Below are 57,671 nucleotides of genomic sequence, written 5' to 3' on the forward strand. Positions count from 1 at the left end.
TTTAGTAGCACCCATTTTTTATGGCTTATTTTATATCGCAATATTACGATAATAAATAAAACCGACAAATATTTTTTCAAATTTTAACAAAAAAAAATCCTTGCTGAAAGTACAACAAGGATTAAAAAAATATAATATAATTAAAACTGTTCATCTACTAATTCTTTATTCACCATAGCTCCAGCGAAGTTTCCTTGAGCAATGGCAGTGGCAACAGAGCGCATCATTGTTACATTATCTCCACAAGCATAAATACCATAAATATTTGTTTTTTGAAAAGGATCAACTTTAATAAATCCTTGTTCAGTCATTTCACAACCGAGATCCTCCAATACATTGATATTTTGCTTAAATGGGATCTTTGCATATAATGCTTTTAGTGAAAACTCTTGTCCGTTCTTGAAAAGTAGTTTTTGAATTTGACCGTTTTCATGGATTATTTCTTCAATTTCATTTTCATTAACGTTGATGCTTTTCTTTTTTAGCTTTTGAGTCTGCTCTTCACTTAAACTTGATTCCCCATTGGTAAATAAGGTTAAGTTTTTTGTCCAGTTCAGAATCATTTTTGAAAATTCAAAAGCTATATCTCCATTGGCAAGAATTCCTGTGATTTCATTTTTAACTTCATATCCATGACAATATGGACAATGCAGAACAGAAATTCCCCAAGATTCAGCAAAGCCGGGAATATTGGGTTGAATGTCTTTTATGCCTGTAGCAATAATTAATTTTTTAGCCTTAAACTTTTCACCCTTTTCTGTTTCGACCTCAAAACCGAGATCTAGCTTAGCAGTTTTCACCACTACTCCATCATGAAATTTTACCGTATTATATTTTTCCACCTGCTCCCTTGCAATGATGCTTATTTCCTTTGGAGTTTTTCCATCCTGAGTTAGAAAATTATGGGAATGCGGAGTTTGTCTGTTGCAAGGTTTTCCGCTATCAATGATCAAAACATTTCTCAAAGATCTGCCTAAAGCCATTCCCGCTGAAAGTCCGGAATAACTGCCTCCAATAATTATTACGTCAAAGTTTTTCATATTGCTTGTTGCTTGTTGCTTGTTGCTTGTTGCTTGTTGCTTGTTGCTTGTTGCTTGTTGCTTGTTGCTTGTTGCTTGTTGCTTGTTGCTTGTTGCTTGTTGCTTGTTGCTTGTTGCTTGTTGCTTGTTGCAAATGTAAAACAAATTTTTATTAATGCGACTAAATCGCAATAATATTTTATATATTTGTATATGCTTAAGAGAAATACAAAAACAAAACAGCTGATCCTGGATTCTTTAAAGAATTCAAAATCAGCGGTTAGTCAGGATATTTTATTAAAAAAACTGGGAGATGAAGTAGACAGAGCTACGATTTACAGAGTTTTAAACAGCTTTTGTGATGATGGAATTGTGCATAAAATCTTAAGCGATGATGGAAAATATTATTTTGCATTCTGCGTCAACTGTTCGGAAAAAGCACACCAACATAATCATTTCCATTTCAGATGTTTAAGCTGTGGGAAAATAGAATGTATTCCCAATGAAATTGAGGTGAAATTACCGACTGGTTATCAATCTGTCAACTTTAATGGCTTTATTTCAGGATATTGTGCAGATTGCTCATGATTTGAAGCTTTCGTAATACATCATTAATTAAACATTAATAAGCTCCTTTCACTTCAATAATTTCATCTTGAATTCTTTTGCGGATATCAATTTTTGAATTTTCGAAACTGAAAATTGTAGTCCCTTTTTCTCTTGCAAACTGATTCGTGACAGATCCTGATATGGCAGAGTTTTCAAACAAGACTCCTGTTTCCTGAAGTTCACCTTCCGGACGGTCTTTTACTCTAATGAGGTTTTTATATTTTTTGCTTAAATCAAACCAATTGATATAGTCTGCATTGAATGAAACTGCCTTTATCCCCTTTGTTGAATAATAATTAATTGCTCCGGCCTGTCCATAGTTATCACATAGTACCAGAGTATTTCCTGTTTTTGACAATCTGGAATATTCTTTATCTACTTTTTGCGCCAATTCTTTCCAGCCTAACATATCAGCAAAATCCTGAGGTAAAGGATGATCTTTTCCATCTTCCCAACGCAGAAGTCCGAATTTCTTATAGGATTCCGGATGGTTCACAATAAATTCAGGATTTTTATTCGGAAAAGATATATTATATATGGGTAAAAATAAAACTATAGGATGCAGGATACAAACTGGCCTAAGAAACTTCTTCCATCCGTTTTTCAAAATATTTCCTAAATAAACAGAGCCAAAACCTATATAAATAGGATAAAGTCCGATCGCATAATAATTCTTCGCTTTAAGAAATATAAATAATCCCATTGTTATAACATATCCCCAAAAGAAAAAACGAAATTTTTCAAAAGGCTTATAAAATAGTAAAGAATAAAAGGCAAACAAGATTACAAAAGTCACTCCGATAAAAAACAGAAGCTGAGCTTTAAAAAAATCAAATCTGTCTACATTCACCAATTGAGTATCTGAAAGTTCTTTCATATGGTGAATCACCGGAAAACCATTATTGTACTGCCAAAAAAGATTAGGAGAAACAATAATCAAAACTAAAAATACAGCCCCATATAGATGCGGATTTGTAAAAATCTTCCTTTGTTTTGTAATTAAAAGCGCAGGAATGAAACCCAATGCAAGAAACGCAATATTGTACTTATTTAAAATTCCGATTCCAAAAGCAATGCCTGCCAGATAAAGCCATTTTATTTTTTCTGTATTGATATATTTTATCAGAATATAAAAGAAGAGAGTCCATAAAAGTACATCCAATGAATTCGGTTGATACAGCATATTCAAACGAAGCAACGTTGAAAATAACAATCCAAAAGATGCAAGCAGACAAGCAAAAAGATCTCCTTTTAATTCGTCTATAGCTTTCCAGACAACAACCATTGTTAATGCTCCGAATAAAGCAGGAAAAAACTTAACCCAAAATATAGAATTTCCTAATATCTTTATCAGCCACGCGAACCACGAACTCACAGGAGGAACAGATAAATATCCCCAAGCAAGATGATTTGCCTGATCAAGATGTAAGTATTCATCTCTCTGCAATTCATACTCCGGGCTTATTAATATGTATTGAAGAACAAATTTTGCAATGATAAAAAGAAGAAGGATCAGATAGCTTTTTTTCATGGGTAAAGTTTAGATTTAAAAGTAAGACAATTTAGACTTCATTTTCATAACATCTGATATTTTTTTAGATCTCTCTATTCTTTGGATTGTCTTTTTTTAAACAAAAAAAGTCCCGAAAAAAATTCGGGACCTCAGATAAAATGTATCTAGTTAGTTTATTATTTTTTGCCTTTCTTTTCTTTAAGCTCTTCTTTGTCTTTGTCTGATGGGTTCCAAACCTTCACTTCAGAATTTTTATCAATTCCTGAAAGAATTTGAACATTGATACCATCACTAGCTCCTAAGTTTACATATGCTTTTTTGAATGTTCCGTTAGCTTGTTTAACCTCAACAAAAGGAACATCTTTACCATTTTTCTTTTCATATTGAACCAATGATTCATCCAATAACAAAGCATTTTTCTGAGAACTTAGTACAATCTCTCCATTCGCAGAGAATCCTGCTCTGATGTAATCGTTATTAGGGTTCTGAACATCCCCTTCAACAGGGAATTTTATCGTTCCGTTGTTGTCTTTTCCTTTTGGAGCAATCATTGTCAGCTTCCCAGGAAACGTTTTATTCTGTAAAGCTCCGATTACGATTTTCATATCCATTCCTTGCTTTAATTTTCCAGCCTGAGCTTCATCTATTTCTCCTTGGAAAATCAAAGCGCTAAGGTCAGCAATAGAACATATTGTTGTTCCTGCATTGAATGAGTTGGCTTCAATTACCTGGCTTCCTACTTTCACAGGAACTTCAAGAACTGTTCCTGCAGCTTTAGAACGAATTTGGGTCGTTGCAAAACCTTGTAGTTCCGGAGTAGCCCCCGTTTTTACAATCTGTAATCTTTTCTGAGCCGTTGCCAATTGTTGATTAGCGTTTTTAAGATTCTGTTGCTGTGTATATAACTGCTGCTGAGAATTTAGGTAATCTTGCTTAGAAATAACTCCTTGTGAAAACAGTTTTTCTTGCATTGCAAACTGCTTCTGCATGTTCTCAACATTCATTTTAGAGTTGTTGATTTGTAGCATCGAATTTTGAACCTCCTGTTGCGCATTATTCACATCACTAACACTCGGAATAATTCTTACGGTGGCAATTAATTGCCCTGCAGTTACTTTATCTCCTTCATCTACCAAAATCTTATCAATAATACCCGCAATATTCGGTTTGATCTCAATTTCTTCTTTTGGAACAATTTTTCCTGTGGCCATTACTTTATCATCCATATTCTGGATGGTAGGTTTACGGGTAAGGAAAGTCTCACTTTCTTTAGAATTGGATTTTACGAGGTAACCAATGCCTGAGAATAATGCCACTGCAAATAAAAGCCCCAAGAATATATAAATGGCTTTTTTCCAAGTGAATTTCTTTTTCATATATCTAGTTTATTTTTTAATATTGAATTAATTTATTTTTATCTAACTGTTTATGCTTTTCAAGCTTTTCAAACGCCTGATCTAAATCCTGTGGTTTATTAATAAAAAGGATAACAATCATCCTATTTTTAGCATCAAAAAAACTTATATTATTGATTGTGCTATCGTATTTAATTTTCTGAATTTCCGGAAATGCTTTCTTCAATTCCTCCAGATTCTCTTTTTGGTCTTTATCCAATAATATGATAAAAGAAGAATCATCTTCCAATAATCTGTGACTTTGTGAAACATCCTTCAGCGGACTTGAAACATGCACACTATTGGCACTAAAATATTTAAAAAAACTGTCAAAAATAACATTCCCATCTATCTGATCCGCATATAAATTTAATGTATTAAAATTAGGACCATATTCGTAAATCGAGTTAGGAAACGTCTTCTCGAAACTTTTAATTATTTCATCAACAAAATTCTTATCAATTGGTTTATTCTGTTCCAAATATTTTTCTGTTAAAGGATAAATTGCTTTTGCAAAAAGATTAATGGTCGGTTTATTATACCATTCGCCTTTATCTACATTACCTTTATTTAAAATTTTATATCCATATCCGTTTCCTAATGCTGTTGCCATTGCTTCATTAAAATAAGAATAAGCCAATTTTGAATATCGTGATTTATTTTCTGTAAAATATTTCTCTAATTCTGCCTGAACTTCTTTGCTCTGCTCATTGTATAAAATATGACACATCTCGTGTAAAGTGACTCCCAATGTCCCGATTGTATCATTTGAATCTGTCATACTTCCTACACACAACGCATTCCCATGAGGCGTGGCCGTAGTATTTCCCTGCTTTCCTGGAATTGGATATAAGGTAACATAAAACGGAACCTGCACATCCCAAGATGACTTATAAAAATGATTAAACTTTAAAAATAATTCTGAGCTAATATCATTATATTTCTTAAGTTCACTAATCTGTCTTTTAATTTTGGCTTCACTTTCATTCCATACAAACTGTCTGAAATACGGTTGTGCATTTTTCAATGAATTATAAATTTTCATTTGCTCATTAATAGGCAAAATTCCTGTTATTCTTTCATTAAAATCTTCAAGGTCTTTAGACTTTAAAGTAGTTACCACAAGCAATGTTAAATAACTTTTTCTATAATTTCGTCCTGCAGGATAATCTTGTCTTGAGATGCTTTCATTATAATCAATAGACTTGAAATCCTGAACCAACTTTTGAAAATCTTTATTATCTGCTAACTTCTCTGTAATAAATTTTCTGTAAGTGGATGAAGTTCCCGGCATTTTTGCTGCAGTCTCCATAAAATTAAAAAGACTATATACTTCGCTTTCTTTAAAGATAAAAAACTCTTTGCGCTGTCCTGAAACAGAGCCAAAAAAGAAAATTATTATAATTAAAAAAAGTCTTTTCATCTTTAAATTACTCTGATCTTAATGCTTCAATTGGCCTAATTTTAACTGCTCTTTGCGCAGGAATCATTCCAATAATTAATCCTAAAATAACCATTACCGCCATCGCTCCAAATACATTTCCGTAATTTACTGTTGGGTTATAGAATGGAAATTCATCCTGTCCCTGAGTTGCCATATTCAAAATAATTAAAACAAAAATCCCGAATATAAAACCAAGTATACCTGAAGACAGCGTAATTACTACACTCTCTAGCAAGATCTGATTTCTTACTTCAGAAGGTTTTGCTCCCAAAGCTCTTCTGATTCCAATTTCTTTTGTTCTTTCTTTTACCGTAATCAATAGAATATTTGAAATCGCAATTACCCCCGCAAGAATGGTTAAAGCACCTACAATTATGGTTAGCAACTGCATTCCGGTTAAGAAACCTGTTAGTTTTTTAAATTCTTTTCCAAGGTTAAAACTTCCAAAAGCATTTGTATCTTCCGGCGATACTTTGTTTTTAGCTTTTAATGCCAGCTTTACTTTCTCTTCTACTTCATTTACATTGGCGTTAGGCTTGCTAACAATCGCAAACATATCAATCTTATCTCCCGCATTGTACATTTTAGTATATGTGGAAAGAGGAATAAAAACCGTTTGATCATTTTCAAACCCGCCTCCTTTTTTCACTCTGAACACTCCTATCACGTTAAAGAAAATCCCTTTAACATTGATAGATTTTCCAATAGGGTTTTCATTCTTTTTAGAATCGAAAAAGTTTTTGTAAACTTCTTCTCCAATTACTACTACATTTTTATTTCCCGATACATCGGCATCATTGATATATCTTCCGAAAATTAGTTTCTTTTCAGAGATTTTATTTCCTATCGGATAATCTCCCGTAAGAGAATAGGTTGCATTTTTCCCATTTCTGGACATTGCTTCTCCCGGCGTTCCTGTAAAACTTCCTCTGGCATTTTGTGGAGATATATAATCAATTTCTGATATTTTATTTTTAAGCAACTGGATATCCGGAAGATTAAGATGTACTTCTCTTCCTTTTGGGAAACCTTCATAAGGAATGTTTGTTTTCTGTGCCCAAAGGAAAATAGAATTTGTTGCAAATCCTGAGAATACTTTATCAAAACCATTCTCCATTCCTTTTGCTGCTCCCAGCAAGCTCACATATAAAAACATCCCCCATCCCACACCAATCATGGTAAGGAATGTTCGAAGCTTATTATTCTTCAATGAATAATAAATTTCCTGCCAAGTATCCTTTTTAAATAAGATGTTCACTTTTATTAATTATGAGTTATAAATTATAAATGATGAATGATTTTAATTCAATTACAAATCATCACTTTTTCAAATTATTCTGTTCTTAATGCTTCAATAGGTCTGATCCTGGAAGCTCTGTATGCTGGAACAAATCCTGCAATTAATCCTGAAAAAACAAGTGCAATAAATGCCATCAAGATTGTCCCCCAGCCTACGCTTGGGCTTTTTATAAAATATTCTTCAAGACTGTCTCCTATTAAATGTAATGTCAATACACCGACACCTACTCCAACAAATCCTGAAACTACGGTTATCACAACACTTTCCTGAACAATCAAAGCAACAATACTTCTGGGTTTTGCCCCAATAGCTTTTCTTACTCCAATTTCTTTGGTTCTTTCTTTTACGATGTACACCATAATGTTACTGATTCCAATAATTCCTGCCAACAAAGTTCCCAACCCGATAAATGTTACAATTGCCGTTAATACTGCCATGAAAGTAAATGTATCATTCATATTCTTCGCATTATTACGTACACGAACTCCATTTTCATCATCAGGAGAAACATTTTTTCTTGCTTTCAGTCTATTTTGTAGCTCATCACCATATTTTATAGCTTCCTGAGGAGATAATTTGTCATTATATGCAATAAATACTGTACTCACCGTATCAGAGCCTTTTTTCATTTGTTGCAACGTAGTAATAGGAACCGAAATATGTCTTTCATCCCAGTCACCTCCATCATCAGAGAATACACCGACAACTTTAAACATGGTTCCATTAATATTCAGGTCTTTTCCTACCGGACTTCCATTCTTAATTAAATCCCTTTGAACCATTCTACCAATCACCGCTACATTTTGCTTTCTGGCTAAATCTGCAGAATTAAGATAACGCCCTTCAAGCATTTTACGGTTTTCGATATATTTTTCTTCAGCGTCTGTTCCGTTCACTTGGTAAGTTCCACTCTCTTTACCGTATTTCACCAATAAACTTGCTTGATATCTTGGCGTAGCCTCTCCGACTTTTTCTTTATCAGAATTAACAAGAAAATCATAGTCATCATTATTCATTGTAACCACTCTATCCGACTGCAGCCCTTTATAAGCAAGAGTCGTTTTTCCTGTAAAAATAGTAATCAGGTTCTGAGCATCTCTGGCAAAACCTTCTGTAAAAGCATTTTGCAATCCAGTACCAATTCCGAAAAGAACAATGAAGATAAATAAACCCAAAGCCACCGTAAATCCTGAAAGTACCGTCCGCAATATATTACTGCGAATAGAACTGAATATTTCCTGCCAACGATCTAGGTCAAACATATATTTTTTGGTTTGAAGCGGGAAAGTTTAATTTTCAAACTTACCGCATATTTATTTTTATTTAATTTTTAGACTTCCAGCCTCCATCTTCTAATTACAGCACGATTTGCTTTATAAATTCATCGCTTTCAATAATTCCGTCTTTTAAAATGACGTTTCTTTTTGTCTGTGCTGCAACATCTGGTTCGTGGGTTACCACAATAATGGTTTTTCCTTCATTATTAATATCCTGAAGAAGTTTCATAATATCATGTGTCGTCTTAGAATCCAACGCTCCCGTAGGCTCATCGGCCAAAACAATTTTAGGATTGGTAATCAAAGCTCTTGCAATTGCAACTCTTTGTTTCTGACCTCCGGAAAGTTCATTAGGAAGGTGGTTTGCCCATTGTGCAAGACCTACTTTTTCTAAATATTCCATCGCTTTCTTATCACGCTCTCTTCTTGGTACATTTTGATAATATAAAGGAAGAGCAACATTATCCAAAGCAGTCTTATAGCCTATCAAATTAAAAGACTGGAAAATAAAACCCAAAAACTGACTTCTATATTCTGCCGCTTTTATTTCAGATAAATGTTCAATCGGAACACCATCCAATTCATAAGTCCCCGAATCTTTTTCATCCAGAATACCAATAATATTAAGGAGTGTAGATTTCCCGGAACCGGAACTTCCCATAATAGAAACAAACTCGCCCTCGGAAATATTAAGATTAATACCCTTGAGAACGTGCAACTTGCTTTTTCCTGTATCGTATGATTTATGTAAATCCTGAATTACTAACATTAAGTGATGTATGTTTTATATCCTAATAAGTAGAAGTAATTTTCAATTTGTTACAAGAATACAAATTTATTCAAATTAATTAGTGTTTAATCTTTTTCTACTTTATTCATAGATATTTACAATTAAGTGTTTAACTACAACTGCCCAATTTTATTTATTTTTGCCTCATAAGTGTGTGTAAGTCAATATCAGAGCAAGTTTCATGTAAATGTGGAAAACTTTTAAGGTTAAAAGTCAACCAATTAGTATTTAGCTCTTTTAAAATCAGTTCTTTTTTTCGACCTTTGTGCTTCGCACGTAACAAGAGATAACCGTTTCATTTATGTGAATAACTTTTAAATATAAGTTTCAAATAATCAGAACGTTAATTATTTCTTGCATCTTATCCGCACTGATCTAATTATTTTAATTTTAAAGACATTTTAATATGGGAATTTTTGATAAAAGAGTAAGCTATAAACCATTTGAATACCCTGAGGTTCTTCAATTTGTAGAGGCTATCAACAAATCGTTTTGGGTACATTCGGAAGTGGATTTTACCGCAGATGTTCAGGATTTTCATTCACAATTGGAACCACACGAAAAGCATGCTGTGAAAAATGCGCTTTTAGCCATTGCACAGATCGAGGTGTCTGTAAAGACATTCTGGGGAAACCTATACAACCATATGCCAAAACCTGAATTAAATGGTCTTGGAGCTACTTTTGCAGAATGCGAATTCCGTCATTCTGAAGCCTATTCCCGTTTGGTAGAAGTATTAGGATATAGCGAAGAATTCTCTAATGTAATAGAAATTCCTGCTGTAAAAAAGAGAATTGATTTCTTATCAAATGTTCTGAAGCACGCGAATTCTACAACACCAAAAGAATATGTTTCTTCTCTTTTATTATTCAGTATCCTGATTGAAAACGTATCACTTTTCTCACAATTTGCGATCATTCTTTCTTTCACAAGGTTTAAAGGATATATGAAAAATGTTTCTAACATCATCGCTTGGACTTCTATTGATGAGCAAATTCACGCGAATGCAGGAATTTATTTAATCAACAAAATCCGTGAAGAGCAACCTGATTTATTAACTGATTCCGATATTGAAGATATCTATACATTAGTTGATCAGTCTGTAGAACTAGAAGGTGAAATTATCGACTGGATCTTTGAATTAGGAGAATTAAGCTTCTTCTCAAAAGAAGATTTATTAAACTTCATGAAATACCGTGTTGATGACAGTTTAAAGAAAATCAATATGGATACACGTTATAATATTACTCCAGAACAATACCGTCCAATGAAATGGTTTGAAGAAGAAGTTTTCGCAAACTCTATGGATGATTTCTTTGCAAAAAGACCTGTGGATTATACGAAGCATGATAAGAGTATTACAGCGAACGATCTTTTCTAAATTTTAAATTCTGAATTTTGGATAAAGAGCGCGAGCGAAGCGAGCGTCAAAACAGATAGTATTAGCAATGTCATGCTGAGCCTGTCGAAACATTTTAAACCATTAAGAATTTAAGATTATCAAAAGATTGCTTCATTCCTCGCAATGACCAAAAATAAACATCAAACACAAAAGAATAATGATTAACGTAATTGTATCTTATACCGTAAATCCCGATTTTGTTCAGGAAAACAAAGTCAATATTCAAAAGTTTTTAAATGATTTTAAGAATTTAGATCAATCAACATTTGAATATAAAGTTTTTGTAAAAGAAGATAACGTTACCTTTGTTCATTATTCAAATTATATCAATGAAGAGGTTCAACATGTAGTTTTGAATGTACCATCTTTTAAAGAATTTCAAAGAGTAAGAGATGAAAGTGGGCTGAACGGTTCTCATAAAGTAGAAATTTTACAATCAATATAAACAACACAAAATTTCTGGGTAATAAAACCCACTCAGAAGTTTGAAAACATACACAACATCTATGGAAGAGCAAAATTCAAATATATGGTGGCTCAATGAAGAGTCTGAGCAAATGCTTAACAGAGGATATCTGTTGAAAGGAGAAACTGTAGACGGAGCTATCGACAGAATCACCATGGCTGCTGCAAAAAAATTATACAAGCCGGAATTACAGGCCGCTTTCAAGGAAATGATCGTAAAAGGATGGATCAGTTTTTCTTCTCCAGTTTGGGCAAACATGGGAACGCAGAGAGGTCTTCCCATCTCTTGTTTCAACGTTCACATTCCGGACAGCATTGAAGGAATTACCCACAAAATGGGTGAAGTAATCATGCAGACGAAAATTGGCGGGGGAACTTCAGGATATTTCGGAGAACTTCGTAACAGAGGTACTGCAGTAACCGATAACGGAAAATCTTCAGGAGCTGTTTCTTTCATGAAATTGTTTGACACAGCAATGGATGTAGTTTCTCAAGGTGGTGTAAGAAGAGGTGCTTTTGCAGCTTATTTGGATATTGACCACGGAGATATTGAAGAATTTTTATCCATTAAAGACATCGGAAGTCCGATCCAGAATCTATTTACAGGAATTTGTGTTCCTGATTACTGGATGCAGGATATGATTGACGGAGATATGGACAAACGTAAAATCTGGGCAAGAGTATTAGAAAGCCGTCAACAAAAAGGATTACCATATATTTTCTTTACTGATAACGTAAATAGAAATAAACCTCAGGTTTACAAAGACTTAGGAATGCCTGTAAATGCAAGTAACCTTTGTTCTGAAATCATGCTTCCTTCAACAAGAGAAGAATCTTTCATCTGTTGTTTATCTTCTATGAACTTAGAGTTATACGACGAATGGAAAGATACAGACGCTGTAAAATTAGCGGTTTATTTCCTAGATGCAGTTCTAACTGAATTTATCGAAAAAACTGAAGGAAACTATTACCTACAAGGAGCAAGAAACTTCGCTATGCGTCACAGAGCGCTTGGTTTAGGAGTTTTAGGATACCATTCTTATTTACAGAAAAACATGATTCCGTTTGAAAGTTTTGAGGCAACTCAATTCAATGCAAGAGCTTTCAGACATATCAAAGAACAAGCAGAAACAGCTTCAAGAGAATTGGCTAATATCTACGGTGAACCAGAATTATTGAAAGGTTACGGATTGAGAAATACCACAACAATGGCTATTGCTCCTACCACTTCAAGTTCAGCCATTTTAGGACAAACTTCTCCTGGAATTGAGCCTTTCGCTTCTAACTATTATAAAGCAGGTTTGGCTAAAGGAAACTTTATGCGTAAGAACAAATACTTGGCTAAATTATTAGAAGAAAAAGGATTAGACAACGAGGAGACTTGGAGAACGATCATGCTAAATCATGGTTCTGTTCAGCATTTAGCTGAATTAACTGACGAAGAAAAAGCAGTATTCAAAACATTTAAGGAAATTTCTCCAATGGAGATCATTTCTCAGGCTGCACAAAGACAACAGTATATTGACCAAGCACAATCATTAAACCTACAAATTCCTTCTACAATGCCTGTAAAAGATGTAAACTATCTTTACATTGAAGCATGGAAAAAAGGAGTGAAAACATTATATTACCAAAGAAGTTCATCTGTTTCTAAAGAAATGATGGTGAATTTTGTTTCATGTTCTGCTTGCGAAGCATAACATTTCAAATAATAAATATCAATATATTTATTCATCAAAGCCGTCTCGTTTTTAAAGCGAGACGGCTTTCTTTGTATTTTTCTTCAAAACTTTTAATTCCTTAACACCATTTTCAGAATCACAATTACAGCAAATTCCAAGGGACGGAAAGTTATAGAGTAATTATTGCAATCCAAAAATCCTGATTTTATGGAAACACCTTCTATCCTAAAGTTTAAACAGATTTTAAATATAAATTATAAACTTTTACAAAATCAACTGAAAAAACAATCAAATTATTGGCTATAAAATTATTATTAAACAAATTTCAACAACAATTAACACAAATTTAATATAATTATTTTTTTTACATAAAATGTAATTTTTGCAATAAAAATAAAACAACACATTTATTCTTTAATCAGCAATTTCATCACTACTACTTTCTTTTAATACCAAGCATAAAATAAATATTACATCTATAAAATTAAAGAATTTAAAATAAAATATTTTTAACCATTACATCTCTAAACATTTAAATAATAAACAGATACTCTTAGATATTCAAAAATGAAAGCTTGGAGAGCATATAAATATATTATAATTTAGTGCCTAACAAATTAAATAAAATATGAAAAAAAAATTCTGGTTTACACTATTATTATTTAATATTAGTAGATGTATATATGCACAGGTAGGTATTAATAACCAAACTCCTAATAGTACATTAGCAGTCAATGGTTCTTTTAGCGCTAAGTTTTCTGAAATTACAACAGCCAATTATACCTTAACAGATCAAGACTTTCATGTTTCCTATACAGGAACAAGCAACGCGACATTTACATTACCTACAATCGGAACAGACGTAAGTAGTTATTCCGGAAGATTTTATAAGATTAAAAACCTCTCTAATTACACAATTACAATAACAGCTTCAGACGGAAACAGTATGAGAATTAATGGAGACTCCCCAGTAGCTACTTATACAATTCCATCAGGAGGTTATATTGAAGCTACAAACAATAATAATGCAACAGGAGGAACGTGGGATCTCTCTTATTTAGGCTCAACAAGCTTAAAAAGCAACACAGAAATATATGCAACACAATTACGCATACCCCCGCATGGAAATAATAGTTCAACCCCAGACTGGAATAACCATTCCAACTCGAACTTTGATACAGGCACCCCTAATGATAGATGGTGGATTATTAGTAAAAGTTCTTTCCCATACGAATATCAGGTTACAGGAAATATATATCATAGAAGCAGTAAAATGACCCTCGTTTATGAATTTCAAGGAACTCCGTTTGATACAAATAATCTTTATTCAAACCTCACACCAGGAAATAATTCAGGCTTTCCTGATGTATTCTCCGCTAACTTAATAAAGCTCGCTAATGATGGTACAAATGGTAGAACCAGATTAACAGTTACAGTTGCCAGAATTGATCAGGTAGGAAATTCTGGAGGCAATAGCAGTAATTGGGGAGGCTCATTTCTTTTAAATGTGCTACTAGCAAGAACAACTACTCAGTAAAATAAATGATTTAATAAAGAAAAATGCTGCCTTATAAATATAAAGGCAGCATTTCTCAAGGGTAATTCTTATTGTTCATTTTTTTGAATAGTTGAAAATTTGGAATAATTTTTATAAAATCAAACTAATTCAATGCATCCTAGTAATATTCTATAATTCTTTTAGGGTTCCAAATATTAAGCTGCGTTAAAAAAAGAATATTTGTTAATTAAGAACTTATTTAAACTTTATATTTTAACCACAAATCGAAGATTCGACGGAGTCAAAAGAGACGAAAGATTAAACTTGAGCTATTTAAGTTCATCATAAAGTGCAAACAAGAATTGATAAGTTAAAAAATATTTGCATATCAAGCTGAATCGAGATATTATCCTTTTATAAACTTTGTTACATTTTAAATGATTCAATATTTAGTTTAATTTTTTAATTAGCTTAAGCAGAGTTTATATATCTGGAAAAAAAACAATTTTAAACATAAAACAAACACTAAAAATTATTTCGGATGAACAAAATTATAATACTTTTTATAATGGTAATATCTTGTTGTATCTCAGCACAAGTAGGTATAAATACTACCTCACCAGACCAAAGCTCTTTATTAGATATTAATAGTACTTCTAAAGGAGTTTTACTTCCAAGGATCAGTAATATATCCTCTATCTCAACCCCAGCGACCGGATTGATAATCTTTGATACTACAAAAAAATGCATTAGCCAAAATATTGGTACTTCTTTAATACCAGACTGGGTCTGCCTTTCTCCTTATGTAAACAAATTTTTTTATATGCCCAGCGTAGTTTTTGATACAACTGCTCCAACAACAGGACAAACAAAGGATTTATACACTTTGTACAAAAATCAGTTTTCGAATATTCAGAGTAATGCAAGAAGTACTTCTGCACCTGCAACAATTCCATTTTTCCCCGATACAACAGATTTACATTATTATGTAACAGGCTATGATGCTAATGTTTTTCAAATAAACAGTATAAGCGATACAGGAGTATTAAATTATGATGTTCTTTCCAATGCAACATCGGCTTCTTTTATCAACATTGTTTTTGTAGTAAAATAAAGTAAAAATCATGAAATATAATTTCGGAAGACTCTCATTGATGAGTCTTATCTTTATGTTGCTTACAAATATTGTGTATGCACAGACAGACAGCATAGAAGCAGCCAGCATCTACGGTTTCTCATCATACTCCAACTCATTGATGAATGCTTCTTCTGATCCCAACTTAACCATTCAGGGAAATGCTTCATACACGGCAACCGGAGTACAACTGACTCCAGCAATCCAAAGCCGATTTGGCGGATTATTTCTTAACGGACAATCTTTTACATCTGCAAATGGTTTGCTGGTAGAGTTTGAATATGATATGACAAATGGAACTACACTCAACGGCAACTATGGAGACGGACTATCTTTTTTCTTATACGACGGAGCAGTAGTCTCCCCTACTATTGGAGCACGAGGAGCTGGATTGGGATACTCTTACAACAGAGCAAATGAAACCGCTAGTTCACTTAGAAGAGCTGGTCTGTCAGGGGCATATTTAGGTATTGCTTTAGACGAATTTGGAAATTTTAAAACTAAGCGATTTTTTCCAAGTGCCAGAGTGAATGGTATTGATCAAGTTAACTGGAGTCAGCGATCGAGCCACGTTACCTTGAGAGGAGCAAAAGGAGTGGCAATTAGCAATAACGGTTTAGAAGATGGGTACACTGGTTATCCCGTTTTGATAACGCGATCAACATTAAGTAACGCAGGAACGGTTGGAGCTATTCTTAATACGGACAGATCATATACAATAACTACCAATAACCTTGCCTCAACATTTGATTTAAGAAACGCAAATGGTGGATTTAGAAAAGTATACCTAGAATTGATACCTCATCTTGTAACAGCCACCACAACAGACGGATTTGATGTAAAAGTTGATATTCAGACCGACCCAAACCAAACTCCTATAAATGTCATTAATTACTATCACTATAAAACATCTGTACCTTATTCAGAAAATGCTAATCCTCAAACTACAGATTATAACACTTCAAGTTCGGAGGGGTCACCAACTGACCAAACACTAAACGCAAGTGTTCCTTCTGTTTTAAAATTAGGTTTTGCAGCAGCCACAGGTGCAGCTTCTCAGCAGCATATAATCAGAAATCTACAATTAACTCTGCCATATTCTGCAATTACCGAAGATGATACAGCTTCTACCTGTTTATTTCAGCCAGTTACAATTCCAGTGTTGGATAATGACATAGCATATAAAGGAATAATCAACATTACGAATCCACCTACTGGAAGTACGAATAATATTGATAAATCTACGTTCAGTTTTGCAAGAAACAGTGATACTGATCTTACTTTATCCCGTAGTAAAGTAACTCCGGAAGGAACATGGAGCTATAATATAAATACAGGAATTGTAACCTTTACACCTTCAAATGGTTTTACAGGTACCGCTACCATGACATACTCCATAAAAGGCGAAACCGTAAAAGATTCTAATGGTAAAATCATAGAACCCTATGGTGATGCCGCATACCGTTCTGTTCCTTCCATCATCACCGTAAAACTGAAAACTACTGGTTGCATTTACTCTGTAGTTTCCAATAAAATGGTAACACAAGAAGTAAAATAAAAATAAAACCGTAGAAAAAATTTCTATGGTTTATTTTCATTCCTTCATTACTTATGGGAATACTATTACTTACAGGTATTTTTACCTTACCTGAAATCTCTTTACCTGTATTCTACAATTCAGGATACTTTTCAACTAATGAAGACGTAGGTTTATTTAAAAACATCGAAATAGATTTTTTCCAAAATTTATTTGGAATTTTAATTATCATTGGTGGAGTATTGGTAGGATATTCAAAAGAAAAAATTGAAGATGAATATATTTCTAGTTTGCGTTTACGATCTGTTTTTTGGAGCTTAATGGTTACCTATTCTATCATTCTTATATTATTCTTAACCCTATTTGGAATACTATTCTTTACAGCAATGATTATAATTATATTTTTACCACTGATACTTTACATTTTCAGATTTAACTATTTATTGCTTAAAAAATGAAAAATACAATTAAGATTGAAAGAGCTGTAAAAAATATTACACAAGAAGATCTTGCAAAAAAAATAGGTGTATCAAGACAAACTATTAATGCAATGGAAGCAGGTAAATACGTTCCTTCTACAGTTTTAGCATTGAAAATTTCAAAATATTTCAATAAAAAAGTTGAGGATATTTTTGAGCTTGAAAATGATGATTAATTATATTCAAGTTTTAGAAAATTTGAGATAGAAAATACTTCGCATATAGATAAAACCCATTCGTGGGCGAGCAAGACTTATATAGCATTTATTTCATACACACAAAATGGAATAGAGAACTTATTTTTAATTAATATAACAAAAAAAAGCCCAGAAATAAATTTCTGGACTATTGAAAGAATATATAGTAAAATAAAAATTAAAAATTATATCTCAATCCTAACTGAGCCTGGAATCTTGATGCAAACTGATCAATAGTATAAGGCAACCCAGGAGTTGTAAAGTTATATGTTGGATCACCAGCTGAAGGTTGTCCTGCAGCAACGTTTCCTACTTTTGTTAATCCTACACTAGCTGTAGAGTTAAAGGTATTAGGTACAAAATACACTTTACCCCAGTTTTTATTTAATAGATTAGTAAGATTGATGATACTTAATGAAATCTGTATGGTATTTTTAGATTTCGGGCTCAATCTTATTTCATCCATAATTTTAAAGTCAGCTTGTATATTCCATGGAGTCACATCGCCATTTCTTTCTGTAAACTTTCCTCTTCGAGAACTCAGATATTTGTTATTGTCAACAAATTTTTCATAATCTGCAATTTGCTGTTGCGCAGAAACTAAAACATTTCCGGCAGCATCTTTTATAGCAACGATATATTTAGCAGCTTCAGTAGCATCCTTGAAAATGTAAGAAAGTCCGGCAGCCTGCCCCGTATTAGCAATCGTACTGTTTATAAATCCCCAAGAAAAAGGATTTCCAGACTGCGCATTGAAATATACGTTAGCAGATAATCTGTTGGATGGTGAAAGATTAAGAGAATATCCAAGATTCGCCACTACCCTGTTTTTGATAGCAAAGTTAGAAGTCGTAAGCTGTGGATTATTTGGCGTTAGAGACTGATTCATTTGCCAGTTACTTTCCATAGAGTTTCTGATTCCGTTGGTAATATCCTTTGCATCACCATACGTATAGGCAACGAAGAAATTAAATCCGAAATTATATGCTTTAGAAAGCTGAGCCGTTAAGTTATATCGGTAACCTTGTTTCGTATTGGATAAAAGATAAGCATTGGAAAAATTACTGTTGATGTTACCACTGTAAATCGGCATTTCATGATTCGTATCATAGCTGTAATACGTCACATTATCTGTTTTGTTCACTTGTTGGAATTGTAGATCGTATAATACTTTTGTATAGATACCCTCTAATGTCAATTTATACCCAGAAACACTGTAGTCAACAGCCAATGAACTTCTCCACACTCTTGGCATTTTAAAGTTATTATCAATTAAATCTACCTGAACTTTAGAAGAATTTTGCCATTTCGGGAAATTACCACTCACCAAAGGATCTCCATTAGCCGCCAACTGAGCTGCTGTAGGTGAATTATAATCATAACTTCCAAAACCTACACCATCATTATAATAAGCATACCCTAGCCATGCAAAAGGAATTCTTCCCACGAAAATACCGGAACCTCCCCTTAATACAACTGATCTATCTTCGGTAACATCCCAAGTAAAGCCAAGTCTCGGAGACAAAGTAGGTTTATTAAGATAGTTATTGGTAAGTTGATCTAGTGGCGTATATGTATATGTATTTCCATAATTAGGATCTTGAGGAGAATTGGTAACCTTTGGACTTAAATTAGGTTTATTAGGTAAATCCGTGTAATCTACTCTTACTCCCGGTGATAATCTCACTCTTCCTAAATTAATCTCATCCTGAAAATATAATGAAAGAAGATTAACTTTATAAGAAGCATAAGGATTATTAAAGATGGTCTCTCTACTATCTCCATTGAATGGATATGTACCTCTTATTCTTGAAGGGTTAGCGTTATAGAAATCATTTAAACTCTTATAAGAAATTCTTCCGTTAAGCGCGTTTACGAAACCATAATCTATATTATACAATTCATTATGCGTTCCTAATAAGAATGTATGAATTCCTTTTTTGTACGTCAAATTATCGGTGATCTCAAAAGTCTTCTGCTTCATGTTAAAAACAGTCGCCTCTCTATCATTTCCTAATAAAATAGTTCCTCCGTTATAAGCAATTTCCACTTGCGGGAACATGGCATTGGAAGAAGTAGGATCTCTATAATCATGTATAGAAGAATATCCTAATATTAAATTATTACTCCATTTATCATTAAAACGACTTTTCAATTCCAACGTGGTAGAAGAAGAAGTATTCTTCTGAATGTAATCCATGCTAGAGAATCTGAAATTCGCTCCATCCCTTTCAAGATTTGAAGCTTGTGAGAATACCGTATTATTTTTAATGGATAGCGTATGCTTATCATTAATCTTCCAATCTAATTTATTAAAAAGCTTAGAGCTTTCTGAGAAATTATTATATTGATTGAAGCTTCCTACATTGAAATTATATTTATTACGAACAAAATCAGAAATCTGCTGAGCCACCGCATCATTCACCAATGCATTAGGATCATTCGCATTATAGAAAACAGGATCTGTTCTTTTCGTATATTCTAAATTGGTAAATAAGAATACTTTATCTTTTACAACAGGTAAGCCTACTCTTCCCCCAAAAATAAAATCTTCAAAAGAGCTTGGCATTTTTGAATTATCACCAATTCTGTTGTTTCCTGTAATAGAAGCATTTCTTCCGTATGTATACAAAGATCCGGTAATATCATTACTTCCGCTTCGCGTTACTGCATTAATACTTCCTCCTAGGAAATTCCCCAGCTTTACATCATAAGGAGCAATATAAACTTGCACATCCTGAATAGCATCTAAGCTGATGGAATTAGAACGCGTACTACTTCCCGGCATTCCTGATGTTCCCGTTTGTCCTCCTAAAGATGGGCTAAAACCAATTGCATCATTATTAATAGATCCGTCAATAGTAACGTTGTTATAACGGAAGTTGGTTCCGTTGAAAGAGTTATTCGCACTCTGTGGAACGAGTTTCGTCACATCCTGAATTCCTCTATTGATATTGGGGAGCCCAGCAATCTGTGCCTGGCTGATTCCTACTCCGTTTTTTACAATGGTTCTTTTAGAAGTAAGTTTTACCTCATCAATTACCTTTTCTCTGTTATTAACTTCCACTACCGGTAAATCATTATTACCCAACGAAAGTTGTATATTGGTTGTAGAATAAATGACCTGCGAACCGTCCGAAACTTCTATTGTATAAGGACCTCCTGGCTGCAAATTATCTAAGCTGAACTGCCCTTTACTGTTGCTTTTCGTTTCAAAAGTACTGTTCGTAGGTACATGCACTACTTTCACAGTAACTTCAGAGGTTATCCCTTTTAACCGTCCAAAAATTTTAGAACTGGTCTCCTGTGAAAATGCAAACCCAAAGGACAATAAAGCAAAAGCACAGATAATTTTTTTCTTCATATTTTTTACTTCTATTTTCTGGAGCAAAATTATATCGCAAAAAGATCAAGTATGGTAACATACAGTTAACATTATGTGACCTAATCTTTAACATTTCCTTAAAAAAAACTTAATAGGATTATTAGTTTAATTTATATCAATTTGTTTCAGCAGTGTAACAATCATTGAAAAAAAAATTCTTAATTTTAAAAACTAAATACACTTTATATGAAATTCGGACAAGTAGAAGATCCTTCTAAAATAGATTTCACATTACCAAAAGATCACCCCAGAACCAAGGAAATTTTAAGTCAAAACAAAAAAGGTTTAGAAAATATTTCTATTGGATGTGCAAAATGGAATAAAACAGATCTTAAAGGATTTTATCCAAAAGGAACTAAAGATGAGTTAACTTATTATGGAACACAATTTAATTCGATAGAATTAAATGCTACCTTTTATGGAATGCCTACTCCGGAGCAGGTCATTACCTGGAAAGACAAAACACCAGAAAACTTTAAATTTTTCCCAAAAATAACCAACACTGTTTCGCATTTCAGAAGATTGATTGACGTTACAGATCCTGTCACTAATTTTGCAACTTCCGTGATGAACTTCAACGAAAAATTAGGAATGGTTTTTCTACAACTTCACGATAATTTTAAACCTAAAGATTACGACAGATTAGAAAAATTTGTAAAAGAATGGCCTAAGGAAGTTCCTTTAGCCATTGAATTAAGAAATACTGAATGGTTTACGGATGAAGAAATCTTCAATACCACTTGTGAGCTTTTTGAAGCACATCATATCACCAATATCATTGTAGATACAGCAGGCAGAAGAGATATGCTTCATATGCGTCTCACAACGCCTAACGCATTCATAAGATATGTAGGAGCTAACGCTGAAAGTGATTATGCAAGACTAGACGACTGGATGAAACATCTTACGAAATGGAAGAAAGAAGGTCTTCAAAATTTATACTTTTTTGTACATCAAAATATTGAAAAAGCATCTCCTTTATTATCTGCTTATTTCATCAATAAACTCAATGAAGAATGGAAAACCAATCTTCAAATCCCTAAAATGGCAACGGAAACTACCGCTACCCTATTTTAAAATAAAATCCCCTATTAATTATATTAATAGGGGATTCTTATATTTTTCACTGTCTTTTTCTAAGCAGAAGTACCAAATTAAGGAAAAGCAATAGAAAATCCAGCGTTACCCAAATTCCCAATTTTACATTCTCATAATTATAAGCTTCAACCTGTTTCTCAGCGATCTCGGAAAGCTTTACACTTTGGTTAATATAATTCCTAATTTCAATGATCTGGTCCATATTTTTATTTGGAACAGAATGTTGAGAGAAGTAGACCAAGTTCTTTTTTCCTAAATATCCTACGATCCAGTATTCATCAGATTTATCCATTTTAAGATGCTCAATCCTGTAATATTCCGGGCGGATCTTTCCAATATGTTTCGCTTCTAAGATTCCATCATTATTATCATCGTAATTATTGATCACGTAAAAATCCAATGTCTGAGGAAGTTTATTAATAACCTGTAGAGACAATGAATCTTTCACAATCCCCACCGTACTTTTCTTAATAAACCAATATGTAAAAATTGAGATTGAAAATACAATGGTAAAAACACGGAATATCTTAGCCCACTCGGCGCCCCTTCCCTTTTTTACTTTTGACAAAATAAGAGAAAAAATGGAAGCTAAGAAAATAATAAAAATGACTAATCCCATGTTGCAAAGATACTTTTTTATCAATACTTTTGGCCTCAATTTAAAAAACTATAACTATGAGACAAACCACTTTAATTATCTTCTTATTTTTTGCTGCCTTTATTAATGCACAAGTTAAATTTGAGAAAGGCTATATAATAACAAATGATGGTGAAAAAAAAGAAGTATTAATTAAAAATATTGATTGGATAAATAGCCCTAATGAGTTCACTTATAAAATCAATGAAAATTCTAAGGAAACAATAGCTACAGCCACAAACGTAAAAGAATTTGCAGTATATAATTACAATAAATATGTTGTGTATAATGGCCCTATGGATTATTCATCTGAAGACATATCTTTGCTGTCTTATCAATCTGAACCTGAATTTAAAGAAAGTACAATCTTTTTAAAAGAGATTACTTCAGGTAATAAAAATTTATATTCATATAAAGGAAATAATATGACAAGGTATTTTTACTCTGAAACTATTAAAGATTCAGATATCAAACCTCTAACATATAAAAAATACTATCTTGCCGGCAATAACATGAAAATTGCAACAAATGAGCAATATATTAGTGAATTAAAGAAACTTTTCTCCGATGATCCTAAAATTCAATCTTCTATCTCTACAGCTAAATACACAGTAAGTAACCTTAAAAAGCTCTTTATAGCTTATAATGGTAAATCATTAGATATAGTAACTTTAGATAATACAGTTCTATCTGATAAAAATAAAACAAAATTCAATCTAAGTATAAGACCTGGTGTTAATTTTTATTCTAAAGTGGACGTTCAAAATATGCTTGGCACTCAGAGCTTCGAATCGAGGACTAATTTCAGAATTGGAATAGAGGCTGAAGTAGTACTTCCATTCAACAGAAACAAATGGGCGGTATTATTTGAACCAACCTATTCATTTTATTCAAATGGCAAAATCAGCCAATCTGCATCTGATAAACTTTACAATATAAGCATGGATAGTTATTCTTTTATTAATCTGCCCATAGGAATAAGACATTATATGTTTCTTAATGAAAAGTCTAAATTTTTTATAAATGCCCAACTTAATGTTTTAAGATTAAAATCAGGCAAAGCAAAAAGTATAGATCTTGATTATAATGGTTCTGTTTTTGATAATCCAAGGCTAGCGTCTTCTCAGGTTGGCAAAAGCTTTTCAATAGGGGCTGGATACACTTACAATAATAAGTATACTGTAGAACTTCAATACAATACTTCCAATGAAATAATTGAAAATTCTTTGTCAAGGAGTGCTAAGATAAGCTATTCATCAATAATTTTAGGATATAATATCTTCTAATCTACATTCCATTCTTTATAAAACTGGTCGAGGAAAAGCAGCATAAAATCATGTCTTTCCTCGGCTATTTTTTTTCCTTTTTCCGTATTCATTAAATCTTTTAAAAGCAACAATTTCTCGTAAAAATGATTGATTGTTGTTCCGTTAGATTTTTTATATTCGTCTTTAGACATATTCAGTTGAGGCTTGATATCCGGATGGTACATCAGGTTATTTTTAAAACCTCCAAAATTGAATGTTCTTCCAATTCCAATCGCACCAATTGCATCAATACGGTCTGCATCCTGAACTATTTTAAGCTCAATCGGAAGGTTTTGTGGAACTTCACTTCTATTTTTAAATGAAATATTTTTGATCACAAATAAAACCTGTTCTATAACATCTTCAGGTGTATCTTGACTTTCTAAAAACTCACGGGACACTTTTAAAGCTAATGTTTCGTCCCCGTTATGAAATTTAGGATCAGCAATATCATGCAACAATGCCGACAACTCTACCACATCATGATTACATTCTTCATCCTCAGCTATTTTTTTTGAAAGTTTCCAAACTCTTTCAATATGGAACCAATCGTGACCAGCTTCTGCTCCTTCCAGTTTTTGCTTTACAAATTCTACTGTGTTATCAATTATATTTTTCATTTATCTAGTAATTCATTTAAAATAATATTCCAAAGCTTTTTATTAAAGCTTCTGAAGAAATTAATGTGCCCTATTTCTCTTTTTTCAGATTCAGAAACCCGAACTAATCTGTAGGTAGGTTTAAGATTGGGATAGGTATCATTCAAAAGACTTCTCACCCCTTTTTCCGTTAACCATACATCATCTTCGGCACGAATGACAAATACTTTTTGTGTTAATTCCTTAGAGAAATCATCAATTTTCTCCAATAAACCATTGGTTGATTTCTTATTCAAAATTAAGGTTCTCCAGTCATAAGCGCAATTTTTTGGAAGACTTTCTCCAAGTCCAAACCAATTTGCAGGGAAATATCCTAATAAAGTGGTGGTTACAGGTTGGGCAATTCCGAAACCGAGATAGGCTTCAATTTTAGTCCTGAATTTTAAATTTCCAACAAAAGCATTTTGAGTTCCTACAAAAATAAGTTCTTTAAACATTTCAGAATCTTTGTTCATTCCTAGGATCAAAGCCCCAACCGAATGTCCTAAACAATACTTTTCATAGTCTGAGAATCTGGTTTTAATATAGGTTGTCAGCGTTTTATAATCTTCAGAACCCCATATTCTCATGGATGCTTTAAAGCCTTTCATATTGTTAGGTTTTGAAAGTCCGATTCCGCGATAATCATAAGTAATAACCGTAAATCCTTTATCCGAGAAAAACTGCGCAAAAGAAAAATAAATATGTTGCCGAACCCCTGTTGCAGAATTAATAAGTAAAAATTTGCCATTGCTTTTTTCAGGCAAAAAAAGATGTGCCGTGATAGCAATATGATCTTGGGTCGTAAGAACTAACTTCTCCATAGGTTAAAAGAAAAAATCCACTATAAAAGTGGAAATTTAATTAATATTTTTATACTATCTTTTTAGTTTTCGATATGTAATAAATAGCTTTAAGAAAAGAAATCTGAAACTCTGGGCAATCCGCTTTGCGAACCTTTCGATCCTGAAATTTTTGAAGAAACTTCATTTCCGAATTTCACACATTCTTCAATAGAATTACCGTGGCATAATGCAATGGCAAATCCTGAAGTAAATGCATCTCCCATTCCCATCTTATAAACGGTTTTATCTTTATCATTTCTATAATACTTCATTTCTGTTCCATCAAAATAAATGGTAGAATTGGTATCATCTCTCACAAAAACTTTATTAAAATATTTCTTAAGAATATCTTCTCGTTGGTCTTCTCCAAAAATAATGTGTAAATCACTACTTTTAGCAACTACAAAATCTATAGTTTCCAACAATTCATCACTCATCCTCATTGCTGGGGATGCATACAAACCTACTTTTTTACCATATTTTTTCGCTTTTCTAATGGTGTATTCTACCACCTCCAGAGAAACTTCCAGCTGAACAAGAACAAGATCAACCGTATGGAAATATTTATCAGCCGCCTCAATATGTTCAATACTCAAACATTTATTTGCAGCCGGAACCACAACGATAGCAGCATCTCCTCCTGAAGAGGTTACGTAAGCTGTTCCTGTTGATTGTCTATCTGTTTCATAAACAAATCCTACATTTACATTTTCACTTACGAGATTTCTCATGATTTGCTGACCCAACGGGTCCATACCCACGCAGCCTACAAAATAAACACTAGCCCCCAACCTTGCCGTTCCTACAGCCTGATTAGCCCCTTTACCTCCGAAATAACTATCAGAATTGGTAGCCAAAACAGTTTCATTGGGACAGGGTATTTTTTCGGTTTCTAGAAGTAAGTCAATAGACGAACTGCCTACCACTATAATTTTGGGTTGTTCTGAGGAAAAATTCATTGTGTGTTTTGTCTTAGTTTTAATTTTGTTTTATGGTAATTTAGAATAAAGAAGCTTTGTTTCAAAAATAATTAACGTTAATTAACTAATTTCTATAAATTCTGTAACAATTTTTACAGGCTCTTTATTTGCATCATACCCAATATAGCTTGCATAAAAACCTTCACCATATCCAGTTTCAAAACCAAAAATAGTTCCAGGATGCTCTTCTGAAGGCTTTAAAAATGCATATTGATCAATTGCTCCATTTTCATCAAAGAAATATTCATGGAAAAACTCTTCATAAATCCCTTGAAAATCAACGCCTTTACTTTTATATAAACTTTGCTCCAGATCGTTCAAACTTTGCTGTGTATCTACATCCATGAAGCAGCCCATTCCGCTTTCAACAGGATATCCGTAAACCTCCCCTTCTTCCAGGTCTTTTACATTTTGATCAGCTGTAGTCGCTAATTCCCATTTGGTGATTGCAGATTTACTGAAAATAATTTCAGCATACGCTACACAATTACTTTCTCTTTCTTTATGCAATAAAACAGAAAAATCTCCTTTTGGAAATTCTGTAGAAAAAGGTTTCATATCATTCGTAATCAAAGGATCACAAGCAACCAATTTTCCACTGGAAAGATAGATCTTCCCAACTTCAAAACTTTCCAATAACGGACTTTCTACAAAGTCTTTTGAGAATAGTTTCTGTATGTTTTCTATATGTGTCATTTTTTTATGTACAATTATTTTCAGTGTCAGGTTGAGCGGAGTCGAAGCCTTTATCTTTCTCAAAATTATCAGCATTACTTCTATTTTGACAAATGGATAATTGACTTAATTTATCCCAATTATTATTTATAATTGCTTCTTTTTTCTTTCTACTCCAACCTTTTAACTTGTTTTTCAAACGCTATCGCTTGAAATATATCATTAAATCCACAAAAGAAGACTAGTTTAACCGGTCTTCTTTTATGAGTATAACTTTCAGGGAACTTACCTTATTGATGTTGAGAAAATCTAACTTCAATATCATTGGTAACCCCTGTATAGTAAGAATTATTGGAACATCTTAAAATATATACGAAATATTGTTTCACTTTTTATTTTAAAAAGGCTTCGACTCCGCTCAGCCTGACATCCCGACAAATTACTGTTTTATTTTAATATTATAAACTTTTCAGTTTCTCTTCCAGAATTGCAATTTTATCTTGCGCATCTTTTTGTTTCTTACGCTCACTGTCTACTACTTCAGGTTTTGCATTAGCAACAAACTTTTCGTTAGAAAGCTTTTTATCAACAGAAATTAAGAAACCTTTTAGATACTTTATTTCTTCTTCTGTTTTGATTTTCTCTTCCCCTAAATCTAAGTTTTCACTTAAAGGAATTGAAATTTCCGTAGATCCGATTAAGAATGTAAAGCTTGGCTTATCTGTTTTTTCACCAAAGTGAATATCAGAAACATTCGCTAACTTTCTAATAACCGCTTCATTTTCAAATTCGCTTGCACCTGTATATATTTCTACCGCTTCTTTTGGCGAAATACCTTTTGTCTGGCGATAATTTCTTACTCCGGAAATAATATCTTCAGCCGTTTCAAAGTTTTTAATGATTGTTTCATTAAATTCTCCTGCTTTTTTCTGTTGAGCAATAACCAACGCTTCATCAACACTTCTTTCCGAGATCAATTGCCAAATTTCCTCTGATTGGAATGGCATAAACGGATGTAAAAGCTTCATTAATTCTTCAAAGAAGATAACCGTTCTGTCATATACTTCTTTAGAAATACCTTCTCCATAGCTAGGTTTAATTGCTTCCAGATACCAACCGCAAAAATCATCCCAAATTAATTTATAGATCAGATGCAATGCATCAGAAATTCTGAATTTCTCGAATTGCTGATCAATCTCTAAAATTGTTTTGTTCAGTTTATTATCAAACCACTCAATAGCTTGTTTGTCGGCAACATTCGCGGGTTTATCTTCGTGGTTCCACATGTTGATCAAACGGAATGCACTCCAGATTTTTGTCATAAAGTTTCTTCCCTGAACCATCAACTCTTCATCAAACAATAAATCGTTCCCTGCAGGTGCACTTAATAAGCTTCCTACACGAACTCCATCCGCACCATATTTAGAAATCAAATCTAATGGATCCGGCGAGTTTCCTAATTGCTTAGACATCTTTCTTCTCTGCTTATCTCTTACAATTCCTGTAAAATAAACATTCTTGAACGGAACTTCTTTTCTATATTCTAATCCGGACATGATCATTCTTGCTACCCAGAAGAAAATAATATCCGGACCTGTTACCAAATCTGAAGTCGGATAGTAATACTTGATTTCTTCATTTTCAGGATCTAGCAGACCATTGAAAACTGACATTGGCCACAACCAAGATGAGAACCAAGTATCAAGAGCATCCTGATCTTGTTTTAAGTCGCCGATTGTTAATTGATCGTTGCCTGTTTTTTGTTTCGCTAACACTAAAGCATCATCAAGATTTTCAGCTACTACAAAATCTTCTTCTCCTGTTCCATAAAAGAATGCAGGAATTTGCTGTCCCCACCAAAGCTGACGAGAGATATTCCAGTCACGGATGTTTTCCATCCAGTGTTTGTAGGTATTTTTAAACTTTTCAGGATAAAATTTCACCTCATCATCCATTACGACATCCAAAGCTGGTTTCGCAATATTTTCCATTTTCAAGAACCATTGAACTGAAACCTTAGGCTCGATAACCGCTCCCGTTCTTTCAGAAGTTCCTACTTTATTTACATAATCTTCTGCTTTTAACAAAAGACCATTTTCTTCTAATTCTTTAGCAATTTGCTTTCTTACGTCAAATCTGTTTTTTCCTGCGTAATGTAAACCATGCTCATTTAAGTTTCCATCATCGTCAAGAGAATCAATCATTTTCAACTGATGCTTTTTACCAATTTCATAGTCATTGATATCGTGGGCAGGCGTAATTTTTAAAGCACCTGTTCCGAATTCAATATCAACATAATCATCCTCAATAATCGGAATTACTCTGTTAACAATCGGTACAATTACATTTTTACCTTTTAAATGAGCATATCGCTCATCATTAGGATTGATACAAACGGCAGTATCACCAAAAATCGTTTCAGGACGCGTTGTAGCTACCGAAAGGAATTCTTCTGTCCCTTCAATTTTATATTTAAGGTAATATAGTTTTCCGTTTTGTTCTTTAAAAATCACTTCTTCATCAGAAATATTGGTCTTCGCTTCCGGATCCCAGTTTACCATTCTGTAGCCTCTATAAATAAGTCCTTTATTATAAAGATCAACAAAACTTTTGATAACCTGCTCAGACATTTTATCTTCCAACGTAAAACGGGTTCTGTCCCAATCACAAGAACATCCCAGTTTTTTTAACTGATCAAGGATTGTTCCTCCGTATTTATCTGTCCACTCCCACGCATGTTTCAAGAACTCTTCACGGGTAATGTCTGATTTATTAATTCCTTCTGATTTCAGTTTAGCAACAACCTTCGCTTCAGTAGCAATTGAAGCGTGATCTGTTCCCGGAACCCAGCAAGCATTAAAGCCCTGCATTCTTGCACGGCGGACCAGAACATCCTGAATGGTATTATTCAACATATGCCCCATGTGTAAGATCCCCGTAACGTTTGGCGGAGGAATTACAATAGTATATGGTGGTTTTTCATTAGGCTCTGAGTGGAAGTATTTATTTTCCAACCAGTAGCTATACCATTTTTGTTCTGTCTCTTGTGGATTATACTTTTCTGAAATCTGCATAAATTCTATTTCTTTAGCTTACAATTTGCAAAAATAGTCTAAAGAAAAAAAATTTTGAGTATGAATTAAAATAATTTTTAACTTTGTTTCTCAAAATTTATCTAACTTATAAGTTAACATTCAAGAATATGAAAAAATTAATTGCAGGAATTGCACTATTTGGAACATTTGCTATTGCATCTGCACAGACTATCACTTTTGATAAAACTACTTTTGACTATGGTAATGTAAAGCCAGGATCTGACGGTATTAGATTCTTTACTGTAACGAACACTGGTGATAAGCCTCTAGTTCTTTCGAATGTAAAAGCTTCTTGTGGATGTACAACTCCAGATTTCAGCACTGACCCTATTATGCCTGGGAAATCTGCTAAAATTAAAGTTGGATACAACACAACGCTTAATGGAGGATTCAACAAAATGATTGAAGTTTTCTCTAATGACCCTGCAAACAGCAGAAGTGTAATTTATATTAAAGGAAATGTAGACGCTAACGCACCAGCAGAAGTTGTTGCGGCTGCAGTTGTTGCTCCGGCTGCACCTGTAGATGCTAAAGCTGCTAAGAAAGCTGCTAAAGCTGCAAAAAAAGTAGCTGCTGCAAAGTAAGCTCTACTCAAAAAAAATAAGAACCGTCTCCATCGAGGCGGTTTTTTTATTATATTTATGTTAGGGTTAGTTGATGATTAATTATTTTTAGTCAATGAACTAATGCTGACTGTTTAATTTTAATCTTTTAATCAAATAACAATTATTACTATATGGACACCAATTTCTCAGATGATTTCTTAGTACAAGGAAAATTTTCAATCAAAAAAACTTCAACAGAATATAAAGGAAAACTTACTAAAGATGAAGGCACCCAATTATTAATACAGGAAAAAGAAAAACTTCGTGACCTTCAGGAAAAATTATATGCCGACGGAAGTAAATCTCTTCTGGTTGTTCTTCAGGCAATGGATGCAGCAGGAAAAGACAGCTTAATTGAACACGTTTTCGGTGGCGTAAATCCACAGGGATGCAATGTAACCAGTTTTAAAACTCCAAGCTCAAAAGAGTATTCCCATGATTTCTTATGGAGACATTATTTGGCACTTCCTCAAAAAGGAATGATCGGGATTTTTAACCGTTCTCATTATGAAAGTGTTCTGGTATGTAAGGTTCATCCTGAATACAATTTGAGTGAAAAAACATGGGATTCTGTGAAAGATTTCGATGATAAATTTTGGGAGAACAGATATGAAAGTATTAGAAATTTCGAAAAGCATCTTGCCCAAAATGGTACAACCATCGTAAAAATATTTTTAAATGTTTCTAAAGGAGAACAAAAGAAAAGACTCTTAGACAGAATCAACGAACCTGAAAAAAACTGGAAATTCTCTAGCGCTGATCTTCCCGAAAGAGCTTTGTTTGATAAATATATGGAACATTATGAAACGGCGATTAACGAAACCAATAAAAAAGATGCTCCATGGTACGTACTTCCTGCAGATAATAAATGGTTTGCTAGAGCTGCTGCTATACAAATCATTATTGATACACTAGAAAAAATGGATCTGAAATTCCCACAACTTTCTGAGAAAGACAGCCAAGGCTTGAAAGATGCTAAAAAGCAATTGGAGAACGAAAAATAATATTTAAGATGCTTCGACTTCCCTTAGCATTATGACGTTACTTTTTAGTGATGTCATGCTAAACGAAGTCGAAGCATTTCTTATTTATAATTAAAAATCAAATTCAAAACTAGAAACGTTGAATTTTAAAGATAGAACTTTAAAAAATCACGAGAAAATCTATAAGCCGGATTTTGTACTTCCGAAGAAGTGCCTGTTATTTATCTACGTCGTACATTGCTGTAAAACTTGAGCTGATTACCCCTCGGTTTTCAGAGCGAGCCGCTCCTATTTCCATTGCTGGAAAGAACCGATATACTTACCATTGCACCGCAAAGAGTTTACCTGGTTTCACTACAGCCGAACTGTACATACTTTCTGTTGCACTTGTCCTACCCTCACGGGTGACGGATGTTATCCGCTTTGCTGCTCTATGGTGTCCGGACTTTCCTACCCTTACCGAAATAAGAATCAACAAGCCGATTTTCTCGTGGCTGCAAAGATAGCTTTTTGATTTGATAATTTAATGATCTATTCATCTGTGAATTCAACGATTTTTGCATCAATAAAATTATTACTGAAAAAATGAATTTGAATGAAGAAAGTGATCATTCACCACTCTCATATTGATCATTCACAATTGACTTATTATTATTATCTTCGTGCAATTATTATACATCCATTTTGATCTCTAGAGAAAAAGAATTTGCGCAATTGATAAAAGATAATCAGGGTTTGATTATCAAAGTATCGCGTCTTTATACCAACTCTCTGGAGGATGAAGAAGATCTTTTTCAGGAGATTGTTTTACAGCTCTGGAGAAGTTACGATTCCTTTAAAGGAAATTCTAAAATTTCTACCTGGATGTATCGTGTAGCTCTTAATACAGCCATTACCCTTTTCAGAAAAAAAAGCAAAAGTTTACCCACTAACGAGTTAGACATCAATCACAGAGATTTTATCGAAGATGAGGATGATAAACAGCAGCAGGTATCCCTTTTGTACACCGTAATAAAGACGCTTCCCAATGTGGAAAGAGCAATTGTTACAATGTATCTGGATGATTTGCCTTACAAGGATATTGCAGAAAACCTCGGGATCACCGAAGTAAATGCGCGTGTGAAAATGAACAGATTAAAGAAAACCCTTAAAGAACAGATGGAAAAATATGCCTGAATTTGATTTAGACAGCTTTAAGAAAACATGGCAAGAACAGCCTGTTCAGCAGAAATACGACAATAACGAGATCCTTAAGATGTTGAATAGAAAATCACGCAACTATGTGAAGTATATTTTCTGGATCAGTGTTTTTGAGTTTTTACTCTTTTCTGTAATGGGATTATTTTACTTTTTTCAAGGAGAAGAAACCAATGGTTTTCTAAATGTGCTGGAAAAACTAGGAGCGCAAAAAACACCTGAAGTAGAACATAATTTTGGCATTACTTATTTAATTATAAAAGTTTTAAGTTTATTAATCACTGCTTATTTCGTATATAAATTTTACCAAAATTACCGTAAAATAAAGATTGAGGAAAACCTTAAAGGTCTCATCACAAGAATTATTAAATTCAAGAAAACCGTGAATGCATTTATCCTGATAAGTATACTTTTATTGGTGGTATTTACTTCAATTTTCACTGTCTTTATATTCTATGCTTTAAATTCACAAAACGTAGAACCTACCAATTCTGCACTAACCATTTTTGTTATTGTAACCGCGGTAAGTACAGGACTTTGCGTATTACTAATCTGGCTATATTATAGATTAGTTTACGGAATTATCATGAGAAAATTAGATAGAAATTTAACGCAGCTTAGAGACATCGATTCTCAGGAAAATTAACATTTCAAAGCCCTTTATCTTAAGATTTATTTGCTAATTTTATATAAGCAAATCACTTATTATGGCTTTATCTTATGTATATGGCGCTTCGAATATCCCACTATTAGGGCAAACGATTGGAGCTGCTTTAAAAACCACCGTTGAAAAATTCCCCAATCAAGAAGCATTAATTTCTGTTCATCAAAACTATCGTGTAACTTATCAGGAATTTTATGATCAGACAACAGCAGTTGCGAAAGCACTAATACATTTAGGCGCAAAATCTGGTGACAGAATCGGGATCTGGGCTGCCAACCGATATGAATGGACTTTGCTTCAATTTGCTACGGCAAGAATCGGAACTATTTTAGTAAATATTAATCCCGCTTACAGAACGCATGAACTAACTTACGTACTGAATCAATCTGAAATTCGTTTTATTTTCTCTTCATTACATTTCAAAACAAACAATTATAAAGAAATGGTAGAATATGCAAAAGAAGTCTGCCCTACTCTTGAGAATGAAATTTTCTTTGATACTCATTGGAATCAGTTTCTAAAAAATGGAGAAGTTATTTCTGATGAAATTCTAAATAGTGTTGAAGAAAAAGTACAGTTTGATGATCCTGTCAATATTCAATATACCTCCGGAACTACCGGTTTCCCGAAAGGAGTCACCTTATCTCATCATAACATTTTAAACAATGGATATTTTATTGGAATCAGATTAAAATATTCCGAAAAAGATCGCGTCTGCATTCCTGTTCCTTTTTACCACTGCTTCGGAATGGTGATTGGAAATATGTGTTGTGTTGTCCACGGGGCCTGTATGGTGATTCCTAATGACAGTTTTGATCCAGATATTACGCTAAAAACAGTTTCCGATGAAAAATGTACTTCTTTGTATGGAGTTCCCACGATGTTCATTGCAGAATTAGCCGCCAAAGATTTTGATCAATATGATTTTTCAAGCTTACGAACCGGCGTAATGGCAGGTTCTGTTTGTCCGCCGGAGATTATGAAAAAAGTAGAGAATTTGATGAATATTAAAGAAATGAGTATCTGTTATGGAATGACTGAAACCTCGCCTGTTTCTACTCAAACTTTAATTGGAACCTCGCTGGAAAAGCAAGTGAGCACTGTTGGAACTGTACAAGATCATCTTGAAATAAAGATCATTGATGAAAATGGGAAAGTTCTACAACGTGGCGAACATGGTGAATTATGTACCAGAGGATATTCAGTAATGTTAAAATATTGGAATGATCCTGAAAACACAAGAAAAGTCCTTGATGATTCCCGCTGGATGCATACCGGAGATATGGCCGTGATGGATGATGACGGTTATATTACCATTTCAGGAAGAATGAAAGATCTTATTATAAGAGGCGGTGAAAACATTTCGCCCAAAGAAATTGAAGATTTTTTATACACCTATCCAAATATTCTGGATGTTCAGATCATTGGTGTTCCAAGTGAAAAATTTGGAGAAGAAGTGATGGCTTGGGTAAAAGTGAGAACAGGTTTTGGTGTAACTGAACAGGAGCTTCTGGATTATTGCCAAGGAAAAATTGCTTATTATAAAATTCCGAAATATTGGAAATTTGTAGATGAATTTCCGATGACCATTTCAGGAAAAATACGTAAAGTGGAAATGCGCGAAATTTCTGTGAAAGAACTTGAATTAGAAAAAAACAAACATTAATATCATAAAATCTCATACCAGCATTATGTCAAAAGAAAAATATTTCAGTCGTTTAAATAAAATGAATCCATTGGTTTTAATCAAAACTTAAAAATAATAAAAAAGCATTTTAAATTGAAATGCTTTTTATTTACGTTATACACCTATCCAACATTATCTAAATAAAAAATTCCGAGAAAAACAGAAAAATTAGAATTGTAAACAAAGACCTAAAATTTCTAACCTATTCTATTTAAAAAGTGGAGATAAAAAATTTATATTTTGTTTTTTGTAATAGTAAATTTCATAATTTTATGTACCACATTTTTAATTTTAATTATTTAAAAGTATTTAGTTATCAATTGATTAATATGATGAAGTATAATTGCAGTATTTTACTTTTTAATAAATGGTTTTAACTTTGATTCCGCAACGTGAAAAATTAGAGTTATTTGTTTTTTTTACCAAAAAGACAATTTTTAATTGGAGTAGCATTAAAGAAATATTAAACAATACAAACATTAAAATTGATTGCAATGAAAAAAAAAATTATCCTTTTGTGTCTTTTGACGGCTGCGTCATTGGCATATTCCCAAGTCGGTATTAATACTCCCAATCCCCAAGGTATGCTACATGTTGATGGAGCAAAAGACAATCCTCAAACAGGAATTCCCAGTACGACACAACAAGCTAATGACTTTACAGTAACCTCAGCAGGAAAAGTTGGAATTGGAACTATTACTCCTTCATCAAACCTACATGTCGTAAATAATGGAACCGCTACAAGCATTGGAGGTGGTGAGGCAACCAATACAGGGCTTCTGATAGAAAATCCTACCGTTAACAATTCTATACTCTCGATTTTAAGAACAACTGGAACTACAGGAGTTAAACAGGCTGTAATGGGAATAAGCCCAAATTCCAATGGAAACAATGGTATCTTTATTATATCCCGTAGTCCTAGCGGATTTGATCTTTCTATGGATTTAACCACAGGTAATATAGGAGTTGCTACCAATGCTCCTACAAATACTTTAGATGTAGCCGGCAGTACCAGAATAAGAACTTTAGATATTGCAACAGGGCCTACATTCATTACTCCTGTATATGCGGATGCTAATGGAGTTTTAAATAAGGCAGTAAGTAACGAATACGGATCCGTAATTAATAACACTGTTAGTATACCATCAGGAGATACGAATGTCCTTATTACCGGAATTGCTAATAATAGTGTTTATAAAGCTGTTGTTTATGTTAGTAATAATTGTGGCCGTGTAGGTGTTGCAGATTATTACGTAACTAATGTTAACCTCAATAATTCTTTTTCTATTAAAGGTATGGATGGTTTATTGAACACTGATACAAGTAATAAAGCACCAACTTTTACTGAAGTGGATAGGACAACTACAACAGTTGTATGGACTGGGGTGCCAAATTGCGCAGGGGGTGGAAATAATACACAGTTTAATTATACATTAACAATGCCATCGACAGGAACTATAAACCTTACTAATAATGGGAACATAGCTATAGCTTATAGAGTAATACTTACGAGAATTTTTTAATACAAAGCACATAACTCTCAATTGACATCAATAAATTAAGAGCTAGAAAATCTTTTACATTTTTATATACAAACAAAAAATGCTCAGATTTCTCTGAGCATTTGAAATATTTTATAGAATTTTTTATAATTCTTTTCTTAATCTGGCAACAGGAATATTTAATTGTTCTCTGTATTTTGCAATTGTTCTTCTTGCAATATTATATCCTTGCTCTTTTAAAATGACCACCAATGCATCGTCAGTCAATGGTTTTCTTTTATTTTCTTTGCTGATAACTTCCTGAAGATGATTTTTAATCTCTTTAGTGGAAACCTCTTCTCCGTCGTCATTCGTTAAACTATCCGAGAATAAATCCTTAAGATAGATAATTCCATTGGACGTATCTGCATATTTGCTTTTTACAACTCTTGAAATTGTAGAAATATCAAAACCTGTAATATCAGCAATATCCTTTAAAATCATTGGTCTCAAAGATTTTTCGTCTCCGGTAATGAAATAATCTTTCTGGAATTTAACGATAGCCGTGATGGTCTGTAATAAGGTATTCTGACGCTGATTAATTGCATCAATATACCATTTTGCAGCATCTAGCTTTTGCTTGATAAATAAAGCAGCCTGCTTATGTTCAGAAGAATTCTTATCGTGAGAATACGTCGTCAGAATATCTTTATATTCTTCAGAAACTCTTAAAGTAGGTGCATTTTTACTGTTTAGCATCGGAATAACCATTCCATCCTTTACCTGAATTACAAAATCCGGGATAATCTCCTGATTGATCGTAATCGTTTGCGTATCAAAATTCCCTCCTACTTTTGGAGATAGCTTGGAAATCTCTTCTAATGCATCCTTTAAATCTTCTTCTTCAATATCATATTTCTGAATGATCTTATTATAATGCTTATTTGTTAAAGCATCAAACTGATGTCTTAAAATATTCGCAGCCAAAGAAACCGCTTTATCAGAACTTACTTTTTTCTCAATCTGTAATAACAGACATTCTTGCAATCCTCTTGCGCCAACTCCTGGCGGATCTAATTTCTGAACATAATTCTCAAGAATATCATCTACTTTCTCTTTGGTTGTATAAATTCCCTGAGAAAAGGCAAGATCATCAACAATCGCTTTGATCTCTCTTCTTAAATATCCATCTGTATCTAGGTTCCCGATAATATATTCAGCAATTCTTACATCTTCCTCGTTAATATTAGCAAGATGGATTTGCTCTAATAAATAATCATATAAAGATTGGCCTTCAGTTAAAAGACTTTCGTTATCAAATTCTTCATCGTCTGCTGAGTAGTTACTGGAAGCAGTTTTATAATTGGGCTCGTCATCATAAAGATAATCGTTAACATCAAAATCTGTTTCAATGCTTTCAGTACCCTCGTTTTCATAAGCCTCCTCCAAAGAAGAATAGTCATCTTCCTTAGATTCTTCTTTTGCTACTTCCAAAGCAGGATTCTCTTCCAGTTCCCTCTCCAATTCCTCTTCAAATTCCAACGTGTGAAGCTGGATCAACTTCATCAATTGGATCTGTTGAGGCGCTAGCTTCTGTCCTAATTTGAGTTGTAAGTGTTGTTTAAGCATATTAATATTTTGTGTTTTAACATAACATATTCTACGAATTTAAATAAATTTATTCAGGAAAAAAAGCATTTAGCACGATTTTTGTAGTAGATATGGTACCTAATAAGCTATAAAAAAATAAAAAAGCCTTAAAATAAATTTTAAGGCTTTCTTTTATATCTAAAACTCAGCATTTTTCGGTGTTCTCGGGAAAGGAATTACGTCTCTAATATTCGTCATTCCTGTTACGAAAAGAACCAGTCTTTCTAATCCCAGTCCAAATCCTGCATGAGGTACAGAACCGAATTTTCGAGTATCAAGATACCACCAAAGTTCGTGCTCGTCTACATGCATTTCTGCCATTTTTTGCTTTAAAACATCCAATCTTGCTTCTCTTTCTGAACCTCCAATGATCTCCCCAATTCCCGGGAAAAGAACATCCATTGCAGCAACCGTCTTATTGTCATCATTCAATTTCATATAGAATGCTTTGATATCTTTTGGATAATCAAACAATACTACAGGGCTTTCGAAGTGTTTTTCAACCAAGAATCTTTCGTGCTCAGACTGAAGATCAGTTCCCCAACTTTCAATTGGATATTGGAATTTCCCTTTTTTATTTTCTTTAGAGTTCATTAAGATCTCAATAGCTTCTGTATAGCTTACACGCATGAAACGCTTAGCAATAACATTTTCTAATTTTTCAATAAGACCTTCTTTTGCTCTGTCTTTTTCTGGTTTAGATTTTTGCTCTTCTGCAAAACGCTTGTCTAAGAAATCAAGATCATCTTTACAGTTATCTAATACATATTGAATAACGTATTTCAAGAAATCTTCTGCCAAGTCTATGTTATCTTCAAGGTTGTTGAACGCAACTTCCGGCTCTACCATCCAGAATTCTGCAAGGTGGCGCGTTGTGTTTGAGTTCTCTGCACGGAAAGTAGGTCCGAAAGTATAAATTCTCCCTAATCCCATAGCTGCAGTTTCTCCTTCAAGCTGTCCAGAAACCGTTAGGTTCGTTTTTTTACCAAAGAAATCTTGTGCAAAATCAATTTCACCTTCTTCTGTCTTTGGCATATTGTTCAGGTCAAAGTTGGTTACTCCAAACATCTCTCCTGCTCCTTCTGCATCAGCTCCTGTAATTACCGGAGTGTTGATATAAAAGAATTGGTTTTTGTTAAAGAAAGAATGCACTGCAAAACTCACTGCGTGACGTACTCTGAAAACAGCCCCAAACAAATTGGTTCTGAATCTTAAATGCGCCTGATCTCTTAATGTTTCCAAAGAGTGTTTTTTAGGTTGAAGAATTGTTTTGTCTCTATCTTCTGTGAAGTTATCTCCTAAAATGATAATCTTTTTAGCTACAATTTCCACTGTTTGACCCGCTCCTTGGCTTTCTACAACTTCTCCAACAATTTTTAAAGATGCAGCTGTACTGATTTTACTGATAATTTCTTCGTCAAAATTTTCGAAATCAACAACTATTTGCAAATTATTAATTGTAGAACCATCATTAAGTGCAATGAAGCGATTTGAACGGAAAGCTCTTACCCAACCGTAAACTGTAATGTCATGATGTAATACCTTTTTGTAATCCTGTAGGATTTCTTTAATTGTTTGCTTTTTCATTTGTTGACTATAAATTTTTATATAAAAATTAATGTCTGCAAAGTTACAAAAAAACAGCGCAACTTGAATATTGCGCTGTGTTTTTACAAAATCATTTATCAATAATTTAATAAAAAAACGATGTAGTGTATATTATTTAATTAAAAACAGATATTCTTCTCAATCTAAGATCAATCTAATTCTAAAAAATTTGATAAACAGGAATCCCTGAAAAATAGCTTGAAAAGATAATTATTAGAATTATTTCAACCAAAAGATAATCTTTAACATAAGTTACATACGCCAACTGAAATAAAAACAGAAATAAAAGTTTAAATATGATAAATAAGCTTGTGTCTAAAGATGTATAATCAAGCACAGGAATTACCACCACGACGTAAACCAAAAACAATAAAAATTTAGATAAAACAAACATAAATGATGAATATCCTGAAATTTTTTCAGCGTAAAAAGTATTGTTTGTATACTTTCCGGCAAGATAGTTTTGATTAAGAGGAAGCAATGTGATAAACACTGCTGCAATGATCAATGTCTTTATTTCTCCATGGGCTAAAAATGCTAAAATCCATAAAACCAAAGCTACTAATTTCAAATTTTTACTGATAGAATTACTTAAAAGAAAAAATTCGGCTTTTAGTAAAGAAATAAAATTAAATGATGAAACGGAAGATATTGGATGATATGCTCGTTCTTTTACAGCAGACACATTCGCTTCTTTTTTTGTTGATGCTGGATTTTGCTCTGTTTTTCTAATCACAGAATATCTTTTAAATAAAAATGACCCCAACAACACAACTATAAGTGAAATTGGAAATAAGTAAAATTTACTCAACCAACTTTTAGGTGTAATAAAATTTTCAAAATTTACATATTGTACATCTTTAAACTTTATCTTTCCTAAAATGAATGAATCTTTATTTTTAGCCTCCACATTAGAAAAATTATCCATCAATTCTTGAATTCCTGTGATATCTAATACATGTCTAATATTTGTATTATAAATGAAAATTATAAAGACGAAATACAAGATATATTTTAAAAATTTAAGATCAACTAAATAATCGATTAGCACACATACAGACGCCAGAAAAAACAGATAAGGAACCGTAAAATACAAAAACGGAATCAAATATAAAACCCAATTATAGCTTTGATAATTGATAACAAGAATTATAATTTCAAGGATAAAGGCCAATATTGTAAGATAAAAAAACAATGAAACAACCTTATACATCAACAACTGAAAGTTTGATTTTATTGATAATCGAAAATTGATGTAAGTATTGTTATTAATTTCTCTCTTTTTCAGATTTTGACTGATAAAAATTGCTAATAAAGAGAATATGGCATTAATATATACCGGTGTTAAATTGCTTATCCAGACTAAATTTAATCCTCCCGTATAGTTTCCAACAGTGAATGTAACATAATCTGATTTAGGATTTGGTATAATAAAAAATCCTAAAATCATGATAATGACTAAAATATATTTAAAATAAGTATGTTTAAAAAATAATTTGAGGTTATAGAGAGATATCAATGGTAATGCTTTCATAAAAAATCTTATTTCGCGAAATATTCAAATGCTTTTTCCAGATTCAAAGAGTTTTCCGACACAGAATTTCCAAGCCCGGAAATAGCTTCAGGAATTAATTGGTCAACCGTATCAGCAAAACTTATTTGTCCATTTCGAAGGACGATGATATTGTCAACGTATTTTTCAATTTCATAAATATTATGAGATGAAACAATTACAATTGAATTATCTGATATTTTTTTGATAAGCTCATAGAAATTTATTCTTTCGATCGGGTCCAAAGCACTTGTAGGTTCATCAAGAATCAAAACCTTTGGATCATTTACTAAAGCCAATGACAAGGCAACTCTTTGCTGAGTTCCGCCTGAAAGATTTTTCACATTCGTCTCTTTTGTATGCTGAATATTAAAAAACTCAAGAACATTCGGAATATTTTCTTTTAAAGTTTTTGAGCTTACTCCTTTCAGCATTCCGAAATACATTAGATTTTGTACGACTGTCAAATCCGGAATTAATCCAAAATTCTGAGGCATATAACTCAAATCTTTTCTAAGAATTAATGGATTTTTTACAACATCTGTATTATTATAACTTAAACTTCCATTTTGAGGTTTTGTAAGAGTGGATATCACATTCAATAAAGTTGTTTTTCCTGCACCATTTAAACCTAGAATACCATACACTCCTTGTTTCAGTGATAAATTAATATTTTGTAGTATGGTTTTATTGTTAATTTTATAATTAACATTATTCAGCGATATACTCATTTCTTTTAAAATATTTTAATTCTAATATTAGTTTTGGTTGAAAAGCTATTACATTAAGAATAATCATCACGATCCCAAAAGTGTAGAGATTAATAACTAAGATAATTATGATATGTGTTACAATAATGTAAAGCAAGGCTACATTTTTTGTTATTTTATTGTAGATAAGAACAGGATAAAACAGTTCAAAAATCACAATACTAAGCGAAATTACTTGAAATAAAAAAGGAATTGTTGTTGCGATAAAAGCTGTAAGAATATTTACATTGGTGTACGTGGAAACCAAATACCAGATTGCATCTCCGGTATACCAATTGTTTCCCATAGCTTTTCCTACTCCAGAAAAGAAATAGATGACACAAAGCTGCAATTGCAAAAGTCTTATTGCAAAAGAATAAATGATCTTATTATATTTTGAATTAATACATAATAACACATTAATGAAAAGCGAAAAACTAATCATATAATCTGCTCCGTAAGAGAATGAGTAGCTGCTCGCCACCAAAGCATTATGTAAAACAAGAACCATTATAGCAAACACGAGTCTATAATAATTCATCAAAATAAATAAAAATGAACAAATATAAATGGCGATTACTATTGCTAAAGAGTATTCATATTGTAAACCAATTTTCTCAAACACACCAGTAATAAATGTTAATCTAAACTGATCATTTCTGATTAAAAAATCATTTATACCATGATTAATCACTCCATTTTTACTATAAATATTATATACATCTGGTAAAATTGACAAGATGTTCAATAATCCAAAGATGGAAATAGTGATAATAAATATATTTTTCTTTTCTATATTTTTATAATATCCGAAAAAAAAAGTATTTATTTTATTTAGAACTGTATCCATATCAATTTTTATTAATGTTGTAAACAGTACTTTCTTCTATTCTGATAGGCTTTCCCTTTTGTATTTCATCCAGAGAAGGAAATTCTTTTTTCACAATGGAAACATCCATATGGTTAATATTGGGATTAAGAGTAAACAACCTCACAGACATAGACTGAATTACTTTATTTCTAAATCCTTCATTTTCTAGCTGTCCTCCCAATATTGTAAATACACTATTAATTTTAAATTTTGATTCAAATGTTTTTCCGGGTAAATCAATGGAAACATTATTATTCCTGAAAACTATTTTAGTTTGTTTATTTGATGCATTGGGAGAATAGTATTCATATCCTCTTTCTATACCTGTATAGTATGCGTAGTTTCTCATGCTTGTTTGTATAAATTCAGGAGTATTAAAGTATTCCAAATAATCTATAAGTTTTTTTCCATACGCATTTAAAGATGAATACGTAGAGGTTTTCCATGTTTTAATAATCTGAATATTTATTATAAATGAAGAGAAAACATGAAAAAGTAATGCTGATATTAAAAATATTTTTAATGCTTTCATAGGGTTATAAAAAAGAGGCTAATAAATTATTAGCCTCATAGATTGAATAATTTTGAAACAATTACTTTGTTGCAGAAATTGTTGTTCCTGTATAAACATATTCCGAAGAAACAAATGTCCATTCTTTACCTTTTGTTACAGCAGCTGTAGTTGAAGTGTTTACTGCTTGTACTGAAACCTTTTCAGATGAAACATTTTGAGGATTAGCACTTGCTAATGTAAATGTACCTGCTGAGAATGCAACGATTAATGCTGCTGCTACTAAATGTTTTTTCATTTTAATAAATTTTTGATGGTTATTTTTCTAGTTTGTTTTTTCGGGTAGCCCCTTATGTTTTGTTTTTAGAGTTACAAAATATCAAAATCTCTCATAAAAGCGCTTTTATATTTTTCTTATTGGATCAACTCTATGGATTCGTTATTGGCTCCAATCATTTTTTTTATAATTTCTTCCTGATCTCTTAATTTTTGACCTAAAGTTTTACCTCCTTCACCTATTTCATTTAATTGTTCGGATGTATATTTGGTTCTAACCTGAGCTAACGGATTAGTTTTAAAATCTGTAAACATTTGAGTAAATTTCTGTTTATTTACAACAAGATCTTTTTTATTCTTTAACCTTTCGTTAAGGCTTAATTCATTGTATTTTTCAATAGTTTTAATACCTGCTAATTCCCACGAAAAGTTTTTATTCTCATCTTCTATTTTCACGATTAAACCTGGTAATCCATAAAATTTATAGGGTCCATCCTGAATTGGAATATCAGGAGCAAACCAAGCCACCCAGTTTCTCCCCCAAGCTGTTGCCGTCGCCTTCTGAATTTTATATTTTTCGAATGAACTTACTCCTTTTTCGTTAGAAATTTTCCAATTTATTTTGCCTGTCTCAGGATAAGTAATGTAGTCACTTAATATTAAGTCTGTATATTTCGTCTCATAAGCTGGATAGCTCTTCTGAACCTTATACATGAACTTCGGATTCTTAAATAATTTTGACAAATCAATTTGTACCCCCGTCGTTTTCATCTTTTCAATATTACTTTCTATCATTGAATCTTGAGATACTGACAAATAATCTCTATAAATAGATTTCTGTTTTGTAACATCTAAGATTGTCAATTCTTTTTCTACTCTTGAAGAATCTTTATTAGGTTTAAAAGAAAACTCATAAAAGAATCTGCGAGCTTGTGCATTAGTAAATACGTAAAGAATTATTAAAAGTATTGAAAGGTTCTTCTTCATTTTTAGATTGTAATTAGTTTTTCTTTGATTCAGCCAAATTATATGATAATATTCACATATGCAAGATATAAAATAAGTTTTTTTAATAAAAATCTCTTATTTGTGATTTTTAATTTCAATATAAATCACTAATTAATGAATTAAATAAATGAGTATCTAAAATAATTGCTTATTTTAAGCCATATTTTACACATTAAAATGAACTATACTATTTATATAATTCATTTTAATGTGATATTTTTAAATGATTTTATTATCTTGAAAATTATTTAATCAACAATAAGTGATTTTAAATAAATTAATATAGAACTAATCAAACTCTTATGAGATGAATAAAGAGTATTAAAATTGCTTTTTTTGAAGACTTTTCTATTGCTAACTACACATCAAAAAGTATTTAATTAAAGAATATGGTCTTCTTTCTTTGCTTTCCATTTCTAATTTTCCAGGCGTGATAGCAACTGGGGACATCAAACTGCCATTTCGGAAGTATTAAGACAATTAAAATAACGTCAATATGAGAAACAAGCCCCAACACGATTGCAAGATAAAACGCCCAACCTGCTTGTTGAAATCCTATTAAATACGTAAAAGCAATCAACAGGCTTAATCCCCACATTTTCGATATAAATGCATGAGTACAGGTTTCTTTTCCGAACTTCCAAATACTGATAATATAACAAAGCGCTTCCATTCCAAAGATTAAAAGAATGCTTCCCCATTCACTTTTGATTACTTCAGGATTAAGAAAATAAGAAGCAAAACCTAATGATAGCCAGAAAACCAGATCGGTTTGACTATCTAATCTTCTTAATTTTTCAGAAGAAACACCAACTTTTCTCGCAATGATACCGTCGAAAATATCTGTTAATAATCCAAAGTACATTAATATGAGAATTAAAAACTTTGACTCTTCTCCTTTAAAGTAAGCTAAAAGAAGGATAATTGGCGCAAGAATAAATCTTGTTGCAATTAAAATATAAGGTATTGTTTTCATAATTATTTTATTTTTAAAATCCTATTCTAAGTTTCCCATAGACATCATTTTTGCGGGTCAATCTAAAAGTAATTCCTGTCGTGAATCCTTGTATTTTTATATCACTGTTATTATAAGATGTAGAATATCCTATTCCAATATCACAAGTATTAAGGAGAGAGATCCCGACTAAAGAATATGCGTGAGAAAAGGAAGAACCCGCCTTAACAAATAAAAATGTTCCTATGTTATAGCTTAAATGTAGGTCAGGAATTCCGTGTATTTTCCCGTTATAATTCACTATTCCATACCCTGTTCCTAAAAAAAGTTTGTTTTGGCTATCATTTTCGTTAATCAGCATAAACTCTACACCTCCACGTAACAAATGCCTATTGGCAAAAGAATAATCTATATAATAAATCGACTGGATCTTTTGTTGTGCCGTCATCTTTAATGTTATAAAAATGCATAAGGCAACAAAAATTATTTTACGTTTCATTTGTTAAATATTTATTCAAATTTGAACAGAATATTTGCGTCCTTAAATGTGATAAACAATTAACATTTTACTTACATTTGTGAAAATCACAAAAGAATGCATCAGGAACGTTTGCTTAAGGAAATTCGTAAAAGAATTGGAGAGAAATCTTTAAACGACGAGATATCCAATATCTTGAATATAAGTTATGATGCTGCGCACAGAAGAACTTCATCAAAGGCGAAATTCAGTTTTGAAGAAGCTTTGGAATTGGCAAAACATTACCAAATTTCGCTTAATCAATTCATAACCACAGACCATCAGATCGTAGTACAAAAAACTTCAACAGTAAGCAATACTGAAGATCTACAAACTTTTTTTCAAAATAATCTCAGCATTTTTGAAAGTTTACCACTTTCAGATGGAATGACCATCTATTATTCAGCGAAAGATATTCCGTTTTTCTATACACTTTCTGACACCCTACTTTCCCGTTTCAAAGTATATGTATGGATGAATTTATTGAACGCGAAACAGGTTTTCATTCCTTTTCTTGAATTTTCACCTCCGCATTTTGAAACCAATACTAAAGAATTAAAAAAGAAGTATGAGGACCAAAATGTAGTAGAGTTATGGAATGATATGACGGTTTCCAGTATTTTACAGCAGATTTCTTTTTATTATGATACTGGGCTTCTACAAAAAAATGAAGCACAAATTATTTTGCACGAACTGAAAGAATTAATACAATATATTGAACAAAAAACGGAAAGCAATCCTAAATTTCAATTATATGAAAATGAATTGATGCATCTCTCCAATGACATCTTTTTCCATCATCCCAAGCAATCTCTTTTTGCATTGCCTACCAATATGTTTGGATATATCTTGATTAATGATGCTAAAACCTGCAACGAAACAAAGAATTATTTTGAGCATCAAATTCAAAATTCAAAATCTATGAGTGCTTCTGGAAATCGCGACAGAAAAATATTTTTCAATAAAATGTACGCACAAATTGAAAATTTAAAACTAAAATTATAATGAATACGCTCCGTAATGGTGAATTTTTTGGACAAACCAATAAGACGCTTAACTTCGACGGATTAATCATTACGGATACGGAATACACTCATTCTTATGTTGACTGGCACTATCACGAAAATGCGTATTTTACCTTTCTCCTTCATGGAAATGTGATCGAGGGAAATAAGAAGGAAATCTATGAATGTTCCGCTGGAACTTTACTTTATCATCATTGGGAAGATCCACATTACAATATCAAGCCGGACGGTTTTACAAGAGGTTTTCATATTGAGATTCCAAGAGAATGGTTTGAAGACCTCAATATTTCAAAAGATAATATTGAAGGAAGTTTTAACCTTAAAGATCCGGAATTAAAGCTGTTGATGTATAAAATATTTAAAGAAAGTAAGATCAATGACAATACGTCAGAAACATCTACTCATCAACTTTTATTAGCAATTTTCAATCAGTTATCTCCTCAAAAACATCTTTCAGAAAAGAAACCCATTTGGGTAAAACAAATCAACGAATTACTTCATGAAAGCTGTAATGAAAAACTGAATTTAGTTGAGCTTGCCCAAACTATCAACATCCATCCTACTCATCTTAGCAGAGATTTCCACAAGTATTTTCATTGTAATCTTGGTGATTATGTCCGAAAATTAAAGGTCAATAAATCTTTGTCGATTATTACCACGAACGAAAAATCTTTAACTGAAATAGCTTTAGAATGTGGCTTTGCAGATCAAAGTCATTTTATCCGCTGCTTTAAAGAAAACATGGGACTGACACCTTTGAAATATAAAAAACTTTTGAAATAGTTTTTCTCCCACAAATATTTATATTTCTTTTTCAGTACAACCCTTGTCAAGGTTTGTTAACATCTGGGAAAATCTGTGAGATCTGTGGGAAAATCACAAATGTTAATTTTATTCTATTTTTACTAAGCTAAGCTTTATATTTTTGCTTAGATTTAAAATTGAAATGAAACCAATAACTATCCTTACACTGTCTTTGATATTTAACTTATCTTTTGGACAAACTCAGAACCTTGTTACTCCTGAGAAAATTGAAAATACTGTTCAGAAAAACCATTTGAATACCATCCTTCTTTTAGATAAAGTGGTTGCCCTAGAAAACCTTAAAGAAAATGACATTCCTAAAAATATCAATTTCCAGGAAGATAAAGACCTCGACCTCAGAGTTTTTATGGATAACTCTTTGGTAAATTATTTACATGAACTTGATCCTGCCCTAACCGCTGATGAATTGCTCAAAAAAGGAAATTACCAGTTCTCTTTTTTAGTTGATGGAAAATTGATCTATGTGGAAAATCTAAATACTGGCGCCGGAACTGTAGAAAATAAAAAGATAAAAACAAACTTTAGAATTCCTTTAATAAGTACTGGTAATGAAGATTCTTGGGGGAAATATTTATGGTCTCGTTTTTATTTGGTTCATGGAGGCATCGATGCTCTGACTGCAGGAAATCATCTTCTAAAAATAGAAATCCGTCCTTATTTAAAATCAACATCAGTAAAAACAGGGCGACTTATTGCAAAAGGCGAAATTAATCTTACGGTTCCTAAAAAAAATATTAGCGAACAACAAATTGCCCTTCAGCCTATCAAAGCAGAAAGCGGATGGGAAGTTTCCACAGATAAATTCAAAACAGAAAAAATTAGAGCTTTAAATCAAAAAATCGCAGAAAACAGATTCAGAGATATCACCAGCATTGTTGTTATTAAAAATAAAAAACTGCTTATTGAAGAATATTTCAACAATTCCGGAAGAGATAGTTTACAAGATACCCGTTCTGTAGGAAAGTCATTTGCCTCTGCATTAGCGGGAATCGTCATTAAAGAAGGCTATTTAAAGAATGAAAATCAAACGCTTAGAGAGTTTTATCATTTAAAAGAATTCCAACATTATGCCCCGAAGAAAGATAGCGTAACACTTAAAAGTCTGTTGACAATGAGTTCTTCTTTTGAAGGTAATGACGATGATGATGATTCTCCAGGAAATGAAGAAAACATGTACCCTACCGATAACTGGGTGAAATTTGCACTCGATGTTCCCATGACCGATCATAAGATTGGCAAAAAATGGAGCTATTTCACTGCGGGTGTTGTTGTTACCGGAGATATTTTAGATCAGAAGGTTCCAAACGGGCTAGAATCTTACGCCAAAGAAAAACTTTTTAATCCGTTAGAAATTAAAACTTATCAATGGCAATATACTCCACAGCATAAAATTTCATTAGCTGGAGGTATAAGAATGAATAGCTTAGACTTTGCTAAATTTGGGCAACTGTACAAAAATAACGGAGAATGGAAAGGCAAAAAAGTAATAGATAAGGCTTGGATTAAGAAATCATTCAGCAATTATTTTTCTGAAAATAAAGACTTTGAAGGGTATGGATACCTATTTTGGAGAAAGGTATATAAAGTAGGAAACAAAAGTTTTGAGGCCTACCAATGCAGCGGAAATGGTGGTAACAAAATTATTATGTTTACAGAAATTCCTTTAGTGATCGTAATTACAGCAAAAGCTTATAATAAAGCGTACGCCCATCCACAATCTGAAAAAATAGTTCAGGAATATTTATTACCCGCAGTTTATGAGTAATCTATACAATATAAATAATTGGAAATGAGTAATGGAAAGATGATGGTTTTATTAGCTATCATCTTTTTTTGGAAATAGAAAATTTATTCGTCTTTTTTAGAAGAAACTAAAAAGACATCAATAAGACCTTCAGGAAGCATCATTTTGATGGTTCTTTCTTCTCTATCAACTTCCAGAATCCAGTCTTTGATCATAGGAATAACAACTTCTTTCCCGTCTAAGTTTGTAACGAAATAAACCTGAGCCGTCTGATCATTTACTGATCGAATAACACCACAGTCATTATCATGCTCATCAAGAATATTATATCCTATGATTTCGTGATAATAAAATTGTTTCCCTGTAAGTTTTGGCAATGTAGCAAGCGGTAAGAATACGCTTTTCCCTAAAGATTGGTCTACTAAAGCCTCAGAAGAGTTTTTAAAGGCAAGGTTCAGAGCATCTAATTTGCTCCAAGATGATTTTGCAATAAAAAAAGGAACCAATAATCCGTTGATCTCAACGAATATTGATTCCAGTTTATTGTAAAGCTCGGGCTGGTCTGTGTCCAATTTAAGGATCACATTACCCGCAAGGCCGTGTCTGCGTGTGATTTTTCCTAGTAAATAGCAATCTTCTTTACGCATAACAGGGATTTTTAAGCTTCAGTGTTTTCTTCAGTTTCAGTAGCAGCAGGAGCTTCTCCTTCTGTAGCTTCAGCAACAACTTCTTCAGCAGGTGCGTTAGCAGCTTCTTCAGCAGCCTTAGCATCAGCAATAACTTGTGCAGCAGCAGCAACTCTAGCTTCGTTTACTTTAACTTCAGCTTCTAATGCAGCTTTCTTAGCATCAGACTGAGCTTTAGATAAACCTTCTACTTTACCTTGTACTTTTTGTTCTTTAGTTTCTAACCAAGCAGCAAATCTTTTTTCAGCTTCAGCCTCGTCAAAAGATCCTTTAGCAACACCACCTTGTAAGTGTTTTTTGTAAAGTACTCCTTTGTAAGAAAGAATAGCTCTTGCAGTATCAGTTGGTTGAGCACCGTTGTTTAACCACTTTACAGCAGAATCAACGTTCAAATCGATAGTCGCAGGGTTAGTAATTGGGTTGTAAGTACCTAGTTTCTCGATGAATCTACCATCTCTTCTAGCTCTAGCATCTGCAACCACGATGTGGAAAAAAGGTCTCCCTTTTGATCCGTGTCTTTGTAATCTGATTTTTACTGACATAATGTTTGAATTTTACGGGAACTCGTCCCAGTTAAATATTTAAGAGTGCAAAGATAAATAAAATTTTCAATTCTACGATCAATAAATACAACAATTTATCAGCCTAGCAATGTAATAATGCTTTAATGGGCTTTCATTGATAAATTTGTAAACGTTATTCCTTACTTTTTCTTCTAATAATTATTCCCGCAAAGTTTGTCATTCTGAAAGAGTCTGAACATAGTATTAGAAAATCGTCTGGAAAAATTCGTGTCTAGATCCTTTCAGGATGACAAAGATTATGGTTACTAGTTCTTAGAGAGAACGACAAAATTATCTGGTGGCTGAGGCTCCCGAAGCCACCATTCCTAAAACTCTAGCCCCGATTGGAACGACATCCTTTTTTGTTGCGGCCGGAGCGAAGCGGAGGCCGTAACAAAAAAGATACAGTGGAAAGCGGGAAATAGCTCCTTAAAATAATTCGGCGAATTCAAAAGCCTCTAAAAAAAGATTTAAACAGATCCATTGTTAAAGTGATCAACCTTTCCCATGTAGAAAAGCCCAAGACATTTCTGATTTTCTTCAATAGTTAAAGAATCTTTCAAATGATCTACGATTTTAGGAGAGCTCCAATAGCAGCCAATATTATTTGCTGTACATGTTAAATACATATTCTGAACTGCCATAGAAACAGCAGCGATTTCTTCCCATTCAGGAACCATTCCGCTGAAATTAACAATAATAGAAACTACAGCATCTGCTTTATTAATTTTAAAGCCAATATCATTATATTTTTTCTCTAAAAATAAATGTTCGGGTTGAGAAGCCTTATAAATAGTCTGCATTTCTGAAGCTAGTTTTGCCTTTTCTTCTCCTTTGAAAATCTTAAAACGCCAAGGTTTCGTACGTTTGTGATTGGGAGCAAATGTTGCTGAATGTAATATCTCATTAATAATTTCCTGAGATATTTCTGTTTCAGTGTAATCTTTTGGAAAGATGCTTTTTCTTTGCTCTATGATTTCTTTTAAAACTTCTGCTTTATTCATAGATACAAAATTACGAAAAAGTTGATCGTTGACGGCTGCAAGTTGCAGGTTTTCTGTTATTAGCTAATAAATTTTCAGATCCTTCCTTCGTCAGAATGACAGTATGGAAACAATTCATATTTCTTACAACACTTCTACGATTTTCTGATGAATCTTATTCAAAGTAAAATCATCACCTGGTTTCATGCCCATCATTTTTTTAGCCATTGGACTTTCGGAAGAAATAGCATAAAAGCGATCACCCTCAAAAAAGAACTCTCCCAAAGAAACCGAAATATAAAAACGAGCTTTATTGGTAATCACAATTGATCCCAACTGTACTCTTTCTGTACTCGTATTTAACACTTTTGCCATATTGCGCTGAAGATCATTTAAAGCAGCAAGCTGTCTTTGCATTTGGTAAATTTCCTCTTGCATTTCTTCTCTCATACTATCATATTTCGGAGTTTTTTTGATATCGCGGCTTGCATCCAAGGTAAACTCGATAAAATTTTTCAACTTTTCAATCTTTTCTGCAATCACGGTTTTTACATAATTTCTTATATCATTTTTCTCAAATACAATCTTCTCCATAAATCGAATTCTTTACATAAAGATAATATTTTTTTGAATACTATTTTATTTTTGATATTCTAAAAACTTCAAATAATCAAAATAATTACTCCTCATTTCTTGAAAAAAAAGTATTAAAAAAGCCTTGTAAAATTTACAAGGCTCTCATTTTATTTTTCTACCAATGCTTTCAAATTATTCAACCCTTCTTCGTAGGATTTTCCCATTTGGTAATCCATTATCGGTCTCATTATTTTCATCATTGGATCTTGCTCGGTATCCATAGTCCACAACACTTTTGTGGAATTTCCTTCAGAAGACAAAACAATCTCAGAGGTTGCCTGCCCTTCAAAAGGTTTGGCAAAGATCATCTCTGTTTTCTGCTTTTCATTTAAAACCAATTCTTTAATTTCCTGACAGCCCGCTCCTGCATCATCATTTTTACTGTCCCAACAATATTTATCTCCCACTTCTCCGGAAGTTCCGGTATACGTGATTTTCATTGTTTTATCTAATTTCATCCAAGGATTCCATTCATTAAATGCCTTCATAGAACTTATCTGCTGCCATACTTTTTCTTTCGGAGCTTTTACTACCACAGATTTTTCATAATGGTAATTTTTACCGAAAGCCAGCATTGCAATTATGGCATATGCAATAATTAAAAGAATAATTACCCCAATAGTTTTTAAAATTGTTTTCATAGTTTGAATATTTAAAAGTTAGTTTTTAACCACATTAAGTTTGAAGTATGTTGTCAAAAGTAATCATTCCGCCTCTATCTCAACTTTACTTATGACAAGACATTAAAGATAAAACATTTTGTAGCAACTTTGTACCGACCTATTATTTTTGAGAATTGCTTTATTCTTTCAATAAAACATACTATACATCAGGATTCAAAATAGTAAACATTATTCTTTTGTATCGGCTACTCTAAATTTTTAATGATTGCATTTATCTTAGAAGCAACAATGATTTTGTGAAAAGGTTTAACCGGAAAAAAATATAGTTTTCCCCACCAATTATTGTATTGCACAAGAGTTGTAATGGTTAGTTTTCTTTTTTTATTTAGCAAATTATGATCATCCAACAATAAGGAAACCCTGAAATTCAAATGGCTATCATCCTCCCCAATAATTATTTCATTATGGGTTTTGTGAAAAATTTTAAAAAGTCCGATTTGATCTCCCGGCTCATATTTTAGATCTTTAGCATGTTCATTTTGACCTTCAGGAATTTTTAATCCAAAAATTTTGACAATCCTATTTCTCAATGAAAACAGTTTTTTGATCCATGTTGAACTGCTCGTGAAGAACAGCTTTCCTATTTGGCCTGAGTTCAGGTTTTGGTCTTTATGGATAAACTCTTTCACAAAGGAATCTCCATAATCGAAATGTTGATTATTTAATAATGACTCTTCAGGTATTTTCAGCATCATATCATTTTACTTGTATTCAAAACTAATTATTCTGACAGTAGGATGACTTGCCCTATGACAAGATTATTAAAGATGATGCACTTTTTGTCACACCATCTCATTAAGGCATTATTTTTGAGATTTCAACAACCAAATCAATACGATTTATTACATTTACAATCATTAAAAATCGAACAATGAATATTTTAACAGAAAAATTTAACACACCATATCATTCAGCGCCATTCAATTCTATTAAAAATGAAGATTATCTTCCCGCTTTTAAAGAGTTAATTCAAACATCAGAAGAAGAAATCAATACTATTGTCAATAATTCAGAAGAACCCACTTTTGAAAATGTCATTGAAGCATTGGCGTATTCGGGAGAACAATTGGATGCGGTTTCTAATATCTTTTTCAATTTAAATTCTGCAGAAACAAGTGACGAACTTCAACAGATCGCTCAGGAAGTTTCTCCGATCTTAACAGAATATTCATCAAAGATTTCTCAAAACGAAGCACTTTTCAACAAGATTAAAAAAGTGTACGACGAGAAAGAAAAATATAATCTTAATGAAGAGCAACACATGCTTTTAAATGAAACCTACAAAGGTTTTGTGAGAAGCGGTGCTTTACTGAACGAAGAAGACAAAGAAAAATTAAAGAATATCAGCATGGATTTATCTTTAAAATCTCTGCAATTCGGGCAAAATGTATTGGCCTCTACCAATAATTATTTCAAACATATTACGAATAAAGAAGATCTGGCAGGAATTCCCGAAGCCATTATCGAACAATACGCAGAAGAAGCGAAAGAAAGAAATCATGAAGGTTGGGTTGTGACATTGCAATATCCAAGTTACCTTCCGCTGATAACCTACGCTGAAAACCGTGAATTAAGAAAAGAAATTGCCTTAGCCAATGGTAAAAAATCTTTTGACGGTGGCGAATTTGACAATCAAAATCTTATCAAAGAATTGCTTACTCTAAAACAACAAAAAGCTGAATTATTAGGCTATGCAAATTATGCAGACTATGTGTTGGAAGAAAGAATGGCAAAATCTCCAACCAAGGTATTGGACTTTTTAAATGAGATGCTAACGAAAGCAAAGCCTTACGCTGAAAAAGAAATTGAAGAATTAAAATCATTAGCAAAAGCTGATGGAATAGACGAAATACAAGGTTATGATCATACTTTTTATGCTGAAAAACTTCGTAAAGCAAAATATGATTTAAACGATGAGGAATTAAAACCTTATTTCCCATTAGATCAGGTTCAAGATGCTGTTTTTGGTTTGGCTCATCAATTATTCGGGTTAACCTTTGAAGAAAGAAACGATATTCCAAAATATCATGAAGATGTGAAAGTGTATGAAGTCAAAGAGAATGGCGAGTACAAATCGTTGTTATACGTCGACTATTTCCCAAGAAAAGGTAAAAGAGCCGGAGCCTGGATGACGAGCTACAAAAATCAGTATAAAAAAGATGGTGAAAACTCCCGTCCACATATTTCTATCGTTTGTAATTTCAACAAACCGACAAAAGATACACCGAGTTTATTGACGTTCCAGGAAGTGACGACTTTATTCCATGAGTTTGGTCACGCTCTTCACGGAATGTTGGCTAACACGCAATACCCTACCCTTTCAGGAACTTCTGTAAAATGGGATTTTGTTGAATTGCCTTCTCAGTTTCTGGAGAATTTTTGTTACGAACCTGAGTTCTTAAAAACTTTCGCAAAACATTATAAAACAGGTGAAGTTCTTCCCGATGAAAAAATTCAAAAGATTGAACAGTCTAAAAACTTTATGGAAGGCTATCAAACGATGAGACAATTAGGTTTCGGAATTTTGGATATGAATTATCATACAAAAGTTGCAGAGTTGGAAAATGAGACTGTAAAAGAGTTTGAAGATAAGTACACCAAAGCAACACAACTTTATCCTTCAAATCCTGAAACGGCCATGAGCCCGAGTTTCTCCCATATTTTCCAAGGTGGATATTCTGCGGGATACTATTCTTACAAATGGGCAGAAGTTTTGGACGCTGATGCTTTCCAGTATTTTAAAGAAAACGGAATTTTTAATCCTGAAATCGCCGCAAAATATAAAATCCTTCTTTCTTCCGGCGGAACAAAAGATCCAATGGAATTGTATAAGAATTTCAGAGGAAGCGAACCGAAAGTGGAAAGTTTGTTGAAGAGGGCGTTTGGGTAAAAAATAAAATATTGAAAACCATTAAGCCTTAATTAAAGCTTAATGGTTTTTAATTTAATAAAAAATCAATGAAAATAATTAGAGATATTGTCTGTCAAGTTTATTATGATACGAAATCATCCGGAAAAATTTTTGAGCTTCTGAACTTTTATTTACCGAAATATAAACCTTTGAATTTAGATTATACTTTCAGAATTGATAGCGAGGAAGGATTTAGTAGTAATCAGGAAATGATTGATTATTTTGTGAATACAAGTAATATTGATCAAACGTTTTATTGGAATCAATCTACAGATAATCCTGATAATATTTATTTTGGTGTAAATATTACAAACGATAACAAAACTGTATTTAGCTTAACAATTGATGGTACAATTGAGCAAGCAGAAGTTTATTTAAATGATTTAAAACAAAAACTTGATTCCGATATAGGTTTCATTAGTTTTGTCAATCCTGCAGAATATTATAATGGAATAGATTTTAAAAATAAATATTCATTTTAAATAATAACAATATATCCCTCTGGCTAGAAAATAAAAAAACACAGCAATATGCAACAAAACAAATACGACAACACTTCCTTTTTCAAACAATACGAAAAAATGCTCCGTTCTCAAAAAGGATTGGAAGGTGCAGGAGAATGGCCTGCTTTGAAAAAAATGTTGCCTGATTTTTCAGGGAAGGATGTTCTTGATTTGGGCTGTGGTTTTGGTTGGCATTGCAGATATGCTATTGAAAATGGGGCAAAATCTGTTATTGGAATTGACCTTTCAGAAAAGATGCTTGAAAAAGCGAGAGAAATCAATGCTCTGGAAGGTATTCACTATGAAAGAAAAGCCCTTGAAGAAGTAGATTATCCTGCTGATAAATTTGATATTATTTTAAGCTCTTTGACTTTCCATTATATAGAATCATTTGATA

Annotated in this window: 54 protein-coding genes, 1 other RNA gene and 1 pseudogene (2 of these 56 cut by a window edge); 23 read left to right on the top strand and 33 right to left on the bottom strand. The window is 32.7% G+C overall.

Features of this window, described 5'->3' with window-relative positions:
- Nucleotides 1–15, bottom strand: partial view of an ArsR/SmtB family transcription factor gene (locus BUB80_RS05110; protein ID WP_073291552.1) — the 5' portion only. 312 nt of this gene lie to the left of the window's left edge; 15 of the gene's 327 nt are visible here — the first part of the coding sequence; it begins with the start codon at nt 13–15; the stop codon falls past the left edge of the window.
- Between the two features lie 125 nt (nt 16–140).
- Nucleotides 141–1,040 (bottom strand): NAD(P)/FAD-dependent oxidoreductase, encoded by a 900-nt coding sequence (locus BUB80_RS05115; protein ID WP_073291739.1) that lies wholly within the window; start codon nt 1,038–1,040, stop codon nt 141–143.
- 192 nt (nt 1,041–1,232) lie between these two features.
- Between BUB80_RS05115 and BUB80_RS05120 the strand changes: the two genes are divergently transcribed.
- Nucleotides 1,233–1,607, top strand: a complete 375-nt coding sequence (locus tag BUB80_RS05120) for a Fur family transcriptional regulator (RefSeq protein ID WP_073291553.1) — start codon at nt 1,233–1,235, stop codon at nt 1,605–1,607.
- Between the two features lie 34 nt (nt 1,608–1,641).
- Here the strand turns inward: BUB80_RS05120 and BUB80_RS05125 are convergent, their stop codons facing one another.
- The 6 genes from BUB80_RS05125 to BUB80_RS05150 form a co-directional block, all read right to left on the bottom strand.
- On the bottom strand, nt 1,642–3,159 hold the full coding sequence (locus BUB80_RS05125; protein ID WP_073291555.1) for a glycosyltransferase family 39 protein: 1,518 nt from the start codon (nt 3,157–3,159) through the stop codon (nt 1,642–1,644).
- 158 nt (nt 3,160–3,317) lie between these two features.
- Nucleotides 3,318–4,517, bottom strand: coding sequence for an efflux RND transporter periplasmic adaptor subunit (locus BUB80_RS05130; RefSeq protein ID WP_073291557.1), 1,200 nt, complete (start codon nt 4,515–4,517; stop codon nt 3,318–3,320).
- A gap of 16 nt (nt 4,518–4,533) precedes the next feature.
- Entirely contained in the window at nt 4,534–5,958 is a 1,425-nt protein-coding gene (locus BUB80_RS05135; RefSeq protein ID WP_073291558.1) for a hypothetical protein, read from the bottom strand.
- 7 nt (nt 5,959–5,965) lie between these two features.
- On the bottom strand, nt 5,966–7,237 hold the full coding sequence (locus BUB80_RS05140) for an ABC transporter permease (RefSeq protein ID WP_073291560.1): 1,272 nt from the start codon (nt 7,235–7,237) through the stop codon (nt 5,966–5,968).
- A 74-nt stretch (nt 7,238–7,311) separates the two neighbouring features.
- Complete coding sequence (locus tag BUB80_RS05145) at nt 7,312–8,541, bottom strand: ABC transporter permease (RefSeq protein WP_073291562.1); 1,230 nt, start codon at nt 8,539–8,541, stop codon at nt 7,312–7,314.
- Between the two features lie 94 nt (nt 8,542–8,635).
- Complete coding sequence (locus tag BUB80_RS05150) at nt 8,636–9,325, bottom strand: ABC transporter ATP-binding protein (protein ID WP_073291564.1); 690 nt, start codon at nt 9,323–9,325, stop codon at nt 8,636–8,638.
- 427 nt (nt 9,326–9,752) lie between these two features.
- On the opposite strand from BUB80_RS05150, the gene BUB80_RS05155 reads away from it, so the two are divergent.
- From BUB80_RS05155 to BUB80_RS05190, 8 genes are all read left to right on the top strand, one after another.
- Complete coding sequence (locus tag BUB80_RS05155) at nt 9,753–10,727, top strand: ribonucleotide-diphosphate reductase subunit beta (RefSeq protein WP_054510330.1); 975 nt, start codon at nt 9,753–9,755, stop codon at nt 10,725–10,727.
- Nucleotides 10,728–10,905: 178 nt separating this feature from the next.
- On the top strand, nt 10,906–11,193 hold the full coding sequence (locus BUB80_RS05160; RefSeq protein ID WP_073291566.1) for a hypothetical protein: 288 nt from the start codon (nt 10,906–10,908) through the stop codon (nt 11,191–11,193).
- A 61-nt stretch (nt 11,194–11,254) separates the two neighbouring features.
- Nucleotides 11,255–12,913, top strand: coding sequence for a ribonucleoside-diphosphate reductase subunit alpha (locus tag BUB80_RS05165; protein ID WP_073291568.1), 1,659 nt, complete (start codon nt 11,255–11,257; stop codon nt 12,911–12,913).
- Between the two features lie 610 nt (nt 12,914–13,523).
- Nucleotides 13,524–14,432, top strand: coding sequence for a hypothetical protein (locus BUB80_RS05170; protein WP_073291569.1), 909 nt, complete (start codon nt 13,524–13,526; stop codon nt 14,430–14,432).
- A 502-nt stretch (nt 14,433–14,934) separates the two neighbouring features.
- Nucleotides 14,935–15,507 carry a hypothetical protein gene (locus tag BUB80_RS05175; protein ID WP_073291571.1) on the top strand — a complete coding sequence of 191 codons (573 nt, stop codon included), beginning with the start codon at nt 14,935–14,937 and terminating at the stop codon, nt 15,505–15,507.
- 10 nt (nt 15,508–15,517) lie between these two features.
- Nucleotides 15,518–17,086, top strand: a complete 1,569-nt coding sequence (locus BUB80_RS05180) for a hypothetical protein (protein WP_073291573.1) — start codon at nt 15,518–15,520, stop codon at nt 17,084–17,086.
- 53 nt (nt 17,087–17,139) lie between these two features.
- Complete coding sequence (locus BUB80_RS05185) at nt 17,140–17,523, top strand: hypothetical protein (protein WP_083547063.1); 384 nt, start codon at nt 17,140–17,142, stop codon at nt 17,521–17,523.
- Nucleotides 17,520–17,720: a helix-turn-helix transcriptional regulator gene (locus BUB80_RS05190; RefSeq protein ID WP_073291577.1), complete on the top strand. Its 201-nt coding sequence runs from the start codon at nt 17,520–17,522 to the stop codon at nt 17,718–17,720. The genes BUB80_RS05185 and BUB80_RS05190 overlap by 4 nt, the downstream gene beginning before the upstream one ends.
- A gap of 199 nt (nt 17,721–17,919) precedes the next feature.
- Here the strand turns inward: BUB80_RS05190 and BUB80_RS05195 are convergent, their stop codons facing one another.
- On the bottom strand, nt 17,920–21,105 hold the full coding sequence (locus BUB80_RS05195; protein WP_073291579.1) for a TonB-dependent receptor: 3,186 nt from the start codon (nt 21,103–21,105) through the stop codon (nt 17,920–17,922).
- A 207-nt stretch (nt 21,106–21,312) separates the two neighbouring features.
- Here BUB80_RS05195 and BUB80_RS05200 point away from each other — a divergent pair, with 207 nt between their 5' ends.
- Nucleotides 21,313–22,203 (top strand): DUF72 domain-containing protein, encoded by an 891-nt coding sequence (locus BUB80_RS05200; protein WP_073291581.1) that lies wholly within the window; start codon nt 21,313–21,315, stop codon nt 22,201–22,203.
- 46 nt (nt 22,204–22,249) lie between these two features.
- On the opposite strand, the gene BUB80_RS05205 is transcribed toward BUB80_RS05200, so the two are convergent.
- Complete coding sequence (locus BUB80_RS05205) at nt 22,250–22,843, bottom strand: hypothetical protein (protein WP_083547065.1); 594 nt, start codon at nt 22,841–22,843, stop codon at nt 22,250–22,252.
- 56 nt (nt 22,844–22,899) lie between these two features.
- Here BUB80_RS05205 and BUB80_RS05210 point away from each other — a divergent pair, with 56 nt between their 5' ends.
- Nucleotides 22,900–24,147, top strand: coding sequence for a porin family protein (locus BUB80_RS05210; RefSeq protein ID WP_073291583.1), 1,248 nt, complete (start codon nt 22,900–22,902; stop codon nt 24,145–24,147).
- On the opposite strand, the gene BUB80_RS05215 is transcribed toward BUB80_RS05210, so the two are convergent.
- The 6 genes and pseudogenes from BUB80_RS05215 to BUB80_RS05240 all read right to left on the bottom strand — a co-directional run bounded on the left by BUB80_RS05215 (nt 24,144) and on the right by BUB80_RS05240 (nt 30,380).
- On the bottom strand, nt 24,144–24,788 hold the full coding sequence (locus BUB80_RS05215; RefSeq protein WP_073291585.1) for an HD domain-containing protein: 645 nt from the start codon (nt 24,786–24,788) through the stop codon (nt 24,144–24,146). The genes BUB80_RS05210 and BUB80_RS05215 overlap by 4 nt on opposite strands.
- A complete protein-coding gene (locus BUB80_RS05220; RefSeq protein WP_073291587.1) occupies nt 24,785–25,630 on the bottom strand; it encodes an alpha/beta hydrolase family protein in 846 nt (281 codons plus the stop codon). The genes BUB80_RS05215 and BUB80_RS05220 overlap by 4 nt, the downstream gene beginning before the upstream one ends.
- A gap of 89 nt (nt 25,631–25,719) precedes the next feature.
- Nucleotides 25,720–26,610 (bottom strand): ribokinase, encoded by an 891-nt coding sequence (locus tag BUB80_RS05225; protein ID WP_073291588.1) that lies wholly within the window; start codon nt 26,608–26,610, stop codon nt 25,720–25,722.
- Nucleotides 26,611–26,691: 81 nt separating this feature from the next.
- Entirely contained in the window at nt 26,692–27,327 is a 636-nt protein-coding gene (locus BUB80_RS05230; protein WP_073291590.1) for a DUF4241 domain-containing protein, read from the bottom strand.
- A 4-nt stretch (nt 27,328–27,331) separates the two neighbouring features.
- Nucleotides 27,332–27,695, bottom strand: a pseudogene (locus BUB80_RS05235) (GIY-YIG nuclease family protein).
- Between the two features lie 69 nt (nt 27,696–27,764).
- Nucleotides 27,765–30,380 carry a valine--tRNA ligase gene (locus tag BUB80_RS05240; RefSeq protein ID WP_073291592.1) on the bottom strand — a complete coding sequence of 872 codons (2,616 nt, stop codon included), beginning with the start codon at nt 30,378–30,380 and terminating at the stop codon, nt 27,765–27,767.
- A 128-nt stretch (nt 30,381–30,508) separates the two neighbouring features.
- Here BUB80_RS05240 and BUB80_RS05245 point away from each other — a divergent pair, with 128 nt between their 5' ends.
- Both BUB80_RS05245 and BUB80_RS05250 read left to right on the top strand, forming a co-directional pair.
- Nucleotides 30,509–30,985 carry a DUF1573 domain-containing protein gene (locus BUB80_RS05245; RefSeq protein ID WP_073291594.1) on the top strand — a complete coding sequence of 159 codons (477 nt, stop codon included), beginning with the start codon at nt 30,509–30,511 and terminating at the stop codon, nt 30,983–30,985.
- 152 nt (nt 30,986–31,137) lie between these two features.
- On the top strand, nt 31,138–32,010 hold the full coding sequence (locus tag BUB80_RS05250) for a PPK2 family polyphosphate kinase (RefSeq protein ID WP_073291596.1): 873 nt from the start codon (nt 31,138–31,140) through the stop codon (nt 32,008–32,010).
- A gap of 146 nt (nt 32,011–32,156) precedes the next feature.
- Here BUB80_RS05250 and rnpB read toward each other — a convergent pair.
- Nucleotides 32,157–32,480: RNase P RNA component class A (rnpB, locus tag BUB80_RS05255), an RNA gene on the bottom strand.
- A 193-nt stretch (nt 32,481–32,673) separates the two neighbouring features.
- Between rnpB and BUB80_RS05260 the strand changes: the two genes are divergently transcribed.
- The 4 genes from BUB80_RS05260 (at nt 32,674) to BUB80_RS05275 (ending at nt 37,060) form a co-directional block, all read left to right on the top strand.
- Nucleotides 32,674–33,165: an RNA polymerase sigma factor gene (locus tag BUB80_RS05260; RefSeq protein WP_054510345.1), complete on the top strand. Its 492-nt coding sequence runs from the start codon at nt 32,674–32,676 to the stop codon at nt 33,163–33,165.
- Complete coding sequence (locus BUB80_RS05265; RefSeq protein ID WP_073291597.1) at nt 33,158–33,832, top strand: M48 family metalloprotease; 675 nt, start codon at nt 33,158–33,160, stop codon at nt 33,830–33,832. Before BUB80_RS05260 ends, BUB80_RS05265 begins: the two co-directional genes overlap by 8 nt.
- A 61-nt stretch (nt 33,833–33,893) precedes the next feature.
- Entirely contained in the window at nt 33,894–35,516 is a 1,623-nt protein-coding gene (locus tag BUB80_RS05270) for an AMP-binding protein (RefSeq protein ID WP_073291603.1), read from the top strand.
- Between the two features lie 515 nt (nt 35,517–36,031).
- Nucleotides 36,032–37,060: a hypothetical protein gene (locus BUB80_RS05275; protein ID WP_073291604.1), complete on the top strand. Its 1,029-nt coding sequence runs from the start codon at nt 36,032–36,034 to the stop codon at nt 37,058–37,060.
- Between the two features lie 123 nt (nt 37,061–37,183).
- Here the strand turns inward: BUB80_RS05275 and rpoN are convergent, their stop codons facing one another.
- From rpoN to BUB80_RS05325, 10 genes are all read right to left on the bottom strand, one after another.
- Complete coding sequence (rpoN, locus tag BUB80_RS05280) at nt 37,184–38,647, bottom strand: RNA polymerase factor sigma-54 (protein WP_073291606.1); 1,464 nt, start codon at nt 38,645–38,647, stop codon at nt 37,184–37,186.
- A 159-nt stretch (nt 38,648–38,806) separates the two neighbouring features.
- Nucleotides 38,807–40,255: an asparagine--tRNA ligase gene (gene asnS, locus BUB80_RS05285; protein WP_073291608.1), complete on the bottom strand. Its 1,449-nt coding sequence runs from the start codon at nt 40,253–40,255 to the stop codon at nt 38,807–38,809.
- 181 nt (nt 40,256–40,436) lie between these two features.
- The gene (locus tag BUB80_RS05290) at nt 40,437–41,186 is read right to left on the bottom strand and encodes a hypothetical protein (protein WP_175549567.1); all 750 of its coding nucleotides are present in this window, start codon (nt 41,184–41,186) and stop codon (nt 40,437–40,439) included.
- A gap of 632 nt (nt 41,187–41,818) precedes the next feature.
- Nucleotides 41,819–42,559, bottom strand: coding sequence for an ABC transporter ATP-binding protein (locus BUB80_RS05295; RefSeq protein WP_073291611.1), 741 nt, complete (start codon nt 42,557–42,559; stop codon nt 41,819–41,821).
- On the bottom strand, nt 42,540–43,427 hold the full coding sequence (locus BUB80_RS05300) for a hypothetical protein (protein ID WP_073291613.1): 888 nt from the start codon (nt 43,425–43,427) through the stop codon (nt 42,540–42,542). The genes BUB80_RS05295 and BUB80_RS05300 overlap by 20 nt, the downstream gene beginning before the upstream one ends.
- 1 nt (nt 43,428) lies before the next feature.
- Nucleotides 43,429–43,980, bottom strand: coding sequence for a hypothetical protein (locus BUB80_RS05305; RefSeq protein ID WP_073291615.1), 552 nt, complete (start codon nt 43,978–43,980; stop codon nt 43,429–43,431).
- Nucleotides 43,981–44,041: 61 nt separating this feature from the next.
- Nucleotides 44,042–44,257, bottom strand: a complete 216-nt coding sequence (locus BUB80_RS05310) for a hypothetical protein (RefSeq protein ID WP_073291616.1) — start codon at nt 44,255–44,257, stop codon at nt 44,042–44,044.
- A 116-nt stretch (nt 44,258–44,373) separates the two neighbouring features.
- Nucleotides 44,374–45,222, bottom strand: a complete 849-nt coding sequence (locus tag BUB80_RS05315; RefSeq protein ID WP_073291618.1) for a GLPGLI family protein — start codon at nt 45,220–45,222, stop codon at nt 44,374–44,376.
- Nucleotides 45,223–45,619: 397 nt separating this feature from the next.
- Nucleotides 45,620–46,219: a CDP-alcohol phosphatidyltransferase family protein gene (locus BUB80_RS05320; protein ID WP_073291619.1), complete on the bottom strand. Its 600-nt coding sequence runs from the start codon at nt 46,217–46,219 to the stop codon at nt 45,620–45,622.
- Between the two features lie 13 nt (nt 46,220–46,232).
- Nucleotides 46,233–46,697 carry a hypothetical protein gene (locus BUB80_RS05325; RefSeq protein WP_139262543.1) on the bottom strand — a complete coding sequence of 155 codons (465 nt, stop codon included), beginning with the start codon at nt 46,695–46,697 and terminating at the stop codon, nt 46,233–46,235.
- Nucleotides 46,698–46,793: 96 nt separating this feature from the next.
- Between BUB80_RS05325 and BUB80_RS05330 the strand changes: the two genes are divergently transcribed.
- From BUB80_RS05330 to BUB80_RS05340, 3 genes are all read left to right on the top strand, one after another.
- The gene (locus BUB80_RS05330) at nt 46,794–47,720 is read left to right on the top strand and encodes a transcriptional regulator (RefSeq protein WP_073291623.1); all 927 of its coding nucleotides are present in this window, start codon (nt 46,794–46,796) and stop codon (nt 47,718–47,720) included.
- On the top strand, nt 47,720–48,523 hold the full coding sequence (locus BUB80_RS05335; protein ID WP_073291624.1) for a helix-turn-helix domain-containing protein: 804 nt from the start codon (nt 47,720–47,722) through the stop codon (nt 48,521–48,523). Before BUB80_RS05330 ends, BUB80_RS05335 begins: the two co-directional genes overlap by 1 nt.
- Before the next feature lie 163 nt (nt 48,524–48,686).
- A complete protein-coding gene (locus tag BUB80_RS05340) occupies nt 48,687–50,330 on the top strand; it encodes a serine hydrolase domain-containing protein (RefSeq protein ID WP_073291626.1) in 1,644 nt (547 codons plus the stop codon).
- A gap of 83 nt (nt 50,331–50,413) precedes the next feature.
- Here BUB80_RS05340 and rimM read toward each other — a convergent pair whose 3' ends face one another.
- The 6 genes from rimM to BUB80_RS05370 form a co-directional block, all read right to left on the bottom strand.
- Nucleotides 50,414–50,956, bottom strand: a complete 543-nt coding sequence (gene rimM, locus BUB80_RS05345; RefSeq protein WP_073291627.1) for a ribosome maturation factor RimM — start codon at nt 50,954–50,956, stop codon at nt 50,414–50,416.
- A gap of 11 nt (nt 50,957–50,967) precedes the next feature.
- On the bottom strand, nt 50,968–51,537 hold the full coding sequence (locus BUB80_RS05350; protein WP_073291629.1) for a 30S ribosomal protein S16: 570 nt from the start codon (nt 51,535–51,537) through the stop codon (nt 50,968–50,970).
- A gap of 491 nt (nt 51,538–52,028) precedes the next feature.
- Nucleotides 52,029–52,562 carry a nitroreductase family protein gene (locus tag BUB80_RS05355; protein ID WP_073291630.1) on the bottom strand — a complete coding sequence of 178 codons (534 nt, stop codon included), beginning with the start codon at nt 52,560–52,562 and terminating at the stop codon, nt 52,029–52,031.
- Between the two features lie 123 nt (nt 52,563–52,685).
- The gene (locus BUB80_RS05360) at nt 52,686–53,135 is read right to left on the bottom strand and encodes a GreA/GreB family elongation factor (RefSeq protein ID WP_073291632.1); all 450 of its coding nucleotides are present in this window, start codon (nt 53,133–53,135) and stop codon (nt 52,686–52,688) included.
- Between the two features lie 149 nt (nt 53,136–53,284).
- Nucleotides 53,285–53,818, bottom strand: coding sequence for an SRPBCC family protein (locus BUB80_RS05365; RefSeq protein ID WP_073291634.1), 534 nt, complete (start codon nt 53,816–53,818; stop codon nt 53,285–53,287).
- Between the two features lie 227 nt (nt 53,819–54,045).
- Entirely contained in the window at nt 54,046–54,555 is a 510-nt protein-coding gene (locus BUB80_RS05370) for a DUF2867 domain-containing protein (protein WP_083547067.1), read from the bottom strand.
- A 176-nt stretch (nt 54,556–54,731) separates the two neighbouring features.
- Between BUB80_RS05370 and BUB80_RS05375 the strand changes: the two genes are divergently transcribed.
- The 3 genes from BUB80_RS05375 to BUB80_RS05385 form a co-directional block, all read left to right on the top strand.
- Complete coding sequence (locus tag BUB80_RS05375; protein WP_073291636.1) at nt 54,732–56,750, top strand: M3 family metallopeptidase; 2,019 nt, start codon at nt 54,732–54,734, stop codon at nt 56,748–56,750.
- Nucleotides 56,751–56,818: 68 nt separating this feature from the next.
- The gene (locus BUB80_RS05380; RefSeq protein WP_073291638.1) at nt 56,819–57,253 is read left to right on the top strand and encodes a hypothetical protein; all 435 of its coding nucleotides are present in this window, start codon (nt 56,819–56,821) and stop codon (nt 57,251–57,253) included.
- A 48-nt stretch (nt 57,254–57,301) separates the two neighbouring features.
- On the top strand, nt 57,302–57,671 hold the 5' portion of the coding sequence (locus tag BUB80_RS05385; RefSeq protein ID WP_073291640.1) for a class I SAM-dependent methyltransferase. It continues 362 nt past the right edge of the window; 370 of the gene's 732 nt are visible here — the first part of the coding sequence; the start codon lies at nt 57,302–57,304; the stop codon falls past the right edge of the window.

It is taken from the genome of Chryseobacterium polytrichastri, assembly GCF_900142445.1.
Classification (GTDB): Bacteria; Bacteroidota; Bacteroidia; order Flavobacteriales; family Weeksellaceae; genus Chryseobacterium; species Chryseobacterium polytrichastri.

Excerpts from the sequence above, each read along its gene's own strand:
- BUB80_RS05210 (WP_073291583.1), top strand. The coding sequence starts at position 22,900 with ATGAGACAAACCACTTTAATTATCTTCTTATTTTTTGCTGCCTTTATT.
- BUB80_RS05130 (WP_073291557.1), bottom strand. The coding sequence starts at position 4,517 with ATGAAAAAGAAATTCACTTGGAAAAAAGCCATTTATATATTCTTGGGG.
- BUB80_RS05135 (WP_073291558.1), bottom strand. The coding sequence starts at position 5,958 with ATGAAAAGACTTTTTTTAATTATAATAATTTTCTTTTTTGGCTCTGTT.
- BUB80_RS05215 (WP_073291585.1), bottom strand. The coding sequence starts at position 24,788 with ATGAAAAATATAATTGATAACACAGTAGAATTTGTAAAGCAAAAACTG.
- BUB80_RS05380 (WP_073291638.1), top strand. The coding sequence starts at position 56,819 with ATGAAAATAATTAGAGATATTGTCTGTCAAGTTTATTATGATACGAAA.
- BUB80_RS05230 (WP_073291590.1), bottom strand. The coding sequence starts at position 27,327 with ATGACACATATAGAAAACATACAGAAACTATTCTCAAAAGACTTTGTA.
- BUB80_RS05375 (WP_073291636.1), top strand. The coding sequence starts at position 54,732 with ATGAATATTTTAACAGAAAAATTTAACACACCATATCATTCAGCGCCA.
- BUB80_RS05125 (WP_073291555.1), bottom strand. The coding sequence starts at position 3,159 with ATGAAAAAAAGCTATCTGATCCTTCTTCTTTTTATCATTGCAAAATTT.
- BUB80_RS05185 (WP_083547063.1), top strand. The coding sequence starts at position 17,140 with ATGGGAATACTATTACTTACAGGTATTTTTACCTTACCTGAAATCTCT.
- BUB80_RS05115 (WP_073291739.1), bottom strand. The coding sequence starts at position 1,040 with ATGAAAAACTTTGACGTAATAATTATTGGAGGCAGTTATTCCGGACTT.
- BUB80_RS05205 (WP_083547065.1), bottom strand. The coding sequence starts at position 22,843 with ATGGGATTAGTCATTTTTATTATTTTCTTAGCTTCCATTTTTTCTCTT.
- BUB80_RS05265 (WP_073291597.1), top strand. The coding sequence starts at position 33,158 with ATGCCTGAATTTGATTTAGACAGCTTTAAGAAAACATGGCAAGAACAG.
- rpoN (WP_073291606.1), bottom strand. The coding sequence starts at position 38,647 with ATGCTTAAACAACACTTACAACTCAAATTAGGACAGAAGCTAGCGCCT.
- BUB80_RS05165 (WP_073291568.1), top strand. The coding sequence starts at position 11,255 with ATGGAAGAGCAAAATTCAAATATATGGTGGCTCAATGAAGAGTCTGAG.
- BUB80_RS05360 (WP_073291632.1), bottom strand. The coding sequence starts at position 53,135 with ATGGAGAAGATTGTATTTGAGAAAAATGATATAAGAAATTATGTAAAA.
- BUB80_RS05155 (WP_054510330.1), top strand. The coding sequence starts at position 9,753 with ATGGGAATTTTTGATAAAAGAGTAAGCTATAAACCATTTGAATACCCT.
- BUB80_RS05120 (WP_073291553.1), top strand. The coding sequence starts at position 1,233 with ATGCTTAAGAGAAATACAAAAACAAAACAGCTGATCCTGGATTCTTTA.
- BUB80_RS05160 (WP_073291566.1), top strand. The coding sequence starts at position 10,906 with ATGATTAACGTAATTGTATCTTATACCGTAAATCCCGATTTTGTTCAG.
- rimM (WP_073291627.1), bottom strand. The coding sequence starts at position 50,956 with ATGCGTAAAGAAGATTGCTATTTACTAGGAAAAATCACACGCAGACAC.
- BUB80_RS05145 (WP_073291562.1), bottom strand. The coding sequence starts at position 8,541 with ATGTTTGACCTAGATCGTTGGCAGGAAATATTCAGTTCTATTCGCAGT.
- BUB80_RS05325 (WP_139262543.1), bottom strand. The coding sequence starts at position 46,697 with ATGAAACGTAAAATAATTTTTGTTGCCTTATGCATTTTTATAACATTA.
- BUB80_RS05295 (WP_073291611.1), bottom strand. The coding sequence starts at position 42,559 with ATGAGTATATCGCTGAATAATGTTAATTATAAAATTAACAATAAAACC.
- BUB80_RS05335 (WP_073291624.1), top strand. The coding sequence starts at position 47,720 with ATGAATACGCTCCGTAATGGTGAATTTTTTGGACAAACCAATAAGACG.
- BUB80_RS05200 (WP_073291581.1), top strand. The coding sequence starts at position 21,313 with ATGAAATTCGGACAAGTAGAAGATCCTTCTAAAATAGATTTCACATTA.
- BUB80_RS05240 (WP_073291592.1), bottom strand. The coding sequence starts at position 30,380 with ATGCAGATTTCAGAAAAGTATAATCCACAAGAGACAGAACAAAAATGG.
- BUB80_RS05370 (WP_083547067.1), bottom strand. The coding sequence starts at position 54,555 with ATGATGCTGAAAATACCTGAAGAGTCATTATTAAATAATCAACATTTC.
- BUB80_RS05330 (WP_073291623.1), top strand. The coding sequence starts at position 46,794 with ATGCATCAGGAACGTTTGCTTAAGGAAATTCGTAAAAGAATTGGAGAG.
- BUB80_RS05305 (WP_073291615.1), bottom strand. The coding sequence starts at position 43,980 with ATGAAAGCATTAAAAATATTTTTAATATCAGCATTACTTTTTCATGTT.
- BUB80_RS05355 (WP_073291630.1), bottom strand. The coding sequence starts at position 52,562 with ATGAATAAAGCAGAAGTTTTAAAAGAAATCATAGAGCAAAGAAAAAGC.
- BUB80_RS05310 (WP_073291616.1), bottom strand. The coding sequence starts at position 44,257 with ATGAAAAAACATTTAGTAGCAGCAGCATTAATCGTTGCATTCTCAGCA.
- asnS (WP_073291608.1), bottom strand. The coding sequence starts at position 40,255 with ATGAAAAAGCAAACAATTAAAGAAATCCTACAGGATTACAAAAAGGTA.
- BUB80_RS05250 (WP_073291596.1), top strand. The coding sequence starts at position 31,138 with ATGGACACCAATTTCTCAGATGATTTCTTAGTACAAGGAAAATTTTCA.
- BUB80_RS05350 (WP_073291629.1), bottom strand. The coding sequence starts at position 51,537 with ATGTCAGTAAAAATCAGATTACAAAGACACGGATCAAAAGGGAGACCT.
- BUB80_RS05270 (WP_073291603.1), top strand. The coding sequence starts at position 33,894 with ATGGCTTTATCTTATGTATATGGCGCTTCGAATATCCCACTATTAGGG.
- BUB80_RS05170 (WP_073291569.1), top strand. The coding sequence starts at position 13,524 with ATGAAAAAAAAATTCTGGTTTACACTATTATTATTTAATATTAGTAGA.
- BUB80_RS05180 (WP_073291573.1), top strand. The coding sequence starts at position 15,518 with ATGAAATATAATTTCGGAAGACTCTCATTGATGAGTCTTATCTTTATG.
- BUB80_RS05365 (WP_073291634.1), bottom strand. The coding sequence starts at position 53,818 with ATGAAAACAATTTTAAAAACTATTGGGGTAATTATTCTTTTAATTATT.
- BUB80_RS05190 (WP_073291577.1), top strand. The coding sequence starts at position 17,520 with ATGAAAAATACAATTAAGATTGAAAGAGCTGTAAAAAATATTACACAA.
- BUB80_RS05195 (WP_073291579.1), bottom strand. The coding sequence starts at position 21,105 with ATGAAGAAAAAAATTATCTGTGCTTTTGCTTTATTGTCCTTTGGGTTT.
- BUB80_RS05300 (WP_073291613.1), bottom strand. The coding sequence starts at position 43,427 with ATGGATACAGTTCTAAATAAAATAAATACTTTTTTTTTCGGATATTAT.
- BUB80_RS05150 (WP_073291564.1), bottom strand. The coding sequence starts at position 9,325 with ATGTTAGTAATTCAGGATTTACATAAATCATACGATACAGGAAAAAGC.
- BUB80_RS05220 (WP_073291587.1), bottom strand. The coding sequence starts at position 25,630 with ATGGAGAAGTTAGTTCTTACGACCCAAGATCATATTGCTATCACGGCA.
- BUB80_RS05225 (WP_073291588.1), bottom strand. The coding sequence starts at position 26,610 with ATGAATTTTTCCTCAGAACAACCCAAAATTATAGTGGTAGGCAGTTCG.
- BUB80_RS05340 (WP_073291626.1), top strand. The coding sequence starts at position 48,687 with ATGAAACCAATAACTATCCTTACACTGTCTTTGATATTTAACTTATCT.
- BUB80_RS05315 (WP_073291618.1), bottom strand. The coding sequence starts at position 45,222 with ATGAAGAAGAACCTTTCAATACTTTTAATAATTCTTTACGTATTTACT.
- BUB80_RS05320 (WP_073291619.1), bottom strand. The coding sequence starts at position 46,219 with ATGAAAACAATACCTTATATTTTAATTGCAACAAGATTTATTCTTGCG.
- BUB80_RS05275 (WP_073291604.1), top strand. The coding sequence starts at position 36,032 with ATGAAAAAAAAAATTATCCTTTTGTGTCTTTTGACGGCTGCGTCATTG.
- BUB80_RS05245 (WP_073291594.1), top strand. The coding sequence starts at position 30,509 with ATGAAAAAATTAATTGCAGGAATTGCACTATTTGGAACATTTGCTATT.
- BUB80_RS05175 (WP_073291571.1), top strand. The coding sequence starts at position 14,935 with ATGAACAAAATTATAATACTTTTTATAATGGTAATATCTTGTTGTATC.